The organism is Halolactibacillus sp. JCM 19043, from assembly GCF_001310395.1.
Classification (GTDB): Bacteria; Bacillota; Bacilli; order Bacillales; family Amphibacillaceae; genus Halolactibacillus; species Halolactibacillus miurensis.
In genome coordinates this window covers 1-55,883 of the sequence record NZ_BAXD01000023.1, presented here as the reverse complement: position 1 = coordinate 55,883, position 55,883 = coordinate 1, and the positions used below count along the sequence as shown (strand labels likewise).

Annotated in this window: 43 protein-coding genes, 9 pseudogenes and 2 riboswitches; of the genes and pseudogenes, 11 read left to right on the top strand and 41 right to left on the bottom strand. The window is 39.1% G+C overall.

Translation table 11 applies throughout. From position 1 onward, the window contains the following. Positions 1 to 744 precede the first annotated feature (744 nt). Both JCM19043_RS11120 and JCM19043_RS11115 read left to right on the top strand, forming a co-directional pair. Complete coding sequence (locus tag JCM19043_RS11120; RefSeq protein WP_062322553.1) at positions 745 to 1,122, top strand: PH domain-containing protein; 378 nt, start codon at positions 745 to 747, stop codon at positions 1,120 to 1,122. A 248-nt stretch (positions 1,123 to 1,370) separates the two neighbouring features. Next, a complete protein-coding gene (locus JCM19043_RS11115) occupies positions 1,371 to 1,628 on the top strand; it encodes a hypothetical protein (protein ID WP_062322551.1) in 258 nt (85 codons plus the stop codon). Positions 1,629 to 1,719: 91 nt separating this feature from the next. On the opposite strand, the gene JCM19043_RS11110 is transcribed toward JCM19043_RS11115, so the two are convergent. From JCM19043_RS11110 to JCM19043_RS11100, 3 genes are all read right to left on the bottom strand, one after another. Then, entirely contained in the window at positions 1,720 to 2,163 is a 444-nt protein-coding gene (locus JCM19043_RS11110; protein WP_082394532.1) for a YitT family protein, read from the bottom strand. Between the two features lie 71 nt (positions 2,164 to 2,234). Then, a complete protein-coding gene (locus JCM19043_RS11105) occupies positions 2,235 to 2,591 on the bottom strand; it encodes a hypothetical protein (protein ID WP_062322547.1) in 357 nt (118 codons plus the stop codon). 509 nt (positions 2,592 to 3,100) lie between these two features. After that, on the bottom strand, positions 3,101 to 3,913 hold the full coding sequence (locus JCM19043_RS11100; protein ID WP_062322545.1) for a YitT family protein: 813 nt from the start codon (positions 3,911 to 3,913) through the stop codon (positions 3,101 to 3,103). A 675-nt stretch (positions 3,914 to 4,588) separates the two neighbouring features. Here JCM19043_RS11100 and JCM19043_RS11095 point away from each other — a divergent pair. Then, entirely contained in the window at positions 4,589 to 5,131 is a 543-nt protein-coding gene (locus JCM19043_RS11095) for a site-specific integrase (RefSeq protein ID WP_062322555.1), read from the top strand. Between the two features lie 70 nt (positions 5,132 to 5,201). Here JCM19043_RS11095 and JCM19043_RS11090 read toward each other — a convergent pair whose 3' ends face one another. The 7 genes from JCM19043_RS11090 to JCM19043_RS11060 form a co-directional block, all read right to left on the bottom strand. Next, positions 5,202 to 6,191 (bottom strand): hypothetical protein, encoded by a 990-nt coding sequence (locus JCM19043_RS11090; protein ID WP_062322543.1) that lies wholly within the window; start codon positions 6,189 to 6,191, stop codon positions 5,202 to 5,204. A gap of 15 nt (positions 6,192 to 6,206) precedes the next feature. Next, on the bottom strand, positions 6,207 to 7,316 hold the full coding sequence (locus JCM19043_RS11085; protein ID WP_062322540.1) for a lipopolysaccharide assembly protein LapB: 1,110 nt from the start codon (positions 7,314 to 7,316) through the stop codon (positions 6,207 to 6,209). Positions 7,317 to 7,639: 323 nt separating this feature from the next. Then, entirely contained in the window at positions 7,640 to 8,317 is a 678-nt protein-coding gene (gene tenA / locus JCM19043_RS11080; RefSeq protein ID WP_062322538.1) for a thiaminase II, read from the bottom strand. Between the two features lie 75 nt (positions 8,318 to 8,392). Then, a riboswitch (TPP riboswitch) is annotated at positions 8,393 to 8,502 on the bottom strand. A 56-nt stretch (positions 8,503 to 8,558) separates the two neighbouring features. After that, complete coding sequence (htpG, locus tag JCM19043_RS11075; RefSeq protein WP_062322536.1) at positions 8,559 to 10,433, bottom strand: molecular chaperone HtpG; 1,875 nt, start codon at positions 10,431 to 10,433, stop codon at positions 8,559 to 8,561. 185 nt (positions 10,434 to 10,618) lie between these two features. After that, complete coding sequence (locus tag JCM19043_RS17725) at positions 10,619 to 10,852, bottom strand: IDEAL domain-containing protein (protein ID WP_231631518.1); 234 nt, start codon at positions 10,850 to 10,852, stop codon at positions 10,619 to 10,621. 227 nt (positions 10,853 to 11,079) lie between these two features. After that, entirely contained in the window at positions 11,080 to 12,990 is a 1,911-nt protein-coding gene (locus tag JCM19043_RS11065; RefSeq protein ID WP_156321402.1) for a bifunctional diguanylate cyclase/phosphodiesterase, read from the bottom strand. Further along, positions 12,942 to 13,829, bottom strand: a complete 888-nt coding sequence (locus tag JCM19043_RS11060) for a hypothetical protein (protein ID WP_062322530.1) — start codon at positions 13,827 to 13,829, stop codon at positions 12,942 to 12,944. Before JCM19043_RS11060 ends, JCM19043_RS11065 begins: the two co-directional genes overlap by 49 nt. A 167-nt stretch (positions 13,830 to 13,996) precedes the next feature. Further along, positions 13,997 to 14,183: riboswitch (Lysine riboswitch) on the top strand. Positions 14,184 to 14,292: 109 nt separating this feature from the next. Here JCM19043_RS11060 and dapA point away from each other — a divergent pair. Next, the gene (dapA, locus tag JCM19043_RS11055; RefSeq protein ID WP_082394530.1) at positions 14,293 to 15,165 is read left to right on the top strand and encodes a 4-hydroxy-tetrahydrodipicolinate synthase; all 873 of its coding nucleotides are present in this window, start codon (positions 14,293 to 14,295) and stop codon (positions 15,163 to 15,165) included. 162 nt (positions 15,166 to 15,327) lie between these two features. Here the strand turns inward: dapA and JCM19043_RS11050 are convergent, their stop codons facing one another. The 11 genes and pseudogenes from JCM19043_RS11050 to JCM19043_RS11000 form a co-directional block, all read right to left on the bottom strand. Then, positions 15,328 to 15,957, bottom strand: coding sequence for a V-type ATP synthase subunit D (locus JCM19043_RS11050; protein ID WP_062322526.1), 630 nt, complete (start codon positions 15,955 to 15,957; stop codon positions 15,328 to 15,330). 7 nt (positions 15,958 to 15,964) lie between these two features. Continuing rightward, positions 15,965 to 17,340: pseudogene (locus JCM19043_RS11045) on the bottom strand (V-type ATP synthase subunit B). Positions 17,341 to 17,396: 56 nt separating this feature from the next. Continuing rightward, positions 17,397 to 19,118: a V-type ATP synthase subunit A gene (locus JCM19043_RS11040; protein ID WP_231631517.1), complete on the bottom strand. Its 1,722-nt coding sequence runs from the start codon at positions 19,116 to 19,118 to the stop codon at positions 17,397 to 17,399. 17 nt (positions 19,119 to 19,135) lie between these two features. Further along, on the bottom strand, positions 19,136 to 19,447 hold the full coding sequence (locus JCM19043_RS11035; RefSeq protein WP_062322524.1) for a V-type ATP synthase subunit F: 312 nt from the start codon (positions 19,445 to 19,447) through the stop codon (positions 19,136 to 19,138). After that, positions 19,437 to 20,444 carry a V-type ATPase subunit gene (locus JCM19043_RS11030; protein WP_062322523.1) on the bottom strand — a complete coding sequence of 336 codons (1,008 nt, stop codon included), beginning with the start codon at positions 20,442 to 20,444 and terminating at the stop codon, positions 19,437 to 19,439. The genes JCM19043_RS11035 and JCM19043_RS11030 overlap by 11 nt, the downstream gene beginning before the upstream one ends. Before the next feature lie 20 nt (positions 20,445 to 20,464). Then, positions 20,465 to 21,049, bottom strand: a complete 585-nt coding sequence (locus JCM19043_RS11025; protein WP_062322521.1) for a V-type ATP synthase subunit E — start codon at positions 21,047 to 21,049, stop codon at positions 20,465 to 20,467. Positions 21,050 to 21,078: 29 nt separating this feature from the next. Then, on the bottom strand, positions 21,079 to 21,555 hold the full coding sequence (locus JCM19043_RS11020; RefSeq protein WP_062322519.1) for a V-type ATP synthase subunit K: 477 nt from the start codon (positions 21,553 to 21,555) through the stop codon (positions 21,079 to 21,081). Positions 21,556 to 21,629: 74 nt separating this feature from the next. Beyond that, positions 21,630 to 23,072, bottom strand: a complete 1,443-nt coding sequence (locus JCM19043_RS11015; RefSeq protein ID WP_062322517.1) for a V-type ATP synthase subunit I — start codon at positions 23,070 to 23,072, stop codon at positions 21,630 to 21,632. Positions 23,073 to 23,115: 43 nt separating this feature from the next. Continuing rightward, positions 23,116 to 23,538 carry a hypothetical protein gene (locus JCM19043_RS11010; RefSeq protein ID WP_156321401.1) on the bottom strand — a complete coding sequence of 141 codons (423 nt, stop codon included), beginning with the start codon at positions 23,536 to 23,538 and terminating at the stop codon, positions 23,116 to 23,118. Continuing rightward, a complete protein-coding gene (locus JCM19043_RS11005) occupies positions 23,525 to 23,851 on the bottom strand; it encodes a hypothetical protein (RefSeq protein ID WP_062322513.1) in 327 nt (108 codons plus the stop codon). The genes JCM19043_RS11010 and JCM19043_RS11005 overlap by 14 nt, the downstream gene beginning before the upstream one ends. Positions 23,852 to 24,083: 232 nt before the next feature. Continuing rightward, positions 24,084 to 24,971: a S1 RNA-binding domain-containing protein gene (locus JCM19043_RS11000; protein ID WP_062322511.1), complete on the bottom strand. Its 888-nt coding sequence runs from the start codon at positions 24,969 to 24,971 to the stop codon at positions 24,084 to 24,086. 90 nt (positions 24,972 to 25,061) lie between these two features. Between JCM19043_RS11000 and JCM19043_RS10995 the strand changes: the two genes are divergently transcribed. Next, complete coding sequence (locus JCM19043_RS10995; protein WP_062322509.1) at positions 25,062 to 25,502, top strand: YaiI/YqxD family protein; 441 nt, start codon at positions 25,062 to 25,064, stop codon at positions 25,500 to 25,502. On the opposite strand, the gene JCM19043_RS16905 is transcribed toward JCM19043_RS10995, so the two are convergent. The 8 genes and pseudogenes from JCM19043_RS16905 to gltB form a co-directional block, all read right to left on the bottom strand. Continuing rightward, positions 25,485 to 25,640, bottom strand: coding sequence for a hypothetical protein (locus tag JCM19043_RS16905; RefSeq protein ID WP_177220690.1), 156 nt, complete (start codon positions 25,638 to 25,640; stop codon positions 25,485 to 25,487). The two genes, JCM19043_RS10995 and JCM19043_RS16905, sit on opposite strands and share 18 nt — an antisense overlap. 124 nt (positions 25,641 to 25,764) lie before the next feature. Continuing rightward, positions 25,765 to 27,021 carry a threonine ammonia-lyase IlvA gene (ilvA, locus tag JCM19043_RS10990; RefSeq protein WP_062322507.1) on the bottom strand — a complete coding sequence of 419 codons (1,257 nt, stop codon included), beginning with the start codon at positions 27,019 to 27,021 and terminating at the stop codon, positions 25,765 to 25,767. A gap of 228 nt (positions 27,022 to 27,249) precedes the next feature. Then, a pseudogene (locus JCM19043_RS10985) lies at positions 27,250 to 28,175 on the bottom strand (manganese-dependent inorganic pyrophosphatase). Between the two features lie 87 nt (positions 28,176 to 28,262). Beyond that, a complete protein-coding gene (locus tag JCM19043_RS10980; protein ID WP_062322505.1) occupies positions 28,263 to 29,510 on the bottom strand; it encodes a glutamate-5-semialdehyde dehydrogenase in 1,248 nt (415 codons plus the stop codon). Further along, entirely contained in the window at positions 29,510 to 30,628 is a 1,119-nt protein-coding gene (gene proB / locus JCM19043_RS10975; RefSeq protein WP_062322503.1) for a glutamate 5-kinase, read from the bottom strand. The genes JCM19043_RS10980 and proB overlap by 1 nt, the downstream gene beginning before the upstream one ends. Before the next feature lie 410 nt (positions 30,629 to 31,038). After that, complete coding sequence (locus JCM19043_RS10970) at positions 31,039 to 32,112, bottom strand: branched-chain amino acid aminotransferase (protein ID WP_062322500.1); 1,074 nt, start codon at positions 32,110 to 32,112, stop codon at positions 31,039 to 31,041. A 255-nt stretch (positions 32,113 to 32,367) separates the two neighbouring features. After that, the gene (locus JCM19043_RS10965) at positions 32,368 to 33,843 is read right to left on the bottom strand and encodes a glutamate synthase subunit beta (protein WP_062322498.1); all 1,476 of its coding nucleotides are present in this window, start codon (positions 33,841 to 33,843) and stop codon (positions 32,368 to 32,370) included. A gap of 16 nt (positions 33,844 to 33,859) precedes the next feature. After that, a pseudogene (gene gltB, locus JCM19043_RS18910) lies at positions 33,860 to 38,391 on the bottom strand (glutamate synthase large subunit). 197 nt (positions 38,392 to 38,588) lie between these two features. Between gltB and JCM19043_RS10955 the strand changes: the two are divergent. Together JCM19043_RS10955 and msrA are read left to right on the top strand one after the other, a co-directional pair. Beyond that, a complete protein-coding gene (locus tag JCM19043_RS10955; RefSeq protein WP_062322496.1) occupies positions 38,589 to 39,536 on the top strand; it encodes a LysR family transcriptional regulator in 948 nt (315 codons plus the stop codon). Between the two features lie 35 nt (positions 39,537 to 39,571). After that, a pseudogene (msrA, locus tag JCM19043_RS10950) lies at positions 39,572 to 40,098 on the top strand (peptide-methionine (S)-S-oxide reductase MsrA). Between the two features lie 841 nt (positions 40,099 to 40,939). Here the strand turns inward: msrA and hisIE are convergent. From hisIE to JCM19043_RS10910, 8 genes and pseudogenes are all read right to left on the bottom strand, one after another. Beyond that, positions 40,940 to 41,593: a bifunctional phosphoribosyl-AMP cyclohydrolase/phosphoribosyl-ATP diphosphatase HisIE gene (hisIE, locus tag JCM19043_RS10945; RefSeq protein WP_062322494.1), complete on the bottom strand. Its 654-nt coding sequence runs from the start codon at positions 41,591 to 41,593 to the stop codon at positions 40,940 to 40,942. Then, positions 41,583 to 42,341 carry an imidazole glycerol phosphate synthase subunit HisF gene (gene hisF / locus JCM19043_RS10940; protein ID WP_062322492.1) on the bottom strand — a complete coding sequence of 253 codons (759 nt, stop codon included), beginning with the start codon at positions 42,339 to 42,341 and terminating at the stop codon, positions 41,583 to 41,585. The genes hisIE and hisF overlap by 11 nt, the downstream gene beginning before the upstream one ends. Next, the gene (gene hisA / locus JCM19043_RS10935) at positions 42,338 to 43,045 is read right to left on the bottom strand and encodes a 1-(5-phosphoribosyl)-5-[(5-phosphoribosylamino)methylideneamino]imidazole-4-carboxamide isomerase (RefSeq protein ID WP_062322490.1); all 708 of its coding nucleotides are present in this window, start codon (positions 43,043 to 43,045) and stop codon (positions 42,338 to 42,340) included. The genes hisF and hisA overlap by 4 nt, the downstream gene beginning before the upstream one ends. Positions 43,046 to 43,085: 40 nt before the next feature. Next, complete coding sequence (gene hisH, locus JCM19043_RS10930) at positions 43,086 to 43,640, bottom strand: imidazole glycerol phosphate synthase subunit HisH (protein WP_231631516.1); 555 nt, start codon at positions 43,638 to 43,640, stop codon at positions 43,086 to 43,088. After that, positions 43,637 to 44,109 (bottom strand): annotated as a pseudogene (locus JCM19043_RS10925) (imidazoleglycerol-phosphate dehydratase). The gene hisH and the pseudogene JCM19043_RS10925 overlap by 4 nt, the downstream one beginning before the upstream one ends. Before the next feature lie 142 nt (positions 44,110 to 44,251). Continuing rightward, positions 44,252 to 45,501: pseudogene (hisD, locus tag JCM19043_RS10920) on the bottom strand (histidinol dehydrogenase). Between the two features lie 23 nt (positions 45,502 to 45,524). Beyond that, positions 45,525 to 46,151 (bottom strand): ATP phosphoribosyltransferase, encoded by a 627-nt coding sequence (gene hisG / locus JCM19043_RS10915; RefSeq protein ID WP_062322488.1) that lies wholly within the window; start codon positions 46,149 to 46,151, stop codon positions 45,525 to 45,527. Then, positions 46,148 to 47,244, bottom strand: a pseudogene (locus JCM19043_RS10910) (ATP phosphoribosyltransferase regulatory subunit). The gene hisG and the pseudogene JCM19043_RS10910 overlap by 4 nt, the downstream one beginning before the upstream one ends. 155 nt (positions 47,245 to 47,399) lie before the next feature. Between JCM19043_RS10910 and hisJ the strand changes: the two are divergent. Next, on the top strand, positions 47,400 to 48,209 hold the full coding sequence (hisJ, locus tag JCM19043_RS10905; RefSeq protein WP_062322486.1) for a histidinol-phosphatase HisJ: 810 nt from the start codon (positions 47,400 to 47,402) through the stop codon (positions 48,207 to 48,209). A gap of 93 nt (positions 48,210 to 48,302) precedes the next feature. Here hisJ and parC read toward each other — a convergent pair. The 3 genes and pseudogenes from parC to JCM19043_RS10890 all read right to left on the bottom strand — a co-directional run bounded on the left by parC (position 48,303) and on the right by JCM19043_RS10890 (position 53,259). Beyond that, a pseudogene (gene parC / locus JCM19043_RS10900) lies at positions 48,303 to 50,752 on the bottom strand (DNA topoisomerase IV subunit A). Positions 50,753 to 50,780: 28 nt separating this feature from the next. Next, positions 50,781 to 52,734: pseudogene (parE, locus tag JCM19043_RS10895) on the bottom strand (DNA topoisomerase IV subunit B). Positions 52,735 to 52,845: 111 nt separating this feature from the next. After that, positions 52,846 to 53,259 (bottom strand): CoA-binding protein, encoded by a 414-nt coding sequence (locus JCM19043_RS10890; RefSeq protein WP_062322484.1) that lies wholly within the window; start codon positions 53,257 to 53,259, stop codon positions 52,846 to 52,848. Positions 53,260 to 53,512: 253 nt separating this feature from the next. Here JCM19043_RS10890 and plsY point away from each other — a divergent pair, with 253 nt between their 5' ends. From plsY to yidD, 3 genes are all read left to right on the top strand, one after another. Beyond that, a complete protein-coding gene (gene plsY / locus JCM19043_RS10885; RefSeq protein ID WP_062322482.1) occupies positions 53,513 to 54,100 on the top strand; it encodes a glycerol-3-phosphate 1-O-acyltransferase PlsY in 588 nt (195 codons plus the stop codon). A 145-nt stretch (positions 54,101 to 54,245) separates the two neighbouring features. Further along, a complete protein-coding gene (folE2, locus tag JCM19043_RS10880) occupies positions 54,246 to 55,169 on the top strand; it encodes a GTP cyclohydrolase FolE2 (RefSeq protein ID WP_062322479.1) in 924 nt (307 codons plus the stop codon). Continuing rightward, the gene (gene yidD / locus JCM19043_RS10875) at positions 55,166 to 55,423 is read left to right on the top strand and encodes a membrane protein insertion efficiency factor YidD (RefSeq protein WP_062322477.1); all 258 of its coding nucleotides are present in this window, start codon (positions 55,166 to 55,168) and stop codon (positions 55,421 to 55,423) included. Before folE2 ends, yidD begins: the two co-directional genes overlap by 4 nt. Before the next feature lie 118 nt (positions 55,424 to 55,541). Here yidD and JCM19043_RS10870 read toward each other — a convergent pair. Further along, positions 55,542 to 55,883 (bottom strand): DUF4351 domain-containing protein (locus JCM19043_RS10870; RefSeq protein ID WP_156321400.1); only part of this gene is annotated, 342 nt, incomplete at its 5' end.

Sequence of the window (55,883 nt, the reverse complement as noted above, 5' to 3'; positions counted from 1 at the left end):
TCAGATCGTTTAGGCTCATTCCTAAAGCAATATCAAATAGCATAAAAAATTTTTAAGACAAATATTGAAATTCTGGTCGTGTTTGATTTTTTAAAAAGAGCAATTATGAAATTGATTCAGATTTCAATTATAAAATAGTGGCGTTATAATAATTGAAGAATACACCGCTATAGCAATAATCACCTGTGTTAATTGGCTCTTAGAGAATGTTCGACGTCCGTAAAACTTTTTATTCTCATATAACATGATGAAGAAAAGAATCGGAGACAGATAGTACGATATAAGGACTGGAAACAGGATGATTTCCTGTAGTCGAAAGCTTGGTATTACAGGATAAATCATGAGACAAGAACCTGCCGCATAAATTGGATAAATAAACATATGATACGAGAAAAGGAATTGCTTGTTGTTTTTCAATTGGAATCACTCCTTGCGTTTTTTGCTTGAATCATTGGTTAAGAGTTTAGTTACCACCCTGTTATTAATGCAATGCATTTACATATTATCATACGTGTTTTTTGTAAAATAGTAAATGAAATGGAAGTAAAATCATGTATATAATTAAATAAGGTAACACTTATCGGTTCCTGCCCTAATTTAAAATCAGAGAAAATAGAAGCTGATCAAGAAAATATTTTATATTTTATTTACAAGCAGATGGAATATTCATCTAATAATTTACAAGTAATAACCCATGTGGTAGGATTGAAATGAAATAAAAGATACGAAATGGAGTGAATGTTGATGGGTTTATTTGATGGTTTGATGGGCAACGCGACCGATGCGACAAGTAATGATATTGAAAAAGCGATTGGGCATTTATTGACTGACGGTGAAACTATCGAAGCGGGATTTAAGTTAATCCGTGATTTAATGGTGTTCACTAATAAACGTTTAATTATGGTTGATAAGCAAGGGGTTACGGGTAAGAAAACCGATTTTCACTCTGTCCCTTATCGCTCAATTTCTCATTTTAGTGTTGAGACAGCGGGTACTTTTGATCTTGATGCGGAACTTAAAATCTGGATTTCTAGTGCACAGGCGCCTTTATTTGATTTACAATTTAGAAAAGATGACAGTATCGCTAAAATTCAGCGTCTATTAGCTGCACATTGCTTATAAGTCTTATTAAGGAGCGTTTCTTATGATAGTCATGCGAGTCATTATCATAATCACCCTTCTCATTTTAGGTGTTTGGAATTGGAATTCGAGGTCCAAATGGGTGCGCGATAAAATGGAAGAGTTCAAAAGAGACCAGCGTTAAATGTTAAATAGTTAAGAGTAAAATACAGGTTAATAAGAGGTAAATTAGAAATCAGTTAAACTATATTACCTTTAATAGCGTGGATGATATAGGGAGGATGAGTTAAATGTACTGGAAACTACGTCTTCCACTCATGTTAGCTGTTTTCGGTATAGTAGCGGGACTGTTTGACGGATTGTCTGCCACTTTACTTGCGAATGCTTCATATGTTGCGAGAAGTGCTAGCTATCTCATGATTGTTGGAATCATTATCTATATCTTAGAAAAGACAGGAATTAATGAAAAACGCGCGCATGTTTTAATCAGCGTGGCAATGATTCTCTTTGGTTTTATTTTCGAAGCGTTTATGTTAAGCGCTGCTTAAGCATTAGTGGTGAGATAGCGACGTTAAGAATTGAAATAGCTTCACATAACTAAAACAAGCCAGCGACATTTATTTATGCCGCTGGCTTGTTTTAGTTTTTCACAAACTCCTTGTCTATTTCAACGGTCTTAAAAATATTAATAAATGCTATTGGATCGTGTTTTCTGACAATATCTTTAATCGTCTTCGTTTCGTAACGGGTAACGACCATCATCAGTAAATCCTTCTCCTCTAATGTATAGCCACCCTTCCCTTTTGACATTGTGATGTTGCGGTAAATTAAATCGAGTAATTCTTTTCGGATTGATTTACCTTCTGTTGTCACGATCTGCATCGTTAACTTAATATGATTCGTATGAATCGTATCAATTACGCGCCCTGTTATATAGATGTTTAGCATCGTATAAAGCGCGATATTCCAGTCAAAGACAAGGCTTGATATTAAGACGATAATGACGTTCATCGCTGTTAACAGCAAGCTAATGCTCATGTTACTGAGGCGCGAAACAATCATCGAAATTGTATAACGTGGCATAAAAGTTTTTATACCGATATTAAAACGCTGATTGTGTTTGATTTTTTAAAAAGAGCAATCATGAAAATGATTCATTTTGCTATTTTATTAAACTGAATTAACAGTTTAACAACCCAGATACTCATTATAATCCAGAAGTAAACATTACTAAATGAAATACCCGTATTAGAGTTACCACCTATAATAGTTAATAAACCAATTAGCAGAACTAAGTAAGCTGTGAAAATAATATCTTGAAACAATCTTTTTTTTAGTGAAACTTCAGATTTGTTTTTCTTGAAAATAACATCACTAATAACTATAAGGGCAATAAATGTGATTAGTAATATTTTTGGTGCTATTACCACAGTAGTAAAAAGATAATCAATAACAAGAAGTACTGATAATAAAAAAAGAAGAATATAATCCCATATTTTTAAGGAATTCAAATTTCCACCACCCTTGTACCCTTAGAAAATAATTGAACAAAATAAAAATAAACCCATAAATATCGTAATATACTTACATAGAGTTTGTATCTCGTTAAAAAGTATAGAAATCAACTCTTTCCCTGGATACAACATAATAATGAAATGCTTTCCATTTTATCGTATAACAATAATAGGGAAATTACAATTCGAAATATCATTAATTGTTTTAAATTGTTATCAGTTATTTTTCAAATAAAATATTTAAGTGCGCGTTGCTCTTGTAGTTCAGTATTTCCTCTTCAGGAAATATTTAAATTTAAATAGATTAGCGCAGTTACTTCATAAAATAGTGGTGTATTAGGTGTTTAAATAAGATTATTTTTTATCTTTTAACAATCGTATCGAACATCCAATGGATCTCTTGACGCTCAACGTCATACAAAAAAGTTTGAAGTGGACTTTAGCTGCAATAAGGTTGTGTATACATAAAACAAGCCGGCGACATAAATAAATGCCACTAGCTTGTTTTAATTTTTCGCAAACTCCCCGTCAATCTCAACGGTCTCAAAAATATTGATGAAGGCTTTTGGATCGTGCTTTCTGACAATATCTTTAATCGTCTTCGTTTCATAACGGGTAACGACCATCATCAGTAAATCTTTTTCTTCTAATGTATAGCCACCCTGCCCTTTAGACATCGTGATGCCGCGGTAAATTGAATCGAGTAATTCTTTTCGAATTGCTTCTCCTTCGGTTGTCACGATCTGCATCGTTAACTTAATATGATTCGTGTGAATCGTATCAATCACACGTCCTGTTATATAGATGTTTAGCATCGTATAAAGCGCGATATTCCAGTCAAACACAAGGCCGGATATTAAAACGATCACACCGTTCATCGCGGTTAACAGTAAACCGACACTCATATTACTGACGCGTGAAACAATCATCGCAATAATATCAAAGCCACCACTTGAACCAGAGAATTTAAGAATAATCCCAATCCCTAAACCGGTAATGACACCACCAAAGATGCTACCAAGCAATAAGTCTTCGGCTAAGTCGTAAATCGGAACAACATACAAGAAGAATGAGAGTGCGACAACAACTAAGAAAGTGTTTAACGTCACGTTCTTCCCTAAAAAGATGTAACCAATAATAAAAATAGGAATGTTGAAAACAATATTAAGTAAACTTGTGTCAAACGGGCTAATCAAGCTGACTAAAATCGCCAGTCCACTAACTCCTGCGCTTAGGACACCGGAAGGAATCAGAAATAAATTAAAGGCTAAAGCAATAATCACTGAACCAACCACAATGGAGCTGTATTTTTTTATCATAAGGCGTCCTCCTTCTTTCCTGCTTTTTAAATTTAGCAAATCTCCCCTCCTCGGTCAAGACAATTGACCATTCACGTTATTTTCTAAATATTAAATCATGTTCCTAATGAAACATAATAGATATTATGTTTCATTGTGAAAATATATGAAAACGTGATAAAATATAGGTTGAGAGGTCATTTTTCTATTTGTTTAATTATGTTAGGAAACATATTCTTAATTTACGTTCCTACATATTTTTGAAATATTTTTTTACTGGATATGTCTTTTATAAATGGATGAGTTATTACATAGCTCGTTAAATAGTTGCTTTTCCAGGGTTGCGTCTATGTGTGAACATGTCAATCTAAATGCAATAGTTTCCCTTTTTTTTAGGGTGTTGTCAGAGGCTGTTTTAAGCGAATGAAATGTAATTTCTCGTATCATTGATCGTTTAATGCGAAATAATTGATATGTAAATGAGATGGTTAAATTGAAAGGTTGTGAAAGAAAATGGATAAAAAACAAGTCGCTCCTTTTGTCTATTTAACGGCAGGAGAATATCAATACTTATTAGAAAAATTTGGGGAGTACCGGTTGAAAGAAAAAATCAAACAATTGAATCAATCAAAGATTAAACAACCAGAACGTCAAGAATCGATTGTGTCTGATTATCACGCCTTACTTAGTCGTGGCATGCAGACGGTTGAACCGATTCGTGATAAATTATTGATTCAAGCGATGAAAGATGAATTAAAACGGGAATCAGACAGAAATTACTTCTTATTTGTGATGGGAATTAATACAGGTCTTCGTATCAGTGACTTACTACCGCTTCAAGTACGAGATGTTCGTGGGCAAACACATATAGTGTTAAAAGAAAAGAAAACGAATAAAGCCAAACGCTTTTTAATTAATTTTGAACTGAGACAACAGATTGATCACTATACAATTCATATGGCCGATGAAGACTATTTATTCTCATCGTATAAGACAGGATTACCAATCCAACGGGTACAAGCCTATAAAGTGTTAAATAAAACAGCGAGACGTGTCGGGATCACTAACTTCGGCACGCACAGTATGCGTAAGACGTTTGGTTTTTGGCATTATACGATTAATAAGAATGTCGCGCTCTTACAAGACATATTCAATCACGCTTCACCTGATATTACGTTAAGGTATATTGGGATTAACCAAGATATCGTTGATCAAAGTTTAGCGAGTTTTAGTCTATAGTAAAACCACCAACACTTTATTCATTGTGTTGGTGGTTTTATGTTTGAATGGTAAGTCTATTTTTTAATGGTCAACGTTCGTACCCGCTTTTATCTTGTAAAATAGTTTCGAATTCGCCAAAAGGCATGTCAGTTAACTTTTCTATGGCAGTGTAAATATCTGTGCCTGATTTTACTTCCTCAACAATACGTGGGAATATTTCGATACCTTCTAGTTCAACTAAAGTCTCAACAGCAACGTAAGCAATACGATAAGGATTATTATCTCCTTGCATTTCTTGACGCCAATCCTTCGGATAATACAGATCTTTTAGTGATAGGTCACCATAACTTTCATATTCTACATCAGAATTATTTATGTTTGAGATATACGTCGCCATTCCTTCATGAAACCATAAAGGGAATTGAGTGACATCGATATTCTGACTACCCAATAGGGAATAAAAATAATGATGAACATATTCATGTGATAGTGTTGTTTTTATAGTACGATCATTTTCTCCAGCTGTTAATACATAAATAGTTTTCTGATCACTACGGTAAAGTCCATTTAAACTATCATCAAAACTAAAGAGTTGAAATAATTCTATATCGTCAAACAAAATAATTTCTACACCGGGTATTGTATTTACACCAAAAACATCGGAACAAATATTTGTCACCCACAGAATTTCTTCTTCAATTTGATTAATAAATTCGTCCGTTTGATTTTGATAATAAAGAGTGTTGTTCGCAAAAGAGTATTGTTCAGCAGCTTCAATCACATTATTTTTTCGATAAGTATCGACAATGCCTTCTAAAGGCATCATCACAATCTGATGATTATAGACATTCACCAGATTAAAGATGAAAATAAATATAAAACTACTTGCAAATACATTAACAATCTTCTTGTTTGAAATAAATAATTGAACAAGCAATAATACAATAGATAAAATTAATGCATTTGTTACAAACACACCTCTTAGATCAAAGGACTGTAAAATAGCGCTTATCTCAAATGCTACAAAAAGTAATAATCCTGTTATAAAAAAAATCATACCAACAAAAATCTTAATCATTTAATTTTCACACCTTTATTCAATTTCTAGCATCCGATCGATACCATCTGAAAGTTCATTAACCGTTGATTGCCAATAGCTAAAGTCCTTTAATTCAAGTCCCATAAACGTATTATAATAGTCTTGTGCGCTTGTATGATCAGAAAAACGCAAGCTTAATCGAGTTAGGTTAGAAAAAATAATATCTTGGTATTCTCCTGTATAGGCAAGATTGTCAAATCCTTCTCTAGATATTTCATAGTCACCTTGGGTGCTTGTGATAAATGCGGATATTAGTTTTTCCTCAAGAATCCAATCGTTTTCTTCAACCATCTTTAGTAACGCGTTTAATTCGCTTATATTTTTTGTTAGATAATAGTTCTCGGCGAGTAACACATAACTTGATTTTAAATTAGGATAAATATTGATACGTTCTTTAAAGTATTGAATAGCTTGATCATATTTTCCATATTGATTATGTAATAATCCTGCGTTATAAAGAATATGTTCATGAGGATATTTATTCGCATTATGATAATCTTTTATCGCTGTTTCAGAAGCTTTTAATTTCATTGAATTCAGCGGTAAACCTTCTATTACATCTACCCAAGCTTCTTCTTTTTTCACATCAAAACTGTCGACAATTTCAGACCATTCTGCATAATATTGTGGGTCAGTGTTATTTATTTTTGTAGCAGCAACCGCATCATTAGCTATTTGTTGGGCATGTTCAAATTCCCCTAGCAATAAGTACACTTGTGATATTAAAAACAATGTTGTTGGGTGATGGCTCTTTACTTCATCATAAGCTTTTAAAAATTCTAGCGCTAACTCGTATTCTTCAATTTCTAGATAGCAAATGGCTAAGCTGTATAAATATTGGTCGTTTTGCGTATCCAGTAATAGTAATTCATTATAAATCTCAACCGCGTCATCATACTTTTCTTCTTTTTCATATAATGCGACTAACTCTTCTAAAGTTTCAATTTTTTCTTTCTCAATATCCACTAATTCTTCTTCATTTTCAATATCATTACTTAATTCTTGGTTATTTTTGTTAGGGGATATGATATTTTTTATATTGATGGTGAGTAATGTTGACAAAATAACTATAAATATAATAATGTACTTGTTTTTTCTTTGCATGTCATGTGAGCCCCCTACTTTCATATCTGAGATAAGTTAAAACAGGGAGAACAATGAATATTTATCTCTGTGATATAAAATAATTTGATAATTTTGTTAATAACATAACCATACCAAAAATTTCAAAATAAGTCCATAATAAATTGGGGATTTGTAGAGAAACTATTAGTTAAAACGTTTATGGTAAAGGCACCATTATCTTAAGAAACATACTATATTGGTCATCACAGTTTAGTCTATACGAAAACCACCAACAAAAAAAGTGTTGGTGGTTTAGGGTTTAGTCAATTAAAGGTTTATAGTCTGGTTTTAATTTGTAACTGCTATATGACGATAGGCGTCCATCGGCATATCTCTAATGTGTACGCCATCTCCCAGAATAAATATTCATATTGACTGCTCTTTAAGAACAGATCAGTCCAACGTTCTTTTTCTTTTTCTGATGCGGTTTCTGCAAGTTGGTCTAACCGGTCGATTTGTTCTTTGACGAGTGTCATAAACCAATCGGAATGATACGCCTGTATCCACGTTTGATAGACGGGTTCTTTTGGCGTTTTGTCTTTTAACTGTTCACCGATTTCAGCATACAACCAGTAACATGGTAAAATCGCCGCAATAACGTCCCCTAGTTGGCCAAATTGACTGGCTCGGTACATATGTGATGTATAAGCATACGCTGTTGGAGCCGGCTCAAAGGATTGCTGGTCTTTTTCAGAGATATTTAATTGTTTCATAAAGGTCCGGTGAAGATCCAGTTCTGCTTCATAGGTGCCTTGAACGTGTTTAGCCATACTGTTCGTTACTTCTAATGAGTCTGCTTTTGCGGCAGCTAATGCTTGCGTCTTTGCAAAGTGACTTAAATAATACGCATCTTGCAAGACGTAGTAGCGAAACCGGTCGAGCGGTAAGGTGGAGTCCCCAAGCCCTTGTACAAAGGGGTGATCAAAACTCGCTTTCCAAATCGGATCAGCCTTTTGTCTTAATTCATCTGTAAATCTCATATAATTCTCTCCTTTTTCCAAATAAAAACACCACCGCTAAATAAGCAAGTGGTGTCGATCATTGAATAAAGAAAGTCAAATCTCGTCCCACTTCCCTCCGCTAGCATCAACTAGATCAGGTTCAAAGGGTCAAGGCATTCGTTGCCAATCTCAGTCACAGATCAGTGACTCCCCTAGTGGTGTTTCATTTGATTGTATTTTGATACTGTTACTGTAACATACTGACTATTAAAGTCAAGTGTTACTTCATCACTTTCCAAACATCATTGGCATAGCTTACTGGGTCTTCTACTGGTAAACCTTCAATCAGTAAAGCCTGATTGTATAGGACATTCGTGTATGTCTCCATCATATCTTCGTTTGATTGTGAGGCTTGTTTGAGTGACTTAAAGATATCATGATCCGCGTTAATTTCTAACACTTTCTCAGCTTTTACGCCTTGATTCTCAGGCATCATGCTTAAGACTTTTTCCATCTCAATGGAGATATCCCCTTCGTTAGATAGGCAGACAGGGTGTGTCTTTAAGCGTTTAGACAGGCGAACATCTGATACTTTACCTTTAAGAATCTCTTTCATTTGATCGAAAATCGCTTGATCTTCTTCAGAAGCTGTTTTTTCTTCCGCTTGATCGTCCTCAAAACCTAAATCACCACTTGAAACAGATTTAAATTCTTTTTCATCGTAGTTCAATAACATTTTAATCGCAAATTCATCAATATCATCAGTGAAGTAAAGAATTTCATAGCCTTTATCACGGACGATTTCTGTCTGAGGTAAACGTTCGATGCGCGCATGTGACTCACCTGTGGCATAATAAATATAGGTTTGGTCTTCCTTCATACGTTCAACATATTCGGCTAAGGTGACAAGTTTCTCTTCAGTTGATGAATAGAATAGAAGTAAATCTTTTAAGGTATCTTTATTTTGACCAAAGTCACTGTAGACACCATATTTCAATTGACGACCGAAAGCTTTAAAGAACGTTTCATACTTCTCGCGATCATTCATTAATAATTTCTTTAATTCTTGTTTGATCTTCTTCACTAAGTTTTTCTCGATTAGCTTCAACTGACGGTCATGCTGTAACATTTCGCGAGAAATATTAAGTGATAAGTCTTCTGAATCGACAAGACCTTTCACAAAGCTAAAGTAATCAGGTAACAGTTCAGGCGCTTTATTTTTAATTAAGACGCCATTTGAGTATAACTCCAAGCCTTTTTCAAACTCTTGCGAGTAATAGTTATAAGGCGCTGTTTCAGGCACGTAAAGAATCGCTTGATAACGAATATTACCATCGACACTCACATGTACATGTGTTAATGGATCATCATAACCGAAATGTTTTTCTTGATAGAAGTTTTTATAATCATCATCGGTTAATTCAGCTTTGTTTTTCTTCCAGATTGGTACCATGCTGTTGACCGTTTTCTCTTCAACAATCGTTTCATATTCATCTTCTGTACCTTCTTTTAATTTTTCTTCCGTTAGATCCATTTTAATTGGATAGCGAATGAAGTCTGAATAAGTTTTAACGATCGTTTGCAGTTGACGCGGATCTAAGAATTGTTCAAAGTCATCATCTTCTGTGGACGCTTTAATCGTTAGTGTGATCGTTGTACCCACATCATCTTTAGTCGCCTCTTCGATGGTAAAGCCTTCAGCGCCTTCAGAGTACCAGTGATACGCTTGATCTGAATCTACTGCGCGCGACGTTACACTTACTTTGTCAGCAACCATGAAAGCTGCGTAAAAGCCGACACCAAACTGGCCAATAATATCAAAACCATCTTTAATTTCATTGTCTTTTTTAAATGCCAGTGAACCACTTTTCGCAATGGTGCCTAAATTTTGTTCAAGCTCTTCTTTTGTCATACCAATCCCATTATCAGTGATTGTTAACGTACGATGATCCTTATCTGTAGAAATTTTAATGTAATAGTCCGATTGATCAAATGTAATCGACTCATCGGTTAATGCGCGGTAATACATCTTATCCATCGCGTCACTCGCATTGGAGATTAATTCACGTAAGAATACCTCGCGTTTTGAATAAATCGAATGAATCATCATGTCTAATAATCGTTTTGACTCTGCTTCAAATTGTCTGACGGCCATATGTTATTCCCTCACTTTTTAATATTTTTTATGTATTAGCACTCGACACTTTAAAGTGCTAACATATATTTTTTAACATATTTTTAACCATCTTGTCAATCCTTTCGTATCAGGTTATCGTTAATTAACTACGTTTAAACAGAAAAAACCACACCTCTAGGTGTGGCTAATTTCATCTTATGTGATTAATTGACTTGGGTATAGTCAATATGACGTTTCGCTTCTGTTTCTTTTTTCAAGTAATTGTATTGATCAGATAATGCGTCAAACCATGCTTTATCATTTGTTTGAAGGGCTAAGTCGATTAATTGTTCTAATTCACCAAGAGTATAGTATTTGCTATCTGGCTCTACTTGTAATTTGACCACGTGAACTTGGATACTGTGATTGGTTAAAAGATGGTTATCACTCGCAATCACACGTATTTGTACCCTGTTCTCTTCTTCTAGTTGTTTTTCGACGAAGCCATGAATACGCTCACCCTTGTTTGACTGTAATTTGACCCAATCCCCTACATTTACTTGTTTTCTTTCTTCTGCCTCATGTTTGACACCACCTTTTCTATTAATTATTTTAAATTGACAGAATACTTAGAATAGTCATTTAAAATATTTAATAGTAATTTTAATCGGTTATGGTGATAATGTCAATAGTCTTGCTCAAACTGCTGTTTCGTAAGTGGTTGACTCATTAAGAAACCTTGATAAGCATCTAGTTGAACCGACTCAATTAATGCGACTTCTTCTGCCGTTTCTACTCCTTCTTGGATAATAATTAATCTCAACTCTTTCGCAAGCGTTACTAAACGTTTATAGCTGCTTAAACCATCCTCATCACTAAGTGCGTCATGGAGAGTCCCTTGTGAAAGTTTAATCATCTTAAAGGGTAGTGTTCGCAGTTGACGTAGGGATAAATAATGATCCCCAAAAGAATCAATCGCCACTTGAATACCAGCTTTTTGATAAGCGCTCAGTTTGATTTTTAAGTTTTTACATTTATCACGCGAGAGATTTTCACTGATTTCAATGACTAAATGTTCAAGGTTGACGTTTGCTGCCTCGAATTGCTGGTGGATAGATAAAAAGGTTTTCTCATCACGACATTCTTTTTCTGTTAGGTTAATATGCAACTTGATCGCTTGATGGTGGCGTTCATTGTATCCTGATAGGGTTTGTGTTGCTTCTTTTAGTAAAAACTGCGAGAATTGAGGCATTAAGCCGTTCTTCTCAGCAATCGGAATAAACACATTAGGTGCAATCGCGCCTAGTTTGTTATGCTGCCAGCGTAATAAAGCTTCAACGGCGCGGATATCTTTTGTTGCGGTATCAATAATCGGTTGATAGACGACGTAGAGCTCCTGGCGTTCGATTGCTTGGAATAAGTCTGTCTCTAATTGAATGTAAAGCGATACTTCTGTTTCAAGTGCAGGGGTATAAAATCTAAACGTATTTTTCCCTTGTTGTTTTGCTTGATACATACTTAAATCAGCATACTTAGTCAGTTCATTTAGCGATTGAGAATGTTTAGGGTATAAGCTAATGCCAATACTTGCCGTCACAATAAAGCTATGATTATCAAACGTATAGGGCTTCGTTAAGGTATGAATGATTTTTTTAGCTAGATTGGTCACTTCTTGTCGGTCTTCAGTGAAATAAGTTACAATCGTAAATTCATCGCCACCAAAGCGAAAGACGTAGTCACGGTCGTTGATGACGGCTTTTATACGATCAGCGACATCGATTAATAACTTATCCCCTGCATCATGACCAAAGGTATCATTCACATACTTAAACCGGTCTAAATCTAGAAACATGACCGCGAATCCTTCATTATCTCGATCTGTTTGTTCAATCGCTTCATCCACAATCGTTTTAAAATATTTACGATTACCAATGCCGGTGAGCTCATCGTGGTTGGCTTGATGTTCAATGATTGCTTGGTTTTCTTTAATTTCGGTAATATCGGTGGCGACCATCAATATTTCTTTCCCTTTGTCCTTTATACTCTCTATCGGTTGTTTTGTTACGCGATACCATCGAATGTTGCCATCTGATCCTACTTGTCTATCTTCATAGGTCGTTCGCTCCTGAGATAATAAAATCGACTGATGGAGTTTTAAGTGATAATGAGTGGCAGCTATATCATTCGTTACATTTAAAGCGTGACGGCCAAGCATTTCTTTAGCCGTATACCCGAATAGTTCAGCATATTGGTCATTAACAAGTGTATAGATGCCATCGGCATTCATCGTATAAATCATCATCGGACTAACGTTAATGATACGGTCTAAAAAGTCTTTTTGATTAGCTAATTGCGTTTCGTTTTTTCTAAGAACAAGCCGCGACTTTTCTAACTCATGGGCCATTTGATTAAACTTGTTATTTATCTCACCAATACGGGTGTTTGTATTTGTATAACGAATACGGTGGGTGTAATCCCCCTCACTTAGTTCATCAATGGCCATAATCAATGCTTGATACGGTTTCTGACTACGATAGTAAGCGTAGATCATAATGATGAAAAAGACAAAAGCCAGTCCAACGAGAATCGGTGCCAATATTTCAAATATATTGAGTATAAACTGATCAGCAAGTACTTCAGGTACAAAGAGGCTAATGTCCAACCATTTCGATTTAATGGTTCAGCGGCCATCATAAAGTGAAGATCGTCATAATGAAAGACATTGATTGCCTCGTCTGAATTTGTTAATAGTTCATGATTATGACTATTTTCATGAAAATCATCGATGTCTTCTTGATAGGTCTCGCTTAACTGATTATAACTATAAATTAACTCATCATACTCATTATAGACCCCGATATAGAAATCTTCAGAAAATGAAAGAGAGTGGAAATAGTCTTGGAGTGTGTTATTAGCACTTAAATCAATAAATACATGTAACTGATTATCTTCAAGTGGTATGAGTAATTCTAAGAGATGGCTTTTTTCAATTGTTTTAGTCTTTTGTAGATAAGCTTCTTCAACAAATTCAATGCTATCTAATTGATAATCAGACGCACCCACTAAACCATAAAAAACGGACGTTTGTATGATTAAATCTTTATTAATAATAAAACCATAATCAATCATGGGAGAATTGTTAATTAAGTCTTTTAATGCTTGACGTCTCTCGGATGGATTTTCGCTTTCTAAATGACGTTGACCGACTGCGTAGCGTGTTAATTCATCCACTTCTGTTAATACACGATTGAATTGCTGACTAAAACGTTCGTTCGCTGAATACATCATTTCATCATAGTATTCAACGGTAAAGCGTTCCATCGTAAAAGCGGCAGCGTAACTAAAGAGAGTGAAGAAAGCCGTAATGATTGCCAGATTAAAAAGTATGGCCTTTATGACATGTTGATTCCGCCATTGGAAATTAAATTGTTTCATGTTGCTCCCCCTCTCTATTCGTTACCCTTATTTTAGCCTATAAAGAGGTTCGTTGACAATGTTAACAAATGGTTGTGCAAGTTTAGAAATATCGGAAAAATATTTGTCAAGACCTCTTTTTTTTGATATAGTTAAACCACAATCACATAGACTTCAATACATATTGAAGTGGGTATAGAGGTTGCACAAGACAAGAGTAAAAAAAACAGAGAGTCATAAACACTCGATGATGTTTGCTGAAAGGGTCTTGTGCCGAAGGATAATAGCTGTTTATGAGTTATTATGCTGGTGTTGTATTTAACAGGTACAACATTGTCATATAGGTTATATACTATATGGAGGGCTATCTCACGCATCAACGATAGTAAAATATGATGCAGCTCACTTAGCCTGAGCTGCTTTTTCTATGTCGTGAATGGATTCCCTCTACTTACCTTTTAAAAAAATATAATGAGGTGGAATAATGGACTTTAATCAAGTATTAACTGCGATGGTCACGCCTTTTAATGACCAAGATGAAATTAATTATGATGAGACAAAACGGTTGATCGATTATTTAATAGATAATGGCACAGAAGGTATTGTTGCTGTCGGTACGACAGGAGAATCTCCGACCTTGTCTCATGAAGAAAAGCTAAGTTTTCTAAAGTTTGTCGTTGAGTATGTCAATGGACGTGTGCCTGTTATTGCCGGTACCGGATCAAATAACACAAAGCAGTCTATCGTATTAACTCAAGAAGCAGAAGAGCTTGGCGTTGACGGTATTATGCTTGTCACCCCTTACTACAACAAACCATCACAAGAAGGGATGTATCAGCACTTTAAAACCATTGCTGAAAGTACATCATTACCGGTCATGCTTTATAATATTCCAGGTCGAACAGTTGTTAGGTTGGAATTAGATACGGTGCTTCGCCTAGCTGAAGTAAAAAATATTGTCGCAATAAAAGAAGCAACCGGTGATTTAGATTTAATCAGTCAAATAATCAAGGAAACACCGGATGACTTTGCGGTCTATAGTGGTGATGACAATTTACTCTTACCGATTCTGTCTCTCGGTGGAACCGGTATTGTCAGTGTCGCCTCACACATCGTTGGTAATGAGATGAATGACATGGTTCAATCATTCAAGTCAGGTGAGCATGCACAAGCAACGAAGATTCAACAAGAGATTGCCCCGGTGATTAAAGCGCTCTTCAGTGCACCAAATCCGACGGCTGTGAAATATGCTCTATCAAAAAAAGGATTAAATGTTGGACACGTGCGTTTACCACTCATTGCTTTAACTGAGGCAGAAATGACACATGTTGATGATGTTGTAGGTCGTTATTATTAACCACGCATGGTATGTATAGAGGGCTATCAGTCAGCCACGACTTGTCTTATATGAGTCGTGGCTTTTTCTGGTTCTTTATAAATCAAGTATTTTTTGAGTGATAGGCTTTATATCGATGGACACAAAAGAAACGCCACCTCTTATGTTGAGGTAGCGTTCGTTTTATTGTCCCATATCTTTGACTTTCATAATCCGTGTAATGCTTGCACGTTCATCCTCTTCAAGTTTCATTTGAATATAATGAATCGTTTCTTTAAGTTGAGGAATTTTTAAGTATTCCAATGCGTTTACACGACGGCGTGTCTTCTCAATTTCATCAGCCATTAATTGACACGTTTTTTCGATTTCAGAAAGCTTTAATAATTTAGGTAAAATAGTGTTAATGCGATCGATTGAATCATCGAGCTCACTGTTTGAGTTCAGTAACCCGTATTGCATTTCTGATTCTTTGTTATCTTCATCAACAGTAAAGTTCATTTCAGGTACCATCACACTCATAATATTCTTTTGTTGAATATCAAGGGTGATTGATTTACCTGGTACCGCAAATAATTCTTCAATAAACGCTTCGTTGGTAAGTGATTTAGCGACAACAAAGGCTTCCATCGACTCTGTCAACTCTTTTTCAACTTCATCACGTAACGTATTATTTTTACGAATCAATGTAATGAACTGTCGCATTAACTCATCTTGTTTATCCTTTAAAAGCTTGTGACCTCGAATTGATATTGCTAACCGATCTTTTAAATTGGAAAGCTCCATCCGTGTTGGCTTGACATTTAATCTAGCCATAGGTCAATCACTCTCCTTCCGGCATAAACTCTTCGATCAGTGCACTACTAATACGTTTAAGCTCAGTACGAGGTAAGATTGAGAGTAATTCCCATCCTAATGTTAAGGTTTCCTCAATTGAACGGTTCGTATAGAATCCTTGATTGATATATTCTGCTTCAAAACGTTCGTAAATTCTACGTACAGTTTATCCGTATCAGATAACGCTGACTCACCTAGAACGACCGCCAATTCTTTCGCTTCAATACCTTTGGCATAAGCGGCGAACAATTGGTTCATTGTTGGTGCGTGGTCTTTACGTGTTTTACCTTCACCGGTACCTTTATCTTTCAGACGAGAAAGTGAAGGTAGTACGTTGATTGGTGGCTTAATTCCTTGCTTATCTAAGTCACGACTTAAGATAATTTGACCTTCGGTAATATAACCGGTAAGGTCAGGAATTGGGTGCGTAATATCATCTTCAGGCATTGAAAGAATAGGAATCTGTGTTACCGATCCTTTTTTACCGATAAGACGACCCGCACGTTCATACAAGGTTGATAGGTTTGTATAAAGATAACCTGGGTAACCACGACGACCTGGTACCTCACGACGTGCGGCTGAAATTTCACGAAGTGCCTCACAGTAGTAAGTCATATCCGTCATAATAACAAGCACGTGCATATCTTTTTCAAATGCTAAATATTCAGCCGTTGTAAGGGCCATTTTTGGTGTGGCAATCCGTTCAATCGCTGGGTCATCTGCTAAGTTGATAAACATAACAGAACGGTCAATCGCGCCTGTTTTACGGAAATCTTCCATGAAGTATTCCGCCTCATCAAACGTAACACCCATCGCTGCGAAAACAACGGCGAATTTTTCATCGCTATTAAGTACAGAGGCTTGACGGGCAATTTGTGCCGCAAGCTCTTTATGGGGTAAACCTGAACCAGAGAACACCGGTAGTTTTTGACCACGTACAAGTGTATTTAAGTGGTCAATCGCTGAAATACCCGTTTGAATAAATTCATCCGGATAGTCACGTGCGATAGGGTTAATCGCTTGACCATTTACGTCTAAACTTGTTTCTGGAATGATGTCTGGACCGTCATCCATCGGTTCACCTAAACCATTGAAAACACGACCAACCATGTCTTCTGATACATCAATAGATAATGGCTTCCCGCGGAAACGTACTTTTGTATCTTTGATGTTAATCCCGCTAGGTCCTTCAAAAATCTGAACCATCGCTTTATCTCGATTTACTTCAAGTACTTGTCCGTGACGGATTTCGCCTGTTTGTAGTTGGACTTCGACTAATTCGTCAAATTTAACGCCTTCTACACCTTCTACGGCCATCAGAGGTCCAACGACTTCGCTAACTGTTTTGTATTCCTTAAGCATTTTGCGTCATACCTCCTTCAGCAACAATCTGGTGAATTGTTTCTTTTGTTTCGTCTTTAAGCGCGCGAATTTTGTTCAATATTATCTTCGGAGATAAATTTCGCACGGGCAATCTTATCACGTAAGTCCGTTGTTCCTTCAACGATTTCTTTGTAGTAAGCGCCAAGACGCATCGCTTCACGTGCTTCTTTCTCGAATGAAAGAATGAGGTCAAGCATGTAATATTGTTTTGTTCGTGATGTGAATGTATCGACATCATCAAACGCGTTTTGTTGGAGGTAATCCTCACGTAATTGCTGAGCAATGACCATCGTTAAACGGTCTTTTTCAGATAGTGATTCAATACCAACAAGACGAACGATCTCTTGTAGCTCAGATTCTTCTTGTAAAATATTCATTGAGTGCTGAACCATCTCAGACCAAGACACTTCTAAGTCATCGTTCATGAAACGACCAACATCCTCTAAATAAAGTGAGTATGATGTTAACCAGTTCACTGATGGGAAGTGACGTTTTTGTGCAAGGGATGAATCAAGTGCCCAGAATACTTTAACAACACGAAGCGTATTTTGTGTAACCGGCTCCGACGTATCCCCACCTGGAGGTGATACGGCACCAATGGCGGTAATACTACCTTCACGTTCTTCAGAACCAACCGTTAAAATACGACCCGCACGCTCATAGTACTCAGCAATACGGCTACCAAGGTAAGCAGGGTAACCTTCATCACCAGGCATCTCTTCTAAACGACCTGACATCTCGCGAAGTGCCTCTGCCCAACGTGAGGTAGAATCGGCCATAATCGCCACGCTGTATCCCATATCACGGAAATATTCTGCAATCGTGATACCCGTATAGATAGATGCTTCACGTGCCGCTACTGGCATGTTTGATGTATTGGCGATAAGAATCGTACGTTCCATTAACGATTCACCTGTATTCGGGTCAACGAGCTCAGGGAATTCGTTTAGTACGTCTGTCATCTCATTCCCACGTTCACCACAACCAACGTAAACAACTAAGTCCACGTCACTAAATTTCGCAATCTGGTGCTGTACAACGGTTTTACCGGCACCAAATGGTCCTGGTACAGCCGCAGCCCCACCTTTAGTGATTGGGAAGAATGTATCGATAACACGCTGTCCTGTAAGCATCGGCTTATCAGGATTTAATTTTTTCTTGAACGGACGTCCACGACGAACTGGCCAGCGTTGTAGCATGGTCACGTCTTTTTCACCGTTGTCTGTTTCTACTTTAGCCACAACATCTTCAAGTGAGAATTCACCTGATTCGATTGCAGTCAATTTACCTTTAATACCGTGAGGAATCATCACGCGGTGCTCAATAACTTTTGTCTCTTGAACAGTCCCGATGATATCACCTGGTTCTACCATGTCACCGACATTTTTTGTTGCATGAAAGACCCATTTATTTTCACGGTCTAATGCTTCGATATTAACCCCTCTTACTAAGAAGTTACTATCCGTTTTTGCTTTAAATGTATCGAGTGGACGTTGGATGCCGTCAAACATTTGTGACACAATCCCTGGTCCAAGTTCTACTGATAAGGCTTCTCCTGTTGTTTCAACAGGTTCGCCTGGTCCTACGCCAGAAGTTTCTTCGTATACCTGGATAGAGGCAACATCATATCGCATTTCAATGATCTCACCTACTAATCGCATGTCCCCTACATAGCAAAGGTCTTGGATATTTGCATGTTCCATACCTTCTGCCATAACTAAAGGACCGGAAACTTTAACAATTGTTCCTTTCTTCAAATAAGTCCCCTCCCAAATTATAAGATGTTTTGTCCAACGGCTTTTTCCATGTTCTTTTGAATACGGGACTTACCAATATTCAGTGATCCCTTATGATTCGGGATTAGGATAATTGCGGGTTGAACTTCTGCATCGTAACGTTTTATTGTATCCGGAATTTCCTTCGCCATTGCTTCTGTTAAGTATATGACCCCGTAATGTTCTTCAGCTAAACGATCAATCGTTTCGCGGGCAATCCGAGGTGTACTAGATGCAAACACATCAAATCCTAAGATTTTGAAAGGTAAGACCGAATCTTTGTCTCCAACTACTGCTATTTTATGGGCCATAAATTGGTCGCATCCTTTCTCTTATAATACCTTCATCAATTTGATTGTCTTTCCCAACGAGAATAAGTCGGAGATTTGCTACTTCTTTTTCAACAAAAAATAAGAAAGCAATCACCGGCATTGGGCCAAAGGCTTGGAATGTTGCTTCTTCCATTAATTCATCTATCGTTTCATCAATGACTTTGTCTAAAACCATAGGATCTAGATCATCTTTTTGATCATTGACAACAGCTGCTAAACGGCTCGCATAAGGTTTACCGAGGTACAGTTCATTGAGAACGTTAACGGCACCTTGCTCACTCGCTTCAATGATCGCTTTTTTAGAAATTGACCCTGAACTAGATAAGACCGTATGAAGGAATGAACGTGATTTATTTTGATGTAGACTTCTTACGACTGTTGATAAGTTGTCTAGATCAATTAAGACATCCGCCATTTGACTGATCGTTGGATTTTTCAAACGATCAGTGATTTTACGCATATGTTTGTAAAAGTACGTGTCCATGAAGACATCAGCTGCTTCTAGTCGACCATACGTTTCATAATCTTCAATCGCGAGTTGCACACCTTCGACCATAACAGGGTTTAACTCATCTGATTGACGTGCATTGACAAGTTGACGCAAGGCCGAAATCGGATGCTTGCCAATCGGAATGAGTAAATGATCAAACTCTAGCCCAGTAAAGCGTTGTTTTAATAATACTTTTAAATTGTGATAACTGTATCGAAGTGAGAAAATCTGAATGACTTCTGAATCTGGTGTCACTTCGTAAAGCTCATCATAAATATTTTTCACACGCTGCATCAAAAATGCATCAAAATTCTTATTTTCGAGCACGTCGTGCTCATCAAATAAATAATCGGTACTCTTTAGAATTTCAAGTGCTTCGCGCAAGTCTTCTGCACGTAATAATTTTTCATAATCATCACGTAAGAGTAGCTTTGTTTCATAGACACGAAGCAGCGTGTTGACGCCCTTATATTGAGTGTCCTGCATTTATTCTCCCCCCTTATTCATTAGTTTTTAAATGCTAAGGTTGCAAGTTGTGGAGAAAATTCTTTCTTCATTTCCTGAACAAGCACATCAAAACAGAAATTGTAATCAATACCGTCTTCTTGGACAATAAAGCCACCTTTTCCTTTAACTTCTTCATCAGCCACACTGATTTTCGGATAGTCGTTAAGGATCGCTTTTACTTCTTCTGATTGAAAAACAGCTACTGAGCGTGAACCAGGAACGATTTGCCACTGTTTGTCTTGTTCAAGTTGTGAAAGGACACCTGATAAAAAGGTAGCGAATGTTACATTGTCCCAATTCGCCATTTTTTCAGCAGCTTTATTGAAGACATCATGTAACAAGGCTTGTTTCTTACCAAGGACAGCATTTCGTTTGTTGTTCGCTAATGTTTGCGCTTCGCGATCATAGTCATTTTTCATTTGAGTTTCGATTTGTTCTTGTCGATTCTTTTGACTTTCCACAAGCTTTTGACGTTGTTCTTCAACTCGGTCATTAGCAACTTCTTCGTATTGCTCGATTTTCTTTTGTCCCTCTTCTTTGGTTTTAGCCAAAATCTGTGCGGACAAAGCTTGTAAATCTTTCATAGTCCCCATCCTCTCACTAATATTTTATCTTATGCTAAAACAAGTAAGAAGGAAATAACGAACCCTAGGATTGCATAAGTTTCAACCATCGCTGAGTAAATGATACCTTTAGAGTTTTGTTCTTCTCTTTTTGCTAAGATTTGTACAGCTGCAGTAGATACACGACCTTGAGCAAAACCAGCAGTTAAACCAGTAAATGCGATAGGAAGTGCGGCCATAAGCATATAGATTCCGTCAGCTAAAGGCATTGCTTGGTCCATGTTTAAGTAAATCAAGAAACCAATAACGAAACCATAAAGACCTTGTGTACCAGGTAGTAACTGAAGAATAAGTGACTTACCAAATTTTTCAGGTTGTTCTTTAATCAGTGATGCTGCTGCCTCACCTGTCATACCTACACCACGTGCTGAACCCCAACCAGAGAAGATAACCGCGATCGCGATCCCTAATGCTGCAAAGATAAATCCTCCGTTATTTTCTGCGTAAAATGTTAACCAGTTTTCCATAATAAAATTCCTCCATTACTTATGATTGTTTTTGATTTTTTAATTGAATATGTTTTTCAGCAGCTCTTAAAGGCTTAAGCTTTACCGCCACCTTCATAGAACTTACCGAAGAACTCAACAAAGATTAAACGTGCACCGTGCACATATGAACTAAGGAACGTAAGTCCTAAGTTAACAGCGTGTAACACGATGAATAATACTGCCCCGATAGTAAACCGACCAACGCCTGGAATAAAGCCAATGATCATATTAAAGGCAAGGGCAATACTACCACTTGATACCCCTAAGGCCATCAAACGGGTGTAACTAACGATATCGCCGATGTAACCGGTAATACCATATAAGTTATAGACACCTAAACCGACACCGAGTGCTTTGTTCTCTGAGCCAAGTGTTGTCGCTAGAATAATACCTAGTGCACTAGCAACAGCAACCACAGCCCCAATCGTGCCAAGAATTTCACTGTCTAAGACCATGTTACCGAGTAAGAGGATGATAATACCGGCAAAAATACCGATCCAACCTATACCATCACTAAAAGCTCCGAATTTGTCTTTATTTCTAAGCTTAAGATACGTGTTAATACCTAAGCCGAAGAAAATTTGAGTTAAACCGAAGATAACAGAAATGATTAAGATAGTAATAACATCATTTGTTGTCGATAACAAGACGATTGGCATCGCTGCACCGAAGAATGAGCCGTATATCAATCCCCAAATAATGGTTGGATACGATAGTAGATGGAAGAAACGCATGTTCTTCTTCATCGCGGGAGAAACTTCAGTGAATTTTAAGACAACGAATGTTGCCATCCATAACAATAGACCGTATCCCACATCAGCTGCCATCATACCAAAGAATAAGAGGTAGAACGGTGCTAAAAATGGTGTCGGGTCAATTTCGTTGTACTTAGGTAAATTGTACATAGCCGTTATGCTTTCAAATGGTGAGACGTAATCGTTGTTTTTTAAGACAACCGGTACATCGTCATATTCTTCCTCTTTCACGTCGTTGACATAAAGGACGTATTCCTCTTCTGGTAAGATGCGCTTGAGCGCCGCTTCCATATGAGGCACTTCTTCTTCTTCTAGCCAACCTTCCATAATAAAGAGGTGTTTTTCATCAATTAAAAACAGCTTGCTGCGTTCGCGTTGAAGTTTCGCTTCATAATACTCTTCAGTGAGCATCAGTTGCCAAACTTCTTTCGACATTTTAGCTAATCGGTCTTTGATTGATGTTGTTTCTTTCTTTAAAGCTTTTAACTCTTTATCAATGTCCCCTAATGCTAATCGAGGAGATTCAGTTAACTTTTCAGTGACTGTTTCAAAGTGTGCGTCGTTCAGTAAAGGTTTAATCGCGTCTTGATCCCGACGATCATAATAAACGGCTACCCCAATTTCATCACGCGTTTGATACACTTCATTGACATAGAGTAAGTCTGATGCTTCCAGCATGGTCATATATGTATTCTGATCATGCTGAGGAATGATACCAACACTACCTGTAATACGTTCCATCGAACGAAGATCGTGCGCACTAACATCGAGCTTTTTCCAATTTTTAAAGAAAGCTTCCTTGTCTCGTAAGTCTTTTTTTTCGTTCAGCGATTGTATCTAATCGCTTCTCTAAATCAAGCACATCTTTCACAAGGGTTTTTGGCGAAAAAGTGAAAATCTCTTGTTCGAGTTCTTCTAAAGAGTATTCTTTTCTTTTTTCACGCAGTGTTTCTTTAAGTGGACGCTTTGGTAAATATGGCTGAACAAAGCTTAAAGCTGTCTGTACTTGGTCAATTCTTGTCTCATACTTCTTAACGATTGTTTCTAAGTTATCAACTTCGTAAGGTGACACGTCTAACTCACCTAAGTCCGAAGAAGGTAAATCAACAACCTCGAAGCGTTGCAATGCTTGAATTGATTGCAGCAACTGATCTTTTTGTTCATGAAAAGATATGAGTGTTAGTTTTTTCATTTTAGCTATTGCCATATGTCCTCATAACCTCCTCAATGACCGCATCAACCAATTTGTCTTCTTTCTCTTTAAAGTTTGTTTCTAATTGGCTAACGGCTTGATCTTCTTCTTCTTTAATAGAAGCTTTTAACTTATCGAGCTTTTCTTCTTTCAATTTTGACTGTTCTTCTTTGAAAGTGTTGAGATCTTTTTCAACCTTCTCTTTCATCGATTGAATCGTCTCTTCTGTCTCTTGTTCCATTTGTTTCAATCGGTCTTTGTATTCGCGTTCCAGCTCAATTGCTTCACGCTCAATTTGTTTGACTTGATCAATGGTATTTACACTCATTCTTTTACGCACCCCCAATCATTCAGCAAGCTTTTAAAAAGTTTAAAAAGCTTCAAGCATTACTATTATATCGATTATATCGACTTCGTTCAAATAATTTTGACTTAAATCGATTCTCGAACAGATTCTAAAACTTGATATAGTTAATAGGAAGAAAAAAATCAAAAATAATTTTCATAATGTGACTTCAGACCCAGTCTAAAGCTGTATAAACATTAATTATTTTGGAAATTTATGAAGGATGACTTTCAGATTCTGTTAATATGATTCTAGTGTCCTCAATCACAATTAAGCGATCTTTTAACAGTTTGCCTATGGCACGCTTAAACGCCGCTTTACTCATATTAAATGTTTGGCGAATAATTTCTGGGTCGGTTTTACTTGTGAACGGCATTTCACCGTCATGCTGTTGCATATAATTAAATAATTTTTCTGCATCAACCTCTTGCGCTTCTTGTTTACGTGGTAAGAGCGACATATTCAATGTGCCGTCTTGTTTCACCTTAATCACACGACCTTCAACCCATTCCCCAATTCTCGGTTCTCTGTTACGTTCTGTGTGGTGAATGAATGCACGGTAACCATCATCAGTAATCGCGACAGCCCCTTCTTTTCCGCTGCGGAACACTCGCCCACCAAGGTCTTGATTGAACAACGCTTCTGACGCTAAGTCCCAATTCCCTTCAAAATCAGCCTCTGAGACAGGATCAGCCAATAATCGATTGTTTTTATCGTGTTTCAGTGTGACATATAAGACGTCCCCAACCGTAGGCCAAGCTGACATATGCTCTGGTAGGTCATCGTTTGATACAAGCACATGTTTTGATGTCCCAATATCTACGAAAACACCTAGTCCTGGCTTTACTTCTGTCACTTCTGCCCAGTCAAACACATCGGTTGTGACATGAGGTATAGTGGTCGTTGCGATCAGTTGTTTTTGCTTATCGTGATAGAGGTATACTTTCACCTCGTCCCCCTCTGATAACGCTTCGTCCCCTGCTTCATTCGTATGCAGCAGTACTTCTAATGCCTCATGGTCGAGGTCAGTTAATACATAGCCTGTATCAATGACACGTTTAACCGTAAGTGTAACAATTTGTCCTGGTAAATAATTATCCATTGCATTGACTCCCATCTTGATTAAATTTATAATTTAGGCACATGCTATCCTATAACAACTGTTATAGAACAACGAAAGGTGATGTTTTAATTGATTTATGTTGATGCTGATAGTTGTCCAGTCACTGATGAAGTGATTGACCTTGCCTATAAACACGATGAATCTGTCACGTTAGTAAAAAGTTATGCGCATTACAGTTTAAAGTCGCTCAGAGACCATGTAAACGTGGTGTACGTTGATCAAGAAAAAGAAGCCAGCGATTACCGCATTATGCGCTTAATTAATCCTGGAGACGTGTTAATTACAGCTGATTATGGCCTCGCTTCTTTAGCTTTAGCAAAGACGCCTCACATCATACATCCAAGAGGCACGCTCTATAAGAGAGAAACGATGGATCAGTTACTTCAATCACGTTATCTTTCGAGTCAAGTGAGAAAAGCAGGTGGTCGTATGAAGGGACCAAAAGCCTTTACTGAAAGTGACCGGTCCCAGTTTGTTGATCGTTTTGGTCGTTTATTGGACCGGCTTTGATTCATCAGTGTCAGGTGCTTTTTCTGCTAATCCGCTTAAAATCCAACGTTTTGCTGTGTCATCATTAATGTCATATACTTTACCTTCTCTAAGTAATTCTGACTTATATTGAGACTGGACGAGCATTTTAACTTTCATTTCATAAACCTCCATTGTCTTGTAAATGGCTAACATAGTCCTATACCATTTTTTACTCGTATTTAAACATGAAAAAAAGAGGTGAAAGCCACCTCTCTTTCGTATTATAGCATACTTCTGATAATTAAATAAGCAGTTGAAATAAATCCTGGTCTTTATTTATTTCAATGTAACTAAAACCTTTGTCATGCATCCGATCAATAAGTGGTTCGTAATCTTCTTTATACTTGAGTTCAATCCCCACCAGCACTGGTCCTCGGTCACGATTATTTTTCTTCGTATATTCAAATCGGGTAATATCATCATCCCTACCAAGTACATCAGTTAAAAATGATCTAAGAGCGCCGGCGCGTTGCGGGAAGCTAACGATAAAGTAATGTTTATAACCTTCATAAATTAAGGAGCGTTCTTTAATGTCTTGCATCCGGTCGATATCATTATTACCACCACTCACGATGACCACGACATTTTTACCTCTGATCTCGTCTTGGTAATCTTCTAGCGCACTGACAGGCATGGCCCCTGCTGGCTCAGTCACAATCGCATTTTCATTGTATAAGTCTAGCATTGTCGTACAAATCCGTCCTTCTGGGATCGTCGCAAAACCATCGACTAATGGTTTCGCTATTTTAAAGGTCTTATCACCAATCCGTTTCACGCTGGCCCCATCCACAAATTTATCGACATAATCAAGTTTAACGACTTTATTTGCTTTAAAAGAAGCTTGCATCGATGCAGCCCCTGCCGGTTCGACACCGATAATTTTTGTTTCCGGGCTAATATTCTTCACATAAGTTGCCACACCTGAGATAAGACCACCGCCACCGACAGACATAAACATGTGTGAAACAGGCTCATTAATCGCCTCTAATATTTCAAGGCCAATCGTTCCTTGGCCGGCGATCGTCCGCTCATCATCAAATGGATGGATAAACGCCATATCATTCGCCTCACAGAATTTCTTTGATTCATCGCTCGCGTCATCAAATGTATCCCCCGTAAGAATGACATCAACCGCATCTCCACCAAAGAACTGAACACGGTCAACCTTTTGCCTTGGTGTCGTGGTCGGCATAAAGATCGTACCTTTGATGTTCATTGCTTTACACGAATAAGCCACACCTTGGGCGTGGTTCCCTGCACTGGCACATACAACCCCATTCTTCAGATCTTCCTCAGCTAAGCTTTGCATAAAATTATACGCACCTCTAATTTTAAAAGAACGCACGACTTGTAGATCTTCACGTTTTAAGTAGACATTACAGTCATATTTTTCAGAAAGAATCGGATCAAGAAGGAGTGGTGTTTTTGTCACAACATCTTTAATGCGCTGATGCGCGATAATAATATCCTTCACATCGATTGGTTTTTCTGTAGGCATAATACATAATCCCTCCTGCTTGATAAATAATCGTATCTACTATCCTATCATAATTTTCGAAAAACGGGAACTATTCTGAAAAAATACTCAGAGAAAGAAAAGGTTTTCTGTATTAGTACAGAAAGTGTGTGCATCCCAAAATGGAAATCAATGAGACATATTAAAAGAAAGCAAAAAGAAGCAGCATGAGTGCTCCTCCTTTTTGCTTATTTAAACTATGTCTATAAATTACGCCAAGATATCTGTCAATTGTGGCACGACTTGTTTCTTACGTGAAACAACGCCTTTAAGTACAGCGATGTCATCTTCAAGTTTTACCCCAAAGGCTTCATTAACGGCGGCTTGTTCGTTTCCAAGCGCAATAACTGTTGAATCATTCGTTAAAATGTCGGTGATTAAGAAGACAAATAAATCAAGGTGACTCGCCTCAATGACGTGAGTAATCGCCGTTTTAATCGCCGCTTTTTGTGCTAATAAGTCACGTGGGTCGACTGTGTTAACCTGGCTACCTCAACATGTTTATCGCCCATTGTGAATGGTTTAGCATCCAGTGTTAATAAGTCATTCACTGATTTATCACTTAAATCAGCACCTGCTTTTAACATATCTAAGCCATACGTATGGACATCAACGCCTGCGATAGCTTCCAATTCTTTTGCGGCTTTGACATCTTCTTCTGTACATGTCGGTGATTTAAAGAGTAATGAATCAGAGACAATTGCTGATAGCATTAATCCAGCAATGTTTTTCGGAATGCTGACACCGTGCTCTTTAAATAACTTGTTTAAGATTGTGGCTGTACATCCAACAGGTTCAGCACGGTAGTATAAGGGATCACTCGTTTCAAAATTGGCGATCCGGTGGTGATCGATGACTTCTGTTACTTTTACGTCATCAATGTCACTCACACTTTGTTGTCTTTCGTTATGATCAACTAAAATCACGTGATCGACTTCGTTTTTAACAGTCTCAACGAAACGCGGGGCTTCTGTGTTGAAATAGTCTAGGGCAAACGCCGTTTCTTTACTGATTTCACCTAAGCGAACAGCTTCAGCCTCTTCGCCGATTTGTTGTTTTAAATAGGCATAGCTGATCGCTGATGCGATCGTATCCGTATCTGGATTTTTGTGTCCGAAAATTAATGTTTTACTCATAGTGACAACTCCTCATCATTTGTTTCATACGATGATAATTCTAACGCAAAAATGGTCAAATTTCATCTATAAATTTTATCTACGCATTTATTTCTTATATTGTCCATTCCCTTTTAACAAATATTTTGTTGAAGTGAGCGCTTTTAAGCCCATTGGACCACGAGCATGTAGCTTTTGTGTACTAATCCCAATCTCGGCACCAAAACCAAATTCAAAGCCATCAGTAAAGCGGGTAGAGGCATTATGATACACGCAGGCCGCATCGACATCATTTAGAAAGGCTAATACATGCTCATTTGTTTCAGAAATAATTGCTTCGGAATGTTTCGTACCGTAGGTATTGATATGCTTAATCGCCTCGTCTGTTGATTGAACCACTTTCATCGCAATTTCTAGATCCAAATATTCGGTTGCATAATCCTCGTCGGTTGCTAAGAGGATGGATGGCTCTTTATCTTTGACGGTTTGATCGCCATGAACGAGGACACCGTGTGAGCTCAATTCGTGAAGCAACGCCTCACCGTGTTGATCAAACCACGTCGCATCGACAAGAACGGTCTCAATTGCATTACACACAGATGGGCGCTGTGTTTTCGCATTAATGACAAGCTCTAGCGCCATTATGACATTGGCATCATGGTCAATAAACATATGGCAATTCCCTGCGCCTGTTTCAAGGACGGGGACAGAGGACTTACTGACAACCGTATCAATCAGGTTTTTACTCCCGCGTGGAATTAATACGTCCAAGTAGTCGTTTAAGCGGAACATTTTTTCTGCTGTGTCTCGTGACGTATCTTCAATGAGCTGAACACTATTCACGGGTAACGTTGTTTGTTTTAATGCGTCTTTAATGACATCAACGAGCACGATGTTCGAATAAATCGCCGAAGAACTCCCGCGTAAGATGACCGCATTACCTGTTTTTAAACAGAGGCTTGCGGCATCAATTGTCACATTGGGACGTGCTTCGTAGATCATACCAATGACACCAATCGGTACGGCAACTTTTTCAATCGCTAACCCATTAGGACGCGTGAAAGAGTCTAATACCTCACCAATCGGATCGTCGAGCTCAGTTAATTCCCGCAAAGCATCGGCCATTTGTTTGATACGGTCTTCGGTAAGGCGAATGCGGTCAATGACCGAGTCGCTAATCCCTTTTTCTTTCGCTTTGACTAAATCTTTTTCATTCTCTGATAAAATATCTTTTTGTCTTGCTTCAAGGACATCGGCAATTTTTAGTAGCGCTTGGTTCTTCTCCTCTGTTGAGGCTTGTTGTAAGCGCAGAGTTGTTGCTTTTGCTTGTTGACCTAATGTTTCTAGTGACGTCATTATTTCCCCTCCTGAATCGTTAATATAAGATTATTTCGATGCACCACTTCTGGGTGCGTACAACCGGTGAGTAACATCGCTTCTTGACTACTGAGACCGCGGACTTGTTTGATTTGGTCGGCGGAATAGTTGACTTGCCCTTTTGCGATTTGGTCTTGATTAAAGTAAATATCGACAATGTCCTGAGCATCAAAGTCTTCTTCCACTCCGATAATACCAGCCGCTAACAGACTCTTCCCATCAGATAACAAGGCTTTTTTTGCCCCTTCATCGATAATGACGCGCCCAGTTGGTTCTGAATGGTAAGCAATCCACTGTTTATGTTTTCTTACATGGACTGTTTCTCTCGTGCCAATATACGTCCCGTCACCACTCCCCTTTAGAATATTGACCAATTTATCTTTACCTTGCCCCGTACCAACAAAACAATTAACCCCGACATTTGTTGCGAGTTGGGCGGCGATCAGTTTTGATTTCATCCCGCCTGTCCCTACTTTAGATGATGAATCTTGGCTGGTTGTTTGGATCAATTCATTAGAAATATAACCGAGGTGATTAAAGCGTTTGGCATCCGCATATTGCCCCGGGTTCTTATCATAAATCCCATTGACGTCTGTCAAAAGAATCAGCTGATCAGCGTTCACTAATCCACTCACCTGTGCACTAAGCATATCGTTATCACCAAACGTCATCTCATCAATCGCCACCGAATCATTTTCGTTAATAATCGGCACCACTTTACGTTTTAAACACTCGGTGATCGTTTGATATACATTTGAGAACTGTTCTTTATTTGTGAAGACGTCTCTTGTCAGTAAAAGCTGAGCAGAGACATAGCCATGCTTTTTAAATGCCTGGTTATAGGCTTCAATTAACAGGCCTTGTCCAACCGCTGCAGCGGCTTGTTTACCTTGGACGGTTACGGGACGTGAGGAGTATCCCAAATCTCTAAATCCTGCTGAAATCGCTCCTGAGGAGATTAAAACAACTTCTAATCCTTCCTCTAGTAATTGCACAATGGCTTCCGCATGTTCAGTCAATTTTTCAATCGACAAAGAACCATCTTTTTTTGTCAGTGAACTGCTACCAATTTTAACAACAACACGTTTTTCAATCATGATCCATCACCATTCTTTCTCAAACTTTCATTTGTTTCTTTACATATGTTTTTTTATGATGTTGTTTGTGTATAAAGAAAACACTACTTTTCTCCATACATCTCATGTGATGCAATGGACGAAAAGTAGTGTTTCCGCGGTACCACCATTGTTGACTCAAAGTCTTGAGTCCTCTTATTTTGATAACGCTCGAGATCGTTAAATCTTAGAGCGGTTAAGTTTACCTTAACGACGATAAGAATAGGTTCAACGAAGAAGGGATATGGAGAAATGTTTCAGCCACATGCGCATTTCTCTCTCTGTCATATATTCATTGTTTACTGGTTCTTATTTATCCGTCTCTATTTAGATGTGATTCCATTATCTAAAAACAACGCAAAAATGTCAACTGAAAATTATCAGAAAACTTTTCATTTTTTCGGAACATCAACAATCCAGTTATGAGGGTCGTCAACCGTCCCATATTGAATCCCAGTCAGCGTGTCATAAACACGTTTGGATAATGCGCCAGTTGTATGATGATTGATTACATAGGACTGATCATTATAGAACAATTCCCCCATCGGCGAAATAACTGCGGCCGTACCTGAACCGAATGCTTCTTCCAGTTGACCGTTCTTATGGGCATCCAAAATTTCGGATAAAAGAATCGGACGTTCTTCTACTGTTATGCCCCAATCTTTAAGCAATTGGATCACTGATTTGCGGGTGACACCAGGTAAAATGCTCCCACTTAAATGCGGGGTAACGACTTTATCACCTATTTTAAAGAAGACATTCATACTGCCTACTTCTTCAATGTATTTTCGTTCATGCCCATCGAGCCAAAGAACTTGTGCATAGCCTTTCTTCGCGACGTTTTCTTGGGCAATCATACTGCCCGCATAGTTACCTGCTGTTTTCGCTTCACCGGTACCGCCTTTTACTGCTCTAATATACTCATTTTCAACGGCGATTTTAACGGGGTTAATCCCTGCTTCATAGTAAGCGCCAACGGGTGAGAGAATGATCATAAAGGTATACGTCTTAGACGCTGATACCCCAAGGTAAGGTTCTGTCGCAATGACGAACGGACGAATATAGAGACTTGTCCCTTCTTTATGAGGCACCCAATCTCGATCGATATCCACCAATGTTTGAATAGCTTCTAAAGCCATTGATTCATCAAGCGTTGGAATACACATACGCGCATTTGATCGATTCAAGCGTTTAATATTTTCAGCCGGGCGGAAGAGTTGAATCGTATCTTGCTTTGTCCGGTAAGCTTTTAATCCTTCAAAGACCGTTTGACCGTAATGGAAAATCATCGCGGCTGGGTCCATCTCTAATGGCTGATAAGGTACAACGCGAGGATCATACCACCCGCGGCCTTCTTCGTAATCCATGATAAACATGTGATCAGTAAATTGTCGGCCAAAGACTAAAGAATCATCGGCGGGTTTCTGTTTTTTATTCTCTGATGGTGTAATAGAAATAGTTTGCATTATACTTGACTCCCTTTTATTAATATCTTGTCTTTTTCTATTGTAGACCTAATCCGTTTCAAAAAACAATAGTTAATTTATGAATTTTCAAAACATACGTAGGTGTTATTAGTATCAGATACTAATTGCGCGCTAAACAGAGCCAATAATTATCTTGTATGACCTTTCATCGTTGGCGTTCACACGCACGATTTGACCAAATAGTCATAGAAAGTAATGAAAAGAGGCTGTCTCTTTTGACAGCCCCACCGTTTGTTATGCATATTGTTTAACTTTTTGGTTAATGAGATAATCATGGACGACTTTCGCTACTTCGCGGCCTTCTTGGATTGCCCACACAATTAGCGAAGGTCCGCGTCTGGCATCTCCTGCAGCGAATACATTTTTTACGTTCGTTCTAAAATCTTGATAGTCCGCATCAATCCGATTGTTTTTCATTTCGACACCGAAACGGTCTAACAATGATTGTTGCGGTCCGACGAACCCAATCGCTAAAATGACTAAGTCAGCTGGAATAACGTCATCCCCACGATCAACTTTTTCGTAACGGACGCCTTCAGTGGTAGAAATCTCTTCAATCTTCCTTGTGAATAAGGCTTGCACATGACCTTCTCCGTCATCAATAAACGCATGCGTTTCAGTTAAGAATTCTCTTACTTCTCGGTTAAAGATCATCTTTGCTTCTTTATGGGCATAATCTTCCCGGAAAACATTAGGGTAACTTGGCCATTCGTTACCTTTAGCCCGTGTTTGTGGGAAAGCTGGGGTAATCGCCAGTTGACGGACATTTTTAGCCCCTTGTCGAATGGCTGTCGCCACACAGTCAGCCCCCGTGTCTCCGCCACCGATCACGACAACATTTTTTCCTTCGGCTGAGAGTGATGTGTCTTTTTTGTCTAAGTAACTTTTTGTTTGTTTTGTTAAGTAATCCATCGCAAAGTGGATCCCTTTTAATTCGCGTCCTTGAATCTTTAAGTCCCGAGGCGCCTCAGCACCGGTACAGACGATGACACTGTCGAAATCCCGTTTTAAGTCTTCTGGTAAGATGTCTTTTCCAACGTCAGTATTTAAATTGAAAATAATGCCTTCTTCTTTTAATAAGTTGATGCGCCTTTCAACAATATCCTTATCTAGTTTCATTGTTGGAATACCGTACATTAATAATCCTCCGGCTCGGTCAGCTTTTTCAAATATTGTCACAGTATGTCCTTGTTGATTCAGTTCATCAGCTGCACTTAAACCACTCGGACCGGATCCGATAATCGCCACTTTTTTACCAGTACGTTCTTTAGGTATACGAGCGGTAATGTATCCTTCATCAAATCCACGGTCAATAATCGCCCGCTCAATATTTTTTATACCCACCGCATCATCATGAATACTGACCGTACAGGCCCCTTCACACGGAGCGGGGCATACCCGCCCGGTGAACTCAGGGAAATTGTTCGTCATCAGTAACCGATCAAGTGCCTCTTCGAAGCGCTCTTTATAGACTAAATCATTCCACTCTGGGATTAAGTTATGCAAAGGACAACCAGAGACTTGTTTATTTATATCAATCCCGGTATGACAAAATGGGATTGAACAATTCATGCAGCGTGCCCCTTCTGTTTTTAATTGTTCATCGGTCAAACGTCCTTGGTATTCTCCCCAATCCTTTAATCGGGTGAGATGATCACGCTCTTTTGCCACTTCTCGTTTATAGTCAATAAATCCTGTCGGTTTCCCCATTTATTTTGCTCCTTTCTTATTTAACTTTGAGTCCGGCTTTTATTTTGTCGGCTTTTATTTCATTGAAGGCGAGTAAACTAGCTTCTTCATGTGTCGAACCTGTTGACATAAAACCTTCAATTTTACCAGTCACACGTTTATAACGACGCGGAATGACTGAGATAAAGTGATTTTTTTCCGTCTCCCAGTTGTCTAAAATATCATGAGCTTTTACAGAACCCGTCAGCTTTTTATGATTAATAAGCTGTTGTTTGACCTTGTTTAACGCTTCGTTACTTAAAGAATCATCTAGGTCGACCAGTTCTTGATTAATATAGGCACGTGTGGCTTCTTTATTTGTTGTATAAAGATAAGCTTCACCACCTGACATACCTGCCGCAAAATTCTTGCCGATGGAACCAATGATGACAACCTGACCTGCGGTCATATATTCACAGCCGTTATCACCAACACCTTCTACAACAAGGTTCGCCCCACTATTTCTTACCGCAAATCGTTCGCCTGCAAGCCCGTTGATGTAACCTTCACCAGATGTTGCCCCGATAAAACAAACGTTACCGGCGATGATGGCTTGATCGGCCATTGGTTTCATCGTCTCTGTTGCCTCAATGATTAGCTTGCCACCTGAGAGCCCTTTTCCGGCATAGTCATTGGCGTCTCCTGTTAAGTGGATGGTCATCCCTTTTGGTATGAAAGCAGCGACACTTTGTCCAGATGAACCTGATAAGTGGATATTAATCGTATCTTCTGGTAGTCCTTGTTCACCGTGTGCTTTTGTCACATGATAACCAAGCGTTGTTCCGGTTGCGCGGTCAATATTAGTGACATGTAACTTAATATGTTGTGGTACTTTTTCTTCAATCGATGCTTTAAAATACGGGTAAAGAATGGCTTGGTCTAATGTTTCTTCTAACTGGTGTGCTTGGGTTTCTTTCTTTAAGCAAAAATCAGATGCTGGTTTATATAACAATCGTGATAAATCCAAGTACCTTGCTTTCCAGTGGAGGTTTTTACGTTCATGAATTTTGAGTAGTTGGGTTTGTCCGACTAATTCATCCACCGTCCTCACACCGAGTGAGGCCATGATTTCACGCATGTCTTCTGCGATAAATCGCATAAAATTTTCAATGTCTTCCGGTTTGCCGGTGAAACGTTCACGTAAGGCTGGATTTTGGGTAGCAACACCTACCGGGCAAGTATCCAAATGACAGACACGCATCATGACACAACCTAAAATAACGAGTGGCGCTGTCGCAAAACCAAATTCTTCTGCTCCTAAAATAGCGCTCATAACAACATCTTTCCCTGTGAGTAGTTTACCGTCTGTCTCTAATGTCACCCGTTGTCTGAGTCCATTTAAAATGAGTGTTTGGTGGGCCTCTGTTAAACCAATTTCTAAAGGTAAGCCGGTATGCTTAATACTCGTTTTTGGTGAGGCGCCCGTACCACCGTCATAACCAACGATACTAATAACATCAGCTTTACCTTTAGCTACACCGGCACTGATCGTACCGACACCGGACTTCGCGGCCAGTTTCACACTAATCCGTGCTTTTGGATTGGCATTTTTTAAATCAAAGATGAGCTGAGCTAAATCTTCAATCGAATAAATATCATGATGCGGTGGTGGTGAAATCAAATCGACACCTGGTGTTGAACGGCGTGTGTTTGCAATCCACGGATATACCTTATCACCTGGTAATTGACCACCTTCGCCTGGCTTTGCGCCTTGCGCCATTTTGATTTGTAATTCATTTGCGTGGACTAAGTAATCACTGTCTACACCAAACCGAGCGGACGCTACTTGTTTAATCGCACTCATTTTATTGATTAGCGGATCCGTTTGAATAAAGCGATCTTTTTCTTCCCCGCCTTCCCCACTGTTACTTTTACCCCCTAATCGGTTCATCGCAATCGCTAACGTTTCATGTGCCTCGCGACTAATCGAACCATAACTCATGGCGCCTGTTTTAAAGCGTTTGACGATTGAATCAACCGGTTCAACCTCACTGAGGTCAATCGCAACTTGTTCGTTAAAGTCAAGGAGATGTCTTAAAAAGCCGATGTGCTGGGTTTCCATTTGTTTGGTATAACGTTTAAATAAATGATAGTCTCCGCGCCTTGCGGCCCATTGTAATTGTGTAAGGGTCGCGGGATTATAGGCATGACTTTCACCGTCATGTCGCCACTGAAACTCACTACCTTCAGGTAACCGTTTGTCGCTTGTATTAAAGCCTGCCTCATGAAACATGCGTGCTTCTTGTTCAATCACATCAAGGGTAATCCCATCTAATACAGACGTCGTTCCGGTAAAGTGTTGATTAATCACGTCGCGACTAATCCCGACCGCTTCAAAAATTTGTGCACCTTGATAACTTCTAAAGGTTGAAATCCCCATCTTCGACATCACTTTAACGACACCGTCAACCATTGTCTCGATGTACGTATTGATCGTGTCCGTTAACGTTTGTGAGAGTGTCTCATCTTCTATCAATTGTTGATACGTTTCATAAACTAAATACGGTAAGATAGCATCCGCGCCATATCCGAGTAAACAAGCAAAGTGATGGGCTTCTTTCACTTCACCAGAGACAACAATTAAGCTGACCTTAGAACGAATCCCTTGACGAATCAAATATTGGTGCAAACTAGATGTCGCAAGGAGGGTTGGAATCGTGACGTTGTCTTCATTCATATCTTCATCAGTAAGAATGAGAAGCGCGTGCCCGTCGTCTATTAATGCTTCTGCTTTCTCATGAAGTGCCGTTAGTGCTCTGACAAATGATTGGTAAACGTCGTCTTAAGACGTGCGCTTTTAAAATCGTCACCTAAGGTAATCAATTGATCGAGCTCTTCAGCGGTTAAAATTGGATGGGGCAATTCAATGCGTCTCACATTATCAGGGGAGGCATTTAAATAATCGCCTTCTTTTCCTAACCAGACTTTTGTTGATATAACATGTCGTTCACGATAAGCATCAATCGGAGGATTGGTGACTTGAGCAAATGTTTGTTTAAAATAGTGAAATAACGATTGTTGTTTATTTGATAATACCGCCAGTGGGGTATCAATGCCCATCGCGCCAATGGGGTCTTTCTTTTGTTCCTGTAAGGCAATCAAATAGTTTTCTATCACCTCATGGGTATATCCAAACGCGCGTTGACGTGATAAGAGATCTGAACGTTTTTTTACTGTTAACGATTGTGGCTTTGTGATATGGCGAACCTCATCAGCTAACCAGTTTTTATACGGGTATGTTGTCACAACCGATTCCTTGATTTCTTCATCAGGAATAATCCGTCCTTGTTCAAAATCGATAAACAACATTTCGCCCGGTTTTAATCGATTCTTTTCAATAATCGTTTCTTCATCAATCGGTAATACCCCAACTTCAGAAGCATAAATGATATCGCGCTCTTTCGTAATCACATAACGAGCCGGTCTAAGACCATTCCGATCTAAAATTGCGCCAAGTTGTTTACCATTGGTGAAGGTCATTGATGTCGGACCGTCCCATTCCTCAGACACCGCACTCATATAGCGATAAAAGGCTCTTTTATCTTCTGACATCGTCTCTTCATTCTCATATGGTTCTGGGATTAACATCATCGCCGCTTCTTGTGGCGATTTACCTGAGAGAATTAGGAATTCTAAGGCGTTATCAAGGACCGATGAATCACTGCCGTCTTCATTTAAAATCGGTAAAATGGTTTCAAAATCATCACCAAAGACATCGGCCTTTAAGTTATGTTCCCGAGCTTTCATTTTATTGATATTGCCACGTAACGTATTGATTTCTCCATTGTGAATTAAATATCTATTCGGATGCGCTCGCTCCCATGACGGAAATGTATTCGTGCTAAAGCGAGAGTGAACGAGACTAAAGTGAGACACGACATCCTCATCCTTTAAGTCAATGTAAAATTGATCGACTTGATAAGAGGTCAGTAAACCCTTAAAGACGATGGTTTGACTTGAAAAACTTGGTATATAGAAAGCTTCGTCATGTCCTTTTGCGAATCGTTCCATCTGTTTTCTCATGCGGTATAAGACGCGTTCAAAAGGTAAGCCCTGTTCAGCCACCGTTCGTTTAATAAATACTTGATACACTACTGGCGCTGATTCTTTGGCTAGTGCCCCAATCTGTTCAACGTTTGTCGGTACCTTGCGCCACGTCATTAATGTTTCCTTTTCTTGTTTTATTATCTGATTAATCTGACTTTTGTAAGCGGAAAAATGAGGATCATGTTGTTGGAAGAAAAACATCCCGACGGCATAGTCACCGGGTTCAGGTAAATCAATGGTTGGTAGGACCTTTCTGAAGTATTGATCAGGAATTTGAATCATAAGGCCAGCCCCGTCACCCGTATTCGGATCACTCCCTTGTCCCCCGCGGTGATCGAGCTTTGTTAACATATCAAGTCCGTTCTTTACAATGGCGTGGCTTTTGTTTCCATCTAAGTTCGCATATAAGCCAATGCCGCAATTATCACGTTCATAACTCGGTTGATACATGCCGTTTGCTTGTATTTTTTCATTGAAACGCATGATGATTGTCCCCCTCGTGCTTTTTTATATTTTTTGATTTGAATCTATTGTAATTGGACTGATTTATATATACAATATATATAAACCATCACTACTATCTCAAAATGAGATGAATATATAACGGTGGATTAACATCGTGTCAATGCCTCCCCCGTTTTAATCGGGATAAAATCAATCATACAAATGAGGGATAACCAATGGAATTTAGACAATTGAAGTACTTTATTGAAGTAGCTGAACGCGAACACGTCTCTGAAGCAGCGCTCCATCTTCATGTGGCGCAATCAGCCATCAGCCGGCAAATAGCTAATTTAGAAAGTGAATTAGGGGTACAGTTATTTGAACGAGAAGGTCGTAATGTGAAGTTATTGCCGATTGGTAAAATCTTTTTAGTGCATGCGAAAGAAGCGATGAAAGCGATTGATTTCGCGAAAAAACAAATGGATGAATACATTGATCCTGAGCGTGGATCAATTAAAATTGGCTTTCCGACCAGTCTAGCTAGTACGATGTTGCCGCACTTGTTAGCTGAGTTTAAAGAACAATATCCTCATATTCATTTTCAATTACGTCAAGGCGCCTATAACTTTTTAATTGATGCGATTAAAGCAAGGGAATTAGACATTGCTTTTTTAGGTCCTGTCGTAACGGACGACCCACAAATTAATGGAGATGTGCTCTTTTATGAACAAATGTTTTTACTGGCGCCAAGAAGCCATCGACTTGCGAACCGTAAAAGCGTTTATTTAACTGAATTAAAGGATGAAGAGTTTGTGCTTTTCCCTAAAGGCTATATTTTTGAAAAGCTTGTGGTTGACGGCTGTCAATCAGTCGGGTTTGATCCTCATGTCACAACAGAGGGGGAAGATATGGATGCGATCAAAGGTATGGTCGCAGCGGGTATTGGTTTAACAATCTTACCAGAAAGTGCCCTGCATGAGCAGAGGTCTAACTTTACTGTGACCATTCCCATTAGCAGTCCGGACTTAAAGCGGAGCGTTGGGATTATTACACCTAAGCACAGAGAACTTGCCCCATCTGAGAAAGTCTTTTATAATTTTGTCTTAAACCAGTTTAATTCAGAGACAAATCTATCAGACAATGTGATTGATGAACCGGGACAAAGCGATCAAGATTTAGATTGACGTTTCATACATTTAAAGAGAGAAGGAATAAACTTATGGCGAAAAAACAATTAGCCACGTTCGCAGGTGGTTGCTTTTGGTGCATGGTAAAGCCTTTTGATACGTGGGAAGGTGTGCATCAAGTGACGTCTGGTTATACTGGTGGTCATGTTGAAAATCCACCTATCAAGATGTAAAATCAGGAACGTCAGGTCATTATGAAGCGGTTCAAATTAGCTATGACCCTGATATCATCGATTATCAAACAATCCTTGATTTGTATTGGCCGCAAATTGACCCAACGGATGCTGGTGGACAATTTCATGACCGCGGGAGTCAGTATCGTACAGCAATTTTTTATCATGATGAGATGCAAGCACAACTGGCTGAAGCATCAAAACAACGCGTAGCTAGCAGTGGTTTATTTACCGCCCCTATTGTGACGGAAATATTACCAGCGACAACTTTTTATCCAGCGGAAGATTATCATCAAGACTACTACAAAACACATAAAGAAGATTACGAAGCGGACCGACAGAGATCAGGCCGTGATGACTTTATTAAAGACCATTGGAAAAAGTGATGGGGATAAATAAGTAGTTTCGTTCACTAAGAGAAAAATGAAAATAAGCATCCTTTGCGTCTATTACAATTATTGTTTGTTGCACATATCAAATGGATATGAAGAAAAACAGAAATATATTACCCCTAAAACACCGACACAAGGGCTGAGATTAACAGATGAAAATTTATATTAAAGATATTATTTGTATGTGTAATCTAAAAGGCATTGCTAAAAAGCAGTGCCTTTAATTATTAATGCTAGTCATTTTTCATATTAACTAGTACAGCTTGTTACTTTAAAATTAGGGCTTTTACAAGCCCCCACTTCAAAACTCGTTAGAGTTTAAGTGGTGGGTAATTGACTCAGGTCTCTAGTCCCTTTTGTATAGACCATATAAGAAACCAAACAAAACAACTAAAAACCCTGGATATATTAGAAGTCCACCTCTAGTTGTGGTTGTAGTATCCAGTGTAATGATTGCACCTATCAATATAATACTTATTCCCAATAACATTATTCTTGTTGAATGCATAAGGCACCTCCTATAGCCATACCCCTCTTAAATAATTACGTTAGATGAATAAGTTTCTATATTTAGTTTAACATAATATTTTCTTTTATTTATCAAATTTTCAATATTTTTAAAAGGATTACTTTACTAATTTTTTGCGCTTACCCATAAACAATAGGAGGTTATTCCACCTCCTATTGTTATCATATTTAAGCTGATATTTCCAACGCATATTTTAGTTTTCTCTGAATTAACGAAACAACGTAGAAGATTATCTTACTTTTGTTCATACACTTTTTACAGTTACCCGCCCAACATTGAATCAGGATGGCTATTGAGATCAACACATTACCACTCGGTAACCTCATCCCGGTCTCCTTTATTATTACCTTTTTTCGCAAAACGTCGGGTGAGTTCTCGTTTGACATCGGTTAATTCAACGCCGGTATCTTCCATCAAGACAAAGGTGTGATAAATCAGATCACTTATTTCTAACGTCATTTCTTCTTTATCTGCATTTTTAGCGGCAATAATAACTTCGCCAGCTTCTTCGATTAATTTCTTGCTTATTTTATCGACCCCTTTATTAAATAAGTAGTTCGTGTAGGAACCTTCTTTTGGGTCAATTTTTCGTTCTTTAATCTCATCAATCAAGGTATGAAAAATATTTGGATCAATCGATTGATCGTCGTGATTTTCTCTCACATGATTGAAAAAGCATGATTCTCGACCTGTATGACAGGCCGGGCCATTTTTTTCAACTTCAATCAGTAAGGTATCTTGATCACAATCAAGCGTGATGGATAGCACTTTTTGGGTATGACCAGACGTGGCCCCTTTATGCCATAATTCTTCACGTGAGCGTGAGTAAAAGACCGTTTCGTTTGTTTCTAATGTTTTTTGGTAAGCCTCTTCGTTCATATAGGCCAGCATTAACACATCTTTTGTTTCATAATCAATAATCACCGCTGGGACAAGTCCTTTAGAAAAATCAGGTTTCACGAACAAGCACTCCTTTCTTGACACAGGCATCTTTTACATCTTTGACACGATAAGCCTCTTCATGAAAAATTGAGGCCGCAAGGCCTGCCGAGACATCGGTTGCTTGGAATACTTCGGTAAAGTGATCCGGATGCCCAACGCCACCTGAGGCAATGACAGGAATGCGCACCGCATCGACAATTGCTTGTGTCAGTGGTAAATCAAAACCAGTTTTTACCCCATCTGCATCAACACTTGTCAGTAATATCTCTCCTGCACCTAATGATTCGACTTGTTTTGCCCATTCAATGGCATCTAGACCCGCATCTTTAGAACCACCATGGGTCATCACATGCCAACCATCATCAAATCGCTTGGCATCGATCGCAACGACAATACACTGGTTACCGAATCGTGCACTTGCTTCTTTTACAAGATTTGGTTCGTGCACGGCAGCTGAATTAATGCCGACTTTGTCAGCGCCTGCTTGTAGGAGACGATTTACATCTTCAATCGAGCGGACACCCCCACCAACGGTAAATGGGACATGAATATTTTTAGCGGTCCTTTCAACAATATCAACCATCGTCTGTCTGGCTTCATTTGTCGCAGAAATGTCTAGAAAGACGATCTCATCAGCGCCCTGTTCAGAATAACGCTTCGCCATGTCAACGGGGTCACCTAATTCACGCAGTCCAACAAAATTTACACCCTTTACAACTTTTCCGTTTTTAACGTCAAGACAAGGAATGATTCGTTTGGCGATCATAGCTTCACCGCCTCGGATAAATCGATGGCTCCTTGATAAATGGCTTTACCCACAATCGCTTCTTCAATGCCAATCGCTTTTAGTGCTTCTAAATCACTTATTTTACTAATGCCACCACTGGCAACAATCGTTGCGTCAACAGCCTTGTTTAAGGCGTCTAACTGATCAATACTTGGCCCTGTCATGGTGCCGTCTTTTGAAATATCAGTAAAGACAATGGTCTCTACGCCAAGGGCCACCATTTCTTTAGCAAAGGTAATATAATCTTTATCAGAAACTGTCTCCCAACCATGCGTTGCCACGCGCTTATCTTTCGCATCAATGCCAACAACAATCTGTTTCTTGTAAAGAGCGACCGCTTCTTTTAAAAAGTCAGGACTCTCAATCGCCGCCGTACCTAACACAATCCGGTCGACACCTAGAGTGACAAGCTCTTCAACTTCTTTCATTGAGCGAATGCCCCCGCCAACTTCAATCGGCACAGTTGAATGTTCAACCAAGGTTTTAATTAAGGGGTATTGGCGCTTATTGGGATCTCTTGCCCCATCTAAGTCAACAATATGGACAATCTCAGCCCCATTCTCGATAAAGGTTTCAAGTTGTTTGATTGGGTCTTTCGCGACTTGTTCTGACTTGTTAAAATCGCCTTGATACAGTCTCACGCACTGTCCATTTAGTAAATCAATCGCTGGTAATATTTTCATCGTTTCACCTCATTTAAAAATGTTTGAATAATGTCTGAGCCTACGTCGGCGCTTTTCTCTGGGTGGAATTGGATGCCGAAAATATGCCTGAGCGCACAATCGCCGTAATCGCTTCCCCGTAGTTACTTTTGGCGACGATATAGCGATCATCCGTCTCCGCTTGATACGTATGCACAAAATAAACAAAGGTTTGTTCAAAAGATTTGAAAGCAGGATGCATATCAGAGATCTTTAGCTGGTTCCAACCGACATGCGGCAGAATATAATCGGTATTAATCTTTCTTACGGTACCAGGGATGAGGTTTAACCCTTTCGCTACCTCTCCTTCTGTGCCCTCTGAAAACAACAGCTGCATCCCTAAACAAATGCCTAAGAATGGTTTTGTTTTGGCTAAGTCAATCAATAAATCATATAAATCGCGCGAGTAAATCTCTTTCATCGCTGCTTGAAACGAACCAACACCAGGTAAGACAATGATATCAGCTTGATATAATGTGGCCTTGTCATCGGTTACGACAACTGTCTCTCCAAGCTTTTCAAAAGCATGTCTCACACTTAATACATTTCCCATGCCATAATCGACAATCGCAATCATTCAAGCAGCCCCTTCGTTGAATTAACCCCTTTAATTTCAGGATTAATTTTAATAGCTTGGGAGAGCGCTTGACCGAGTGCTTTAAAAATCGCTTCAATTTTATGGTGTGTATTTATTCCATACAAAACACGTGCGTGCAGTGTGATACCAGCATGAACCATAAAGCTTGTAAAAATTCGCGCACAAGTTCTGTGTCGAAATTGCCTAATGTCTCATTCGTGAACTCAGCATCTAACACGAGGTAAGGTCGACCGCTAATATCAAGGGACACAAACCCTAGCGCTTCGTCCATTGGTACGTAAGCTGTTCCATAGCGATTAATCCCGACTTTATCACCTAGGGCTTCTTTAAATAATTGACCGATGACAATTCCAACATCTTCAACCGTATGGTGACTATCAATATGTAAGTCGCCATCTGCCTTTACTTCAAGCGAAAAGCGTCCGTGTGAAGCAAAGAGTGTCAACATGTGATCAAAAAAACCAACCCCCGTATCGATTGAAACGGGTGCTTGTGCATCTAAATTAAGGGAAACATCGATGGATGTTTCATATGTTTGTCGTTGTTTTGTACTTTTACGCATGTTCATTCCTCTTTTCTTTATCCATCAATTAATCTTCAAATCGCTTAATGACCGCTTCAGCATGACCATCCAATTGTTCTTCTCTGGCGATTGTGACAACGTCATTTTTCGCTAGTTGTAGCGCCTCTTTCGAGTAATATAAAAACGTCGTTTTCTTAACGAAATCATCAACAGATAAACCAGATGAGAATTTTGCTGTACCTGATGTTGGTAAGACATGATTAGGTCCAGCGTAATAGTCACCAAGTGATTCCGGTGTGTAATGACCTAAGAACACGCTGCCGGCATGCTTAATATAGCGTAAATAATCAAGTGGTTGATCCACTTGAATTTCTAGGTGTTCAGGTGCTAGTATGTTAGACAATTCAAATGCTTCATCAAGGGAAGCGACATAGACGAGTCCTCCTAAATCCCTTAAGGCTTTTTCGGCAATCTCAACCCTTGGTAACACGCTTAACTGCTTTTCAAGTGCTCGTGTTGTCTCATCAATGAGTTCTTTTGATGTGGTAAACAAATAGGCACGTGCTAACGTATCGTGTTCTGCTTGGGCAATTAAATCACTAGCAATATGTTTCGCTTGTGCGGTTTCATCGGCAATAATCGCGACCTCTGACGGTCCAGCGACCATATCTATGCCGACATCACCGAATACGAGGGACTTTGCAGCGGCGACGTAAGCATTACCAGGTCCGACAATTTTATCAACTTTCGGTAATGATTCTGTTCCGTAGCTTAGACCGGCAATGGCTTGAATCCCACCAACTTTATAAATATCCGTTACCCCGGCAATATCCGCGGCTACAAGTAGAATAGGATTGATGGTCTCGCCGAAACGCTCAGGTGTCACCATGATGACGTTGGTCACGCCTGCTAAAACAGCCGGAATCGCATTCATCAACACCGATGACGGGTAACAAGCGGTACCACCAGGCACGTAAATACCGACATTCTCAATTGGCGTGTACAACTGTCCGGATACAATGTCTTTATCATGCTGCATAAATCGTGATTCTTTCAATTGTTTTTGGTGAAAGCTTCGGATATTGTCCGCGGCACGTTTCAATGCATCGATAACATCTGGTTTAATCTGATCCCAAGCAGCTTGTCGCTCCTCATTAGAAACTTTTAAGTCACCTTCTAACTTGCCATCAAATTTTTCAATGTAGTAAAATAACGCCTCATCTTTATCCCGCGAATATGTTTAATGACATCTTTAGCCACTTGTTCAATGTGTTCTTTTTGTTCATTAGGTGCTTTGTTGATGCTTAAGTTGGGCAAGAAAACTTTCTTTATCTAGAATGTTAATCATGCTCGTTTCCTCCATTCGGCTTAAGACGGTCAATCACGGGCTTTAGCTCTTCTCGTTTAATCTTCAAGGCAGAACGATTGGCAATCAGTCTCGCACTAAATTGCATAAACTCTTCTTCAACGACTAAGCCGTTTTCTTTAAGGGTATTACCTGTTTCTACAATATCTACAATCGCATCCGACAAACCTAAAATAGGTGCTAGTTCAACGGACCCTTCTAATTTGATAATATCAACAGACTCACCTTTCTCTTTATAGAAAGCTTTGGTGATACCGGTATATTTACTCGCAATGCGTTTTTTTCCATTTGACCAGACTTTTCCTTCCTCGGTGGCTACTGCCATGCGGCAAGCACCAAAAGGGAGCGGGAATAAGTCAAACACATCAGGTTGACATTCAGCTAAGATATCGCCGCCGACAATGCCTAAGTCAGCAATGCCGTACTGGACATAGGTTGCGACGTCTGGTCCTTTAGCAAAAATGAATTGAAAATCGTCCGTATCAACCCGTAATTTTCGCCCTTTATCCGTTAAAGGCTCAATATCGTAACCTAACGATTGATAGTAGTTTAAAAATTGCTTTTCTAAACGCCCTTTTGTTAGCGCAATAACTGGCTTCACTTCGCTCCCTCATTTCTTAAATCGATGATTGTTTCGTAATCTTTTTCGTTCGGTTCACTATAGACGACATCAACGATTTTGTCGGTCATAGTGCGTCGTTTTAGTTCTGCGAGTACGTGCGTCTCTTCTGATGCGATAATCGCTACACGAGAGAGCTCTTCCACTTGAACAGACCCTGCAAGTACATCGACATCAAAAGCTAAGCCAATCGCTTGTATCGACTGATTAAATTGTTGATACAATTTATCGTACCGTCCTCCAGAGAAACATTCTTCTCCACTTGTTGTTAAGTAACCTCTAAACATCGTTCCGCTATAATAAGGCAATTGTTTGACACGACCTAAATCAACAATGGTTTGATCTATTCCCAGTTGTTCCAGAACGTTGACTAATTGAGTCAACTCTTTTATGATGGTCACAATCGTATCATCATCTTGATATTTAACTTTATAGCGGTCAAGAATTGAGACATCACCATAGGCATCAATCAGATCCAAGAGTTGTTGTTGGACCGCGTATTGTTTTGCGTGAGATCCTTTACAACGTCTTGACGCTTATCGTGCATCGCTTGACGCAGTTTCGTCTCTTCATCTGGTGTGAGTGATAGTGGGGCAATCATTGTTTCATAAATGCCGGTATGACCAAGTTCGATGACATAGTCCGAGACATCAACAGCTGATAAGTAGTCAATCGCAAAACATAGTGTTTCTATCTCGCCCTCAATCGGAGCCGTACGAATCATCTCAATGCCTGCTTGTCTACTTTCAATACCGTCTTTATCTTGGGTAAACACAGAACCTTGATAGAACCATTTTGATTCTTTTGGATTCAGTTTCATCAGAGCTCTAGCGATAGCAGTCGTCCAATCAGGACGGAGAACTTCAATCGCACCTTCTCGGTCAAACCACTTTAATAACTGTTGAAAAGGCATTCCAACATGTGGATTCGTAAAAGTATCCGCATATTCTATCACCGGTGTTTCAATCGCTTTAAATCCGCGAGAAACCGCGACATCATTAAAGATTTGGTATACGTGTTGTTTTTTTAGTAGGATCTTGCCAATTTGATCTTGACTGCCATCAGGTAAAAACATACTGTCACATCCGTTTCTTTATTACTCTACCACTTTAGCGCGATAAAGTATTGATCGTGTTATTAATTTAACATTATTTTATGAACTGGTCAACAATTTTCTCTTTTCTAATTGTTCAGTTAATTATATCATACATAATAGAAGGAGGTTTTTAAATGTCTAATTTAGGAGATTTTCATATCCATACCCCATTTTGTCCACACGGAACAACCGATTCATTGAGTCAGTATGCAGAAAAAGCATGCGCATTAGGGTTAACAGCTATCAGTTTCACTGAGCACGCCCCACTACCTAACGGGTTTATCGATCCAACCCCAGACCAGGATAGCGGCATGAGCCCAGACCAAGTAGACGCTTATATTCAAGCGGTTCAAGCAATAAAAGAAACGTATAAAAACCGACTGACCATTCATCTTGGGTTTGAAGTCGATTACATTGAAGGATTTGAAGAGGACATCAGCCATTTTCTTGACACCTATGGTGACGTGATTGATGATGCGATTTTATCCGTGCATATGCTAAAGGACCACACAGGTAAGTTTCATTGTCTTGATTTTAGTTCGGAGGCTTTTGGTGAGTTAGTAACAGTGTTCGGATCAGTCGAAGCGGTCTATCATGCTTATTTTCAAACGATTGAACGATCTGTCTGTAGTGATTTAGGTAAGTTTAAGCCGTCACGTATCGGTCATATCACCCTTGTTGAAAAGTTTAAGAAAGTGTATCCTTATACGTATTCACAGGCTATGATGCAACAGATTGACTGCTTATTATCATTAATAAAAAAAGAAGGTTATAGTCTAGATGTCAATACCGCTGGTTTATTTAAACCCCATTGCGGTACGCTTTACCCTAATCCAACGGTGTTAAAACTTGCCAAAGAAAAACAAATTCCTTTACGGCTAGGTTCCGATGCCCATCAAGCATCTGACGTTGGTCGTCGCTTTCAGTTAAGTTTAATTGAATGAATGATCTAGACAAAAGTCAAACAGCCGTGAATGGTTATAGCCATTCACGGCTGTTTTGTATATGATCCAATGGTATTATAACAGATCTAACGGTTATTTATCTTCTTTAAATGGCGCTTCATAGGTTGTTTCTTTATAAACATTGATGACATCGCCAACTTGATCTGTGTCCAATACAAATGAGCCGTTACTATAACGGTCACTTAATGATAAGGCCATGGGGTGGTGGACACTACGGTCACCACTGATTGTTTCAAGTACGATTTGTTCAAGGTTACTACACTCTAAAAATCCAATGACACGGTGTGGTTTCCCTTTTAATTCACGCAACATGATTTGTCCACGGTTCGCTCGTTTGGCTGTTTCAAACAACGACAGCGCCATACGTTTCATGGCCCCGCGCTGTGTGACTAAGGTGAAGAATGTGTCATCATCATCCCCTGACATCACTAGACCACTGACGACATGTTCATCTTGTTTCAGTTGAATCGCTTTAACACCAGCAGCACGTTGGCCTACAGGAGAGATTTCAGCCTCGTTATAACGAAGACCGTAGCCGCGATTTGAGACGACGAACACATCTTGTAAGCCGTTTGAACGGTAAACGCTAATCACTTCATCGCCCTTTTTTAGTCCGGTCGCAATGAGTGGTTTTGAATAACGACTGGCTTCGTATTGTTTTAATTCTGAACGTTTGACCATGCCGTCTTTTGTAAAGAAAATCAAATACTCTGAGGTGTTAAAGTCTCTTATTGGCATCGCTTCAATAATCTTTTCACCTTGGTCTAAACCGACTAAATGAGAGGCGTGCTGGGCGAGGTCTTTCCAACGAATATCTGGTAAAGTATGCACCGGCGCATAAATATATTTGCCGCGATTCGTAAACATTAACATTGTATCGGTTGTATTGACTTCATAGAGCCCAACTAAATGGTCTTCTTCTTTCATCGCTAAATCCGCGCCATTGGAGCTTGATAAGATCTTAAGCTTGTCCGCTTAATATAGCCATCATGCGTTACAGAAACTAAGACATCTTCACTCGCAATCATCACTTCTAAATTGATTTTTAGTTCTTCCACTTCTTTTTCAATCGTCGTTAAACGCTCGGTGTTGAAACGTTTCTTCAAGTCTTTTAAGTCTTTTTTGATCACGTTATCTAATGTCTGATCATCGGTCACAATTTTTTCTAACCGACTCATTTCTTTTGTCAGGGCCTCAAGTTCTTGTTGAAGAGCGGTAATATCTGTATTTGTTAGACGATATAATTGTAAATTGACGATCGCTTCGGCTTGTTCTTCAGTAAATTGATAAGCCTGTTTAATGCGGGTTTTCGCGTCTTTTTTATCGTTACTTTGACGGATTGTTTGAATTAATTCATCTAATACTGAAATCGCTTTGATTAACCCCTCAACGATATGGTGACGAGTTTTAGCTTTATTTAAATCGAACTTAGCTGCTCGTCTAATCACATGACGTTGGTGTTTAATATAAGCTTCTAACATATCAATCAGTGACATAAGCTTTGGCGTTTTATCAACGATCGCAACCATATTAAAGTTGTAGGTTATTTGTAAATCAGTATTTTTATAAAAGAAATTCAAAATCCCTTCACTATCAGCTTCTTTTTTGAGTTCTATCACAATGCGCATCCCCGTACGATCGGTTTCGTCACGAATCTCAGCCACACCTTCTACTTTACGGTCGAGTTTTAACTCATCCATCCGTTTAACTAGGTTGGCTTTATTAACTTCATAAGGAATTTCAGTGATAACGATTTGTTCACGCTTGCTACGTAACGTTTCAATCTCACATCTACCTCTGACAACGACTTTTCCTTTACCGGTACGGTAAGCTTGTTTAATACCATCTTCCCCTTGAATAATCCCACCTGTTGGAAAATCCGGTCCTGGAATGAATCGCATTAACTCATCGATTGTCACATCAGGTGCATCAATTTTCTTAATAACCGCATCAATGACTTCATTTAAGTTATGAGGCGGGATATCGGTCGCATAACCAGCAGAGATTCCGGTTGATCCGTTAACAAGTAAATTAGGAAAACGCGCTGGTAAAACGACAGGTTCATGGTTGGTATCATCAAAGTTTGGAATGAATTCAACCGTCTCTTTGTCAATATCACGCAGTAATTCACTGGCAATTGACGCCAGACGCGCTTCAGTATAACGCATAGCTGCGGGTGGGTCTCCGTCAACACTCCCGTTATTCCCATGCATTTCCACAAGCACATTGCGTACTTTCCAGTCTTGCGATAATCGTACCATGGCTTCATAAACTGAGCTATCACCGTGTGGGTGATAGTTCCCAATCACAGTACCAACCGTTTTGGCTGACTTTCTAAACCCTTTTTCATGGGTATTTCCTTCTTTATGCATTGCATAAAGGATCCGGCGCTGGACCGGTTTAAGTCCATCACGCGCATCAGGTAACGCTCGGTCTTGAATAATATATTTACTATAACGACCAAAACGGTCGCCAATCACTTCTTCTAATGGTAAATCTAAAAATTGCTCACGTTGTGGCAAGGTTCTTCCTCCTTAACTCGATACTTACTTATGATTCGGTATGAATATTCTCATTTTCGATAATGTTTGTTTCTTCATCTAAGCCAAATTGCACATGTGATTCAATCCATTTACGACGCGGCGCTACTTTATCTCCCATAAGCGTTGTGACACGGCGCTCAGCTCGAGCTAAGTCATCAATTGTCACGCGAATCAATGTACGAGATTCGGGGTTCATGGTTGTGTCCCAAAGTTGATCAGCATTCATCTCACCTAAACCTTTATAACGCTGTAAAATGTATCCAGATTTTAATTCTTTAATTATTTCTTTCATTTCTTCGTCACTCCATGCGTAACGAATAGTTTCTTTTTTTCCTTTACCTTTTGAGATCTTATAGAGTGGTGGTAAGGCGATGTAGATTTTACCTGCATCAATCAGTGGACGCATATACCGATAGAAAAACGTGAGTAAGAGCACTTGAATATGAGCGCCATCTGTATCGGCATCTGTCATAATAATGACTTTGTCATATTGGGCATCGTCAACATCAAAGTCAGCTCCTACCCCGGCACCAATCGTGTGTATAATCGTGGAAATTTCCTCGTTTTTAAAGACATCTTCTAGTTTTGTCTTCTCTGTGTTTACAACTTTCCCTCGCAATGGTAAGACCGCTTGGAACTTCCGGTCTCGTCCTTGTTTAGCTGACCCACCAGCCGAGTCACCCTCCACGAGATACAGTTCATTCTTTTTTGGATTGCGCGACTGCGCTGGCGTTAATTTACCACTGAGTAAGGCATCTTTTCGTTTTTTCTTTTTGCCTGTTCGAGCATCGTCACGTGCCCGGCGAGCCGCCTCACGTGCTTCTTTAGCACGAATCGCCTTTTTCAATAAGGACTGGGCAAGTTCAGCATTTTCTTCTAAGAAATAGCTCAATTGTTCACTAATGACAGTGTCAACAGCCGTTCGTGCCTCACTTGTACCCAGTTTTCCCTTTGTTTGACCTTCAAACTGGAGTTTTTCTTCAGGAATTCTAACGCTAACAATACTTGTAAATCCTTCCCGAATATCACTTCCATCTAAATTTTTATCTTTATCTTTGAGTAAATTAATTTTGCGTGCATATTCATTAAAGACGCGGGTGACGCCAGCTTTAGCCCCTGCTTCATGCGTCCCGCCATCCTTCGTTCGAACATTGTTGACAAAACTTAAAATGCTCTCAGTGTAGCCATCATTGAACTGAAAACTAAAATCGACTTCAATGCCGTTATGTTCACCTTCAAAGGCGACGACGTCATGTAAGACATCTTTATCTTCATTTAAGTATGTAACAAAAGCTTTTAGTCCTTCTGGATAGACGTATTCTTCCGTAACATCATGCCGTTTGTCGATTAAGGTAATGTTGATTCCTTTCAATAAAAAGGCCGATTCACGCAGGCGTTCTGATAGAATGTCAAATTGAAATGTTGTTGTTGAAAAAATAGTTGGATCTGGTTTAAAGTGAATGGTCGTCCCTGTCTGTTTTGTCTTTCCGATTTCTATTAAGTCACCATCAGACTTACCGCCGTTTGAGAACGATTGTTGCATGATTTTACCGTCACGTTTAATGGTGACCGTTAAACGTTCAGATAAAGCATTAACAACCGATGCACCTACCCCGTGGAGACCACCAGACGTCTTATAACCGCCTTGACCAAACTTACCCCCAGCATGTAAGACAGTTAAAATAACTTCAGGTGTGGACTTCCCTGATTTATGCATACCAATCGGCATTCCGCGGGCTTCATCAGTCACGGTAATGCTGTTATCTTGTTCAATCGTCACGGTTATTTTTTCTCCAAAGCCCGCGAGCTTCATCGACGGCGTTATCAACAATCTCATAAACGAGATGGTGCAAGCCGCGGGCATCGGTTGAACCGATATACATCCCTGGTCTTTTTCTAACGGCTTCTAAGCCTTCTAATACTTGAATTGAATCATCGGTATAATTATTTGTTCGTGTCAACGTTCTTTTTCCCCTTCCAATTGGTGATCGTTCAATCACCAAATAACGAACTGTTGTTTGAATAAGCTCATAAAGTATAGCATGACTGTTTTGAAAAAGACAAGTGTCCCTTTAATCCATGACTTCATAATACTTTACTTTGATACAGGTATCCATAATAAGTTTCACTTGATCATGATAGCGCTTAAATACACCTTCATCATAAATACCAAGTTGCGCCCAGACAACGGGGGCTTCAATGGCTATCGCTTCTTTCACGATATCTTCAAGAAAAATCGTTTTTCTAAACACATTAACGATATCAACTGGCTCATCAATATCCGATAAGGATGAGACACTGGCTTCCCCAAGCGCTTCGTTAATGGTTGGGTTTACGGGAATAATTTTGTAGCCTTGTTGCTGCATCAGCTTACTTACTTGATACGATGTGCGGTGTGGTTTATCCGATAATCCTACCACGGCAATCGTTTGACTTTCTGTCAACAGACGCTTAAATGTTTGATTGGATGTTTGTTCAGTATACATATCGTCACCTCTTATATTTGAATTTTTTTACTGTTATAATGGCGTCACCTTTAGTTTAAGCCTTTTTTTAGTGTTTGGTCAAATTGAGATGATTTTTCGAACGAATGAAAAGTTAAATCTGTCCACAACTCACACACAATGACACATTGAAACCGACGGAGAAAAGTTTAGCACCTGGTCTTAAAATGCTTTTACTAAGAGTGAAAACATGTTACAATAAAGCGATGAATCTGTATGAAAAGAGGAACTTAATATGCTCTATTATGTGTTATTTATTATTTTAGCTTATTTACTCGGGTCTATTCCGTCGGGATTGATCGTTGGTAAAGTCTTTTATCAAACCGATATTAGAGAACATGGCAGTGGAAATCTTGGCGCAACCAATACTTTTCGTGTTTTAGGTAAAAAAGCCGGTATTGCCGTCACGATAAGTGATGTACTTAAAGGGACCTTCAGTATCGCTCTTCCTTTTTTCTTTAGTCCGATTGAAGTAAATTTACTTGTCATTGGTGTTTTCAGTGTCATTGGACATATGTACCCCATCTTCGCTGGATTTAAAGGTGGTAAAGCTGTCGCAACATCTGGTGGTCTTGTCTTAGGATTAAGTCCGTTATTATTCTTCATCATTTTAGCGACCTTTTTCGTATTACTTTACACCACTAAATATGTGTCATTGTCATCAATTGTGACGAGTTTTATTGCGGTAATGACGTCCTTGGTGATGTCTCGCTTTGATTTACTGATTTTAACGGCGGTGTTACTGACGTTTATTGTCTATCGTCATATTCCTAACATTAAACGTATCATCAACAAAACAGAACCAAAAATTACTTGGATGTAACCATGGAACGCACGTGTAAACGTGCGTTTTTTTGTTGTCAATCGCCTAACAGATAAAGAAAGTTAAGTTAAATAGATTGAAACTAACCGTGACTCTTAGTATACTCTTTAAATAAGAGAGAGAACCGAAAGGGGATGCATTACCCATGACCCAATATAAAAAACAGTTACCAGAAAAACAAGAACGACACCGCTTATTTGGTTCGGTTTCACCTGGTAAACGGACAAAACCAACAGAAAAAGACGAGATGGCTGATTTACAAAATACGCAAAATGACTTCTTATTTCACATAGATGCCGTAGGCATTACAAATGTCACCCATCCGATTAACATCCACGGTGAGATGGAACCGACGATACAAACGTCAGTCGCTAAATTTACGATGACATCCTCAATAGTCCAACAAAGTAAAGGGACGAATATGTCACGATTTACTGAACAACTAGAAGCGTATTATCAACAACAGCGCTTAAAGACTAATTTAGAAGACTTAAAAGCTTTTACGAAAGAATTGAGTTCGCGACTTAAAACAACCGATGCGACGATTGAGGTGACGGTGCCATATTTTTATCAACAACGCGGCCCTCATTCTCAGTTACAAGGTTTAAATCACGTGGATCTCACAATCAAGGTGACGTATGACACAGCATCTGGTTTTACTATCCACGTTGGCTTAGCGGCAACGATTACGACGCTATGCCCGTGTTCAAAAGAAATAAGCGAGTACAGTGCGCATAATCAACGCGGCATTGTGTCGATTACGACGGAACTTGATCCCTCATTTGATGAAACAGCTGGCGACTGGAAAAAGCGGTTGTTAGATATGGCTGAATCTAATGCGAGCGCACGGATTCATCCGGTGTTGAAACGGACAGATGAAAAAGTTGTGACCGAACATGCGTATGAAAATCCTCGGTTCGTTGAAGATATGGTGCGGTTAGTGAGCGCTGATTTATATGAATGGGATGATGTACTTGCCTTTAAAGTGACGTGTCGTAATGAAGAATCGATTCATTTACACGATGCCATCGCATCAATCACTTACGATAAACGAGCTGAAAAACGATGATAAAAAAGTTCCTACTTTCGATGATACGCTTTTACCGTAAATATATTAGCCCGACAAAACCGCCGAGCTGCCGGTTTCAACCGACTTGTTCAAGTTATGGTTTAGAAGCGATTGAACGATTTGGTGCTTTAAAAGGCGGTTATATGACAATCAAACGGGTATTAAAGTGTCACCCCTTTCACCCAGGTGGCTTTGATCCGGTGCCGATAAAAGATGAAAATCAAAAAAAGTATCATAATCATACCAATCACTAATGAAACAGGAGCGTGTAGCTTTTAATATAACGATATAGAGTCATATTAAATAACTTCAAGACAAAAAGACAGGTCTTCACCTGTCTTTTTGTCTTATTGATATGAAATACGTAAACAATTAAAGATATTTATTTAAGTCATCTACTGTCTCGATCTGATGAAAGTCATTTACCATTGTTTCAAGCGTTTGGTCGTCTAACTGTCGTAGCTTATTTTTTGTTTCTTCAGGCAAGTACTCAATTTTTTGACTGAGGAAGGTCAACAATGTCTTCGCAATACCTTCTTGCTTACCTTCTTCTTTACCTTCTTCTCGTAACACATCAGCAATGGTCTTCATAACATCACTCCCCCAAGGATAGACTTGTTCTAATATTTTTACTATATCACGGATATCATTTTTTGTGAATGCATCACTTACATTAAAAATATACCGCATCAACGTTTCAAAATAGGCGATACC

Excerpts from the sequence above, each read along its gene's own strand:
- JCM19043_RS11120 (WP_062322553.1), top strand. The coding sequence starts at position 745 with ATGGGTTTATTTGATGGTTTGATGGGCAACGCGACCGATGCGACAAGT.
- JCM19043_RS11115 (WP_062322551.1), top strand. The coding sequence starts at position 1,371 with ATGTACTGGAAACTACGTCTTCCACTCATGTTAGCTGTTTTCGGTATA.
- JCM19043_RS11110 (WP_082394532.1), bottom strand. The coding sequence starts at position 2,163 with ATGCCACGTTATACAATTTCGATGATTGTTTCGCGCCTCAGTAACATG.
- JCM19043_RS11100 (WP_062322545.1), bottom strand. The coding sequence starts at position 3,913 with ATGATAAAAAAATACAGCTCCATTGTGGTTGGTTCAGTGATTATTGCT.
- JCM19043_RS11095 (WP_062322555.1), top strand. The coding sequence starts at position 4,589 with ATGCAGACGGTTGAACCGATTCGTGATAAATTATTGATTCAAGCGATG.
- JCM19043_RS11090 (WP_062322543.1), bottom strand. The coding sequence starts at position 6,191 with ATGATTAAGATTTTTGTTGGTATGATTTTTTTTATAACAGGATTATTA.
- JCM19043_RS11085 (WP_062322540.1), bottom strand. The coding sequence starts at position 7,316 with ATGCAAAGAAAAAACAAGTACATTATTATATTTATAGTTATTTTGTCA.
- tenA (WP_062322538.1), bottom strand. The coding sequence starts at position 8,317 with ATGAGATTTACAGATGAATTAAGACAAAAGGCTGATCCGATTTGGAAA.
- htpG (WP_062322536.1), bottom strand. The coding sequence starts at position 10,433 with ATGGCCGTCAGACAATTTGAAGCAGAGTCAAAACGATTATTAGACATG.
- JCM19043_RS11060 (WP_062322530.1), bottom strand. The coding sequence starts at position 13,829 with ATGAAACAATTTAATTTCCAATGGCGGAATCAACATGTCATAAAGGCC.
- dapA (WP_082394530.1), top strand. The coding sequence starts at position 14,293 with ATGGACTTTAATCAAGTATTAACTGCGATGGTCACGCCTTTTAATGAC.
- JCM19043_RS11050 (WP_062322526.1), bottom strand. The coding sequence starts at position 15,957 with ATGGCTAGATTAAATGTCAAGCCAACACGGATGGAGCTTTCCAATTTA.
- JCM19043_RS11035 (WP_062322524.1), bottom strand. The coding sequence starts at position 19,447 with ATGGCCCATAAAATAGCAGTAGTTGGAGACAAAGATTCGGTCTTACCT.
- JCM19043_RS11030 (WP_062322523.1), bottom strand. The coding sequence starts at position 20,444 with ATGCAGGACACTCAATATAAGGGCGTCAACACGCTGCTTCGTGTCTAT.
- JCM19043_RS11025 (WP_062322521.1), bottom strand. The coding sequence starts at position 21,049 with ATGAAAGATTTACAAGCTTTGTCCGCACAGATTTTGGCTAAAACCAAA.
- JCM19043_RS11020 (WP_062322519.1), bottom strand. The coding sequence starts at position 21,555 with ATGGAAAACTGGTTAACATTTTACGCAGAAAATAACGGAGGATTTATC.
- JCM19043_RS11015 (WP_062322517.1), bottom strand. The coding sequence starts at position 23,072 with ATGGAACGTATTACAGGTAGTGTTGGTATCATTCCTCAGCATGATCAG.
- JCM19043_RS11010 (WP_156321401.1), bottom strand. The coding sequence starts at position 23,538 with ATGGCAATAGCTAAAATGAAAAAACTAACACTCATATCTTTTCATGAA.
- JCM19043_RS11005 (WP_062322513.1), bottom strand. The coding sequence starts at position 23,851 with ATGAGTGTAAATACCATTGATCAAGTCAAACAAATTGAGCGTGAAGCA.
- JCM19043_RS11000 (WP_062322511.1), bottom strand. The coding sequence starts at position 24,971 with ATGGATAATTATTTACCAGGACAAATTGTTACACTTACGGTTAAACGT.
- JCM19043_RS16905 (WP_177220690.1), bottom strand. The coding sequence starts at position 25,640 with ATGAAAGTTAAAATGCTCGTCCAGTCTCAATATAAGTCAGAATTACTT.
- ilvA (WP_062322507.1), bottom strand. The coding sequence starts at position 27,021 with ATGCCTACAGAAAAACCAATCGATGTGAAGGATATTATTATCGCGCAT.
- JCM19043_RS10980 (WP_062322505.1), bottom strand. The coding sequence starts at position 29,510 with ATGACGTCACTAGAAACATTAGGTCAACAAGCAAAAGCAACAACTCTG.
- proB (WP_062322503.1), bottom strand. The coding sequence starts at position 30,628 with ATGATTGAAAAACGTGTTGTTGTTAAAATTGGTAGCAGTTCACTGACA.
- JCM19043_RS10970 (WP_062322500.1), bottom strand. The coding sequence starts at position 32,112 with ATGCAAACTATTTCTATTACACCATCAGAGAATAAAAAACAGAAACCC.
- JCM19043_RS10965 (WP_062322498.1), bottom strand. The coding sequence starts at position 33,843 with ATGGGGAAACCGACAGGATTTATTGACTATAAACGAGAAGTGGCAAAA.
- JCM19043_RS10955 (WP_062322496.1), top strand. The coding sequence starts at position 38,589 with ATGGAATTTAGACAATTGAAGTACTTTATTGAAGTAGCTGAACGCGAA.
- hisF (WP_062322492.1), bottom strand. The coding sequence starts at position 42,341 with ATGATCGCCAAACGAATCATTCCTTGTCTTGACGTTAAAAACGGAAAA.
- hisA (WP_062322490.1), bottom strand. The coding sequence starts at position 43,045 with ATGAAAATATTACCAGCGATTGATTTACTAAATGGACAGTGCGTGAGA.
- hisH (WP_231631516.1), bottom strand. The coding sequence starts at position 43,640 with ATGATTGCGATTGTCGATTATGGCATGGGAAATGTATTAAGTGTGAGA.
- hisJ (WP_062322486.1), top strand. The coding sequence starts at position 47,400 with ATGTCTAATTTAGGAGATTTTCATATCCATACCCCATTTTGTCCACAC.
- JCM19043_RS10890 (WP_062322484.1), bottom strand. The coding sequence starts at position 53,259 with ATGTATACTGAACAAACATCCAATCAAACATTTAAGCGTCTGTTGACA.
- plsY (WP_062322482.1), top strand. The coding sequence starts at position 53,513 with ATGCTCTATTATGTGTTATTTATTATTTTAGCTTATTTACTCGGGTCT.
- folE2 (WP_062322479.1), top strand. The coding sequence starts at position 54,246 with ATGACCCAATATAAAAAACAGTTACCAGAAAAACAAGAACGACACCGC.
- yidD (WP_062322477.1), top strand. The coding sequence starts at position 55,166 with ATGATAAAAAAGTTCCTACTTTCGATGATACGCTTTTACCGTAAATAT.